The organism is Pseudarthrobacter sp. PH31-O2, assembly GCF_030063265.1.
Lineage (GTDB): Bacteria > Actinomycetota > Actinomycetes > Actinomycetales > Micrococcaceae > Arthrobacter.
On sequence record NZ_JASIST010000014.1, the window covers coordinates 1 to 45956 of the forward strand.

Genomic DNA, 45956 nt, shown 5'->3' on the forward strand with positions numbered 1-45956 from the left:
GCCGCCAGCGTTCATCCTGAGCCAGGATCAAACTCTCCGTTGAAGTAAAACAGACACAACCAACACCCCCGGGAAAACGGGACGCATCAGCTGCACAAAATTTGAAACCAGCTGTAAAAACCAGACCCCACCACGGGGTGGCGGACCTGATCAATTCAACCAATTCAATACAATAAATTGGTATCAACAAACTTGGCACACTATTGAGTTCTCAAACAACAGACACATTCAAAGTAGTAGCTGAAACAATTCAACTAAATGAATTCTTTATCTTTCAGTCTTTCTTTGCTGCGATATTTCAATCTTATTTCATTCATTTCCGCTTTGCAAATCCGGATTTTCATCCGAAGTTCACTTGCTGGAGCAAATGTCCCCACCAAAATATGAAGCATTTTTTCGATTTGCACGATGTACTCCGGGGAGGACAATAGCGCTAAAAGAATTGCTTCTCTAGTTTGGTTGGGGTTGGCCGCCACTCTGCGGTGGCGACTAAAAGAACAATACACGCTCCGCCCCGACCTTGCAAGCGGGGCGGCAAACGGGGTACGTCGACGCGCGGTGTTCGGCTAGGGCACGCTGACTTCCACGGTGGCCAGGTTCTTTTTGCCGCGGCGCAACAGCAGGTATCGGCCGTGGAGCAGTTGGCCGGGCTCAATGACGGCGTCGGGATCTGCAACCTTGGCATTGTTGACGTACGCCCCGCCCTCCCCCACCGTGCGGCGGGCGGCGGACTTGCTCTCCGACAGGCCCGTTGCGACCAGGAGTTCGATGATGCCCAAGGTGCCGGCGCCGACTGTCGCGGACGGCAGCTCGGACGTGGCTGCCTTGAGCGTTGCCTCGTCCAGGGCGCTCAGATCACCGTTGCCAAACAACGCAGCAGAGGCGGCAATGACCTTCTCTGTCGCTTCTACTCCGTGCACGAGCGAAGTCACTTCGTAGGCAAGCTTGCGCTGCCCTTCGCGGGCGAACGGCCGCTCGGCCAGCGCAGCCTCCAGGGTCTCGATCTCCGCCCGGCTGAGGAACGTAAAGACCTTAAGGCGCGCAGCAACGTCGCTGTCTGCGGTGTTGAGCCAAAACTGATAGAACGCATACGGGCTGCACATCTCCGGATCAAGCCAGATGGCGTTACCCTCGCTCTTGCCGAACTTCGTCCCGTCGGCATTGGTGATGAGTGGTGTCCCAAGCGCGTGGACGTGTTTGCCCTCAACCTTGCGGATCAGGTCAGTGCCGCTGGTCAGGTTGCCCCACTGGTCCGATCCCCCGGTCTGCAAGACACAGCCGTGGTCACGGAAGAGCTGGAGATAGTCCATACCCTGAAGGATCTGGTAACTGAATTCCGTGTAGCTGATTCCCTCGTCGGAGTTCAACCGGTTGGCGACGATGTCTTTTTTGATCATGGTGCCGACCCGGAAATGTTTGCCGATTCCGCGCAGAAAATCGATGGCGCTCAAGGGCGCTGTCCAGTCAAGGTTGTTGACCATTCGGGCCGCGTTGTCGCCCTCAAAACTGAGGAACCGCTGGACCTGCGCCTGCAGTTTTCCGACCCATTCTGCTACCGTCTCGGGGGTGTTAAGCACACGCTCTGCACTCTGGCGCGGGTCACCGATGAGGCCGGTGGAGCCGCCGACGAGGCCGAGGGGCTTGTGGCCGGCTAGTTGGATCCGGCGCATTAGCAGCAACTGCACCAGGTTGCCCAGGTGCAGACTCGGAGCAGTGGGATCGAAGCCGCAGTAATAGCTCACTGGTTCTCCGGCGAGCAGCTGCTGGAGCTCCGCCTCATCCGTGGAGACGTGGACCAGGCCCCGCCATTTCAGCTCCTGCCAGACGTCGGCGAAGCTGGGGTCATTCTGCTGGGAACGGGGATCATTTAGCTGGGACACGGAATCTAAGGTAGCAGGATCAGCGCACCCTCAGCGTCTGTGACTTTCGATCGAGACCGGCACCGCCGTGCCGGGCTCAGTCTTCGATGCCCGCCGGCACGCCGGCGGAGGCGATCAGACGCAGCCGCTGGGTGGGCCGGGTCATGGCCACATACAGGTCACCGACACGGCCGTGCTCACGGTTCAGCATGGCCGAAGGCTCCAGCACCACAACGCCGTCGAACTCCAGGCCTTTGGCCTCGCGGGGACTGATAACAACGATGTCCTGGGCATAACTTCCGGCGTCGGTGCCGACGCGGCGCCCGTAAACGGCGCGCAGTGCCGCGGTGGCTTCGGAAAGAAGCCCGCCGTCGGCAATGACCGCCAGCAGGCCGCCCTCCAGGGAAGCGAGTTCCTCCGGCAGGACCGCCACGAGCTTGCTGATCACCTGGCCCGGCTCGACGCGGTCGACCACCGGCGCCCAGCGACCCTCGCGGACAGCCTTGGGTGCGGAGACGACAAGCCCCGCCGCGTTGGCCATCCGGGCCGCCGCTTCGGCAATCTGCGACGGTGTGCGGTAGTTGACTGTGAGCTCCTCGAGCTGCCAGCGGTCACCGAACATCGGGGCCAGGGCGCTCTGCCAGGAATTGGCGCCCACCACGGAACTGGTCTGGGCAATGTCGCCCACGATGGTGAAGGACTTCAGCGGGCAGCGGCGGACCAGCAGGCGCCACTGCATCGGCGAGAGCTCCTGGGCCTCATCCACCACAATGTGCCCAAAGGCCCAGCTGCGGTCGGTCGTGGCACGCTCTGCTGCAGTGAGCCGGGCCTCGCGTTCCTGGTTCTGGTCAACGAGCTCTTCCGCGGAGATCAAGACGTCTACGCCGGCGGTTTCCATGTTAACAAGCGTCTGTTTGGCGTTGGCCAGGTCGCGTGCACGATCGTGTTCCTGCTGTGCCAGCCCCCTGCCCGCAGCGGCGTCCAGCTCGCCGAGGAGTTCGGCTGCCTCGTCCAACAGCGGCACGTCAGCTTCGGTCCACGGCGCATCGGCCGGGCGGAGCAGCAGTTGCCGCTCGGCCGGGCTGAGCTGGGGGGTACAGGCTTCCAGGATCGCCGGCTTGCTGAAGAGTTCACCAATCAGCTTCTCCGGCGTCATCGGCATCCAGCACAGATTCAATGCGATCCGGACGTCCCGGGCGGAGCGGACATCCTCGGCCAGGTAGGAGCGGTCTGCGTTGTTGCCGATGCTGCCGGCCTCGACGAGTTCGGTCATCTGTTCCGTAAGTTCGCGCAGCAGCATCCTGACAAACGAAACGCGCGCTTCGTTGTGCGGCTTGCCGATGGAGCGTGCGCGGTCCCGGGCACGGCGGACCTGCCGGGGAGTCAGGAGGAGTTTGCGTCCGTCCACTTCAAGGACGCGGTTCTGCGCAGGAATACGCTGCCGGTTGGCCACCGCGTTCGCCACGACCTCGACCATGTCCAGCCGGCCCTTGATGGCAGCGACCTCGGACTCCGGCTCGGCCACGGCATGGATTCCGGGCATCAGCCGGCCGACACTGGCCATCACAACGCCGGTCTCGCCGAGTGACGGCAAGACGCGTTCGATGTACTTCATAAAGGACGACGACGGTCCCACCAGCAGGACGCCGGCGGTCTTGAGCCGGTCCCGGTGTGTGTAGAGCAGGTAGGCCGCGCGGTGCAGGGCAACCGCCGTTTTGCCGGTGCCGGGCCCGCCCTGGACGACAAGGGCTCCGGAGATCGAGGACCTGATGATCCGGTCCTGCTCGGACTGGATGGTGCCGACGATGTCTGACATCCGTCCGGTCCGCTTGGAGTTCAGGGCTGCCAGCAGCGCGCCCTCGCCCTGCAGGGACTCGTTGTCCGCGAGCAGCCCGGCGTCCAGGACATCGTCCTCGATGGCCTTGACCTCGCGGCCCTGCAGGATGAGGTGGCGCCGGCGCCGCACTCCCTGCCGGTCAAACGCGGTGGCCTGGTAAAAGTGTCCGGCTTCCGGCGCACGCCAGTCGAGCATAAGCCGCTGCAGCTCGTCAGTGGTCAGCCCGATGCGGCCGATGTACTGCGCCTCCCCGGAGTCGAGGTCGAGGCGGCCGAACACCAGCCGGTCATCGACGGCGTCGAGCTGCGCAAGGCGGTCCTCGTAGAGTGCAGCGAAAGCATCCCGCTCGGAGACGTTCTGCATAGTGCCCACCGCACCGGCCCGACGGACCTGCGCCAGCTGGGTGCGCTTTTCCGCCCGCAGCTCGTCGAGCCGGGCGTAAAGTCCGGCGACATAGTCGCGTTCATGGGCCAAATCAGCGTCGTGCATCGAACGTTCCCCTATCGAAAAAGACAGACCAACCATTCTACAACCATTTCAGTGCGGCACCGCTACACGACCGCTTTTTGCACCCCGGTGCAGCGGGGCCCGCGGGATCGTCCCGCGGCCCGGTGCACCTTGCCGCCCGCCGGGCCCGGAGGGCGGTTTACAGCCGCAGCAGGGAACTGACCCGATGCCCGTCGAGGGCAGAACGGCCGTTAAGCTCATCCAGTTCCAGGACCACACCCACACCGGCCACTTCGACGCCGCAGCGTTCGAACAGCCGGACGGCGGCAGCCAGCGTGCCGCCCGTGGCAAGGACGTCATCGAGAATCAGGACGCGGCTGCCGGGCGCAAGGTCAGTGGTGTGCAGTTCCAGGGTGGCGCTGCCGTACTCGAGCGCGTAGTCCTCGGAGACCACTTCACGGGGTAGCTTGCCGGCCTTGCGGACGGTGATGACGCCCGTGCCGGTGGCGTAGGCCGCGGCGGCAGCCAGCAGGAAACCGCGGGCCTCCACGCCGGCCACGGCGTCGAACTGGCCCTTGAACGGCTCCACCAGGGCGTCCACAACAGCCTTGAGTGCCGCGCCGTCGGCGAAAACGAGGGTCAGGTCCTTGAAGACAATTCCCGGCTTGGGGTAATCCGGGATGGTGGCGCACAGGCTGCTGATAAGTTTGTCCACCGGCGCAGCGGTTTCACTCTTGGTCATCGTGGTCCGGGGAAGCTCGCTTTGATTCACCCGTCAAGCTTACTCGCTGGGCTTTTACGGTTCCTTCGGGCACGTGTGCCGGTCGCCCGGCAGGGCCGGCCTGCTACCCCGGGCGCACCTTCGCTGCCTTGTAGCGGGAGACGGTCGGGTCGCCGGTGACCCAGAAGCGCCACGGGTAGTCGCGGCTGCCCCCGGCGCCCGAGACGCCGACGCGTGGTCCGGAACTGACATCCACGGCCGGCAGGTCCGGCAGGTCAAGCCGGAACGGGGCCAAGAGCGCATCCTGGCCGGTGTCCGCCGTCGTGATGCCCAGTGCCGTGGCGAGCCGGGCCGGGCCGCTTGCAAGCTCCCTGGCGGATTTCGATGTCGGCCGGCGGGTGAGTGCCAGGTCTTCCCCGGCCACAACCATTCCGGCCCGCAGCAGCACGGCAGAGGCTTCTCCGAGCGGTCCGCAGACGATATTGGCGCAGTGGTGCATGCCGTAGCTGAGGTAGACGTAGAGGTGCCCGGCCGGGCCGAACATCGGGGCGTTGCGCGCGGTGGCGCCGCGAAAGGTGTGCGAACCGGGATCCGGGTGCTGCGAGTCGTGCGGTCCCAGATAGGCCTCCACCTCGCTGATCCGCACGGACACCAGGCCATCGGGACCCTCGTGCGTCAAAACCGCGCCAAGCAGCAGCGGCGCCACCTGCCGGGCGTCGGCGGACAGGAGCCCCCGCAGCCCAGTGGCCGGGAATCCACGGCCCGGCGCACTGTCAGGAGGAGTCTCACTCATGCTCCGACTTTAACAAACCCGCCGGATCACCCTGCACGGCCATGTCCGATTTCCGCTAGCAGCGGCACCCGGATGCTGGCAGGATGAACTCATGGATTTCTGGCAGCGCTACCGGGCAATCGACGCCCGGGACATCCGGTTCGACGGGCAGTTCTACACGGCTGTCCGCACGACCGGCATCTACTGCCGGCCGTCCTGCCCGGCCCGGACCCCCAAGGCCGGCAATGTCACGTTCTACGAGACCTCCGCCGCCGCGCACGACGCCGGCTACCGGGCCTGCAAACGCTGCCTGCCCGAGGCGGTGCCCGGCACGCCTGCCTGGAATGTCCGCTCGGACATCGCCGGACGCGCCATGCGGCTGATCAACGACGGGGTGATCAATCGCGACGGCGTCGAAGGCCTCGCCACCCGCCTGGGCTACTCCTCGCGCCAGCTCAACAGGATCCTCAGCCACGAGCTCGGCGCCGGCCCCCTCTCGCTGGCCCGTGCCAGCCGGGCCCAGACGGCGCGGACCCTGCTGGTCTCCACCACGATCAAGGTCGCCGACATCGCGTTCGCTGCCGGATTCAGCAGCGTCCGCCAGTTCAACGAGACCATCGGCGAAGTTTTCGCCATGACCCCGTCGGCGTTGCGGGCCACGGCACGCCACCACCGGACGCCGCCCCTGGCTGCTGTGTCGTCGACGGCCCTGACGCTGAACCTGCCGTACCGCGAACCCTTCGACCCCGGCGTTTTTTCTTTCCTCGCGGTCCGGGCCATCCCCGGCGTCGAGGAGGGCACCTCCAGCTCCTATGCGCGGACGCTGCGTATGGCCCACGGCGATGCGCGCTTCCGGGTGGACTATAACGCCGAAGCCAGCGGCCGCCCGCTGCTGCTGAGCATCGGCGCCGTCGACCTCCGGGACCTGCCCTCCCTGCTCAGCCGGGTCCGCCGGCTGCTGGACCTTGACGCCGACCCGGTCGCCATCGACGAGGTGCTGGGATCCGATCCCCGGCTGGCGGCGGGAGTCACCGCCACGCCGGGAATCCGGATGCCCGGCGCCGTCGATCCGCAGGAGCTGCTGATCCGGGCAATGATCGGCCAGCAGATCACCGTCGCCGCCGCGCGGACGGCACTTATCCGGTTGTCCGCCGCCGGCAGCGACAGCCTGGTTCCCGCCGTCGGCCTGCACCGGCTATTCCCCACCGCGGAGCAAATTGCCGCGGACGGCCTCGGACTGCTCCGGGGCCCGCAACGCCGCGTCGATTCGATCCGGAATGCAGCCGCTGCGATGGCTTCGGGCAGTCTCGACTTTGGCTATGGCGATGACCTGCCGGGGCTGGAGTCCAAACTGCTGCCCCTGCCCGGGGTGGGGCCGTGGACGGTGGGCTATGTGGCGATGCGCGTGATCGGCGCACCGGATGTCTTCCTTGCCAACGACGCGGCGGTGCGCAATGGCATCCGCTCGCTGGCCCCGGATCCTGACGGCGCCGTGTCGCCGGGCCAGCCCCTGAGCCCCGATTTCCGCGAGCTCAGCCCCTGGCGGTCCTACGCCACCATGCACCTGTGGCGCATAGCGGCGCTCGCCCGGGCCGCGGCTCCCAAAACATCATCCATTTCCCCCCTGGCTCCCAAGAAAGCGGCATTATGAAAGCCCAGTTGCTGACCATGTCCACCCCCGACGGCCCGTTCACCATCATTGCCCGGGACGGTGCGGTGCTTGCCTCCGGGTGGACGGCTGTTCCCGGGGACTTGACCGGGCAGATCCACCCGGACCTGCTGCCGGGGGCCTTCGAGTCCGTCCCGGGCCTCGGCGTCATCTCCGATGCCGTGGACGAGTTCTACGCCGGCTATCCGCAACCGGCTATGGCGGTACCGGTGCTGCAGAAGTCCGGTCCGTTCCGCGGGCATGCCTGGGAGATCCTCCGCACCGTCGCGCCGGGACACCCCGTGAGCTACACCGAGTACGCGGAAATGTCGGGAAATGCGAAGGCCGTCCGCGCTGCTGCCAGCGCCTGCGCCTTCAACGCGGCGGCGCTTTTTGTACCGTGCCATCGGGTGATCCGCACCGACGGGAGCCTGGGCGGGTTCCGGTGGGGGCTGGTAATCAAAAAAAGCCTTCTGGCCCGGGAACACCTGCTGGTCTCTGCCGTCAAGCAGTAGCGGGCGCGGGCCGGCTCCCGAGTGGTTAGGCGCCCGAGTTGGGCTCAGCGGGTGGCAGGCACCCCGGCCGGCCACGGAAGCAGCGCCGGGAGGTCGACGCCGTCGGCCGCGGCCGTGGCGCGCAGGCTGCCGAGAGTGGGCGTGCGGCCCGCGAGCCAGGCAGCAATGTCGGTCAGCATCCCGTTGACGGCCGTCGATCGGCTGCCGGGCGTACCGATGGCCACGGCTGGCAGTCCGAGCGGCTGGAGGACAAAGCGCTGCCCGTCGGGCACCCGCGCGGCCAGGAATTCGAAAAGGTGCTCGCAGAACGGCCGGCTCCAGGTCTCGGGACCGCGGCCGGTGCCAAGATCTGCGGCGTGAATGACGAATTCGCGCCAGAGTGCCAGTCCGCCGTCGAACACAACTCCCCCGCGGAAACTGATCGGCCTGTGCCAGTCGGCGCCGTCAAGGGATTCAAAAGCAGTCAACGCCCGGACCAAGGCGTGATCCAGATCGGAGCGGTGTTCCGCCACGGGGTGTCCGGCCGACATTTCGATCGCCCGGGTCCGGCCTTCGAAGCCGCCGTCATAGAGTTCGATGGTCTTGCCCTGCGCGGCGAATTCCAGCTGGCGGGCCATCGCGTTGGCGATGCCGCAGAGGTGGGCCAGCACATGTCCCCGGGTCCAGTCCGGCAGTTCCGAGGGCGCCTTGACGTCCTCCTCGGAAAAGGTGGCAGCTATCCCCGCCACGACGTCGGCGGCGCGGCGGAGTTCTGCCAGGAGTTTTTCCGGCGTGATTGTGGTCATGGCGAACATCCTAACCGAGCGCCCTGGATAAATCCGGATTAACTGAAGGACCCCGGGCCATAGCGGTGGCGGATGTGCCGGCGGTCGTGCCGAGCCTGCCAGAACTCGATTTCGCGGGGCCGGAGGGCATAGAGCTGCCAGTCCGGGTTATCGCCGCCGTCGGCCCCCGGCCGGGCGTGCCAGTCTGCGGCGGAGGCCTCCGCCGACAACTCAACAACACCGCCGGCCACCCGGACCTGACGGCCCTGCTGCTGCCAAAAGAAGTTGAGCGCGGCCTCCGGGTTGGCCGCAAGCTCCCGGCCTTTCCGCGACGCACGGGACGTGGCGAAGTGCCAGCCGCCACCGTCGATGTCCTTCAGGATGAGCATCCGGGCGGAGGGACGCCCTAGGCGGTCCGCCGTGGCCAGGCTGCAGGCGTTGGGCTGCGGCACACCGGCTGAGAGCGCCTCATCGAACCACTGCCGGAACAGCTCGGCGGGGTCAGCGGGCGCTTCTGCCGGGTCGAACTCCGGAAGTACATCGGGGAAATCGGGCAGGCCACGCAGCAACTGGCGGAAAGTTTCGCTCATGCCGTAATGCTAGCGGGGAGTTTTGGCGGCAAACGCACAGCGCTCCCTCACTTTTGGCAGGAAATCCGCCGACTCTCCTGCAGGCAGTGCAGGAGCGTCGGCGGAAATGCTGCAGGAAGTGAGGGAGCGTGTGTCGCTAGCCCGCGTACCCGCGGACCCCGGCCAATTCGCTCTCGAGGGCCACCAGTTGGCGCTCGACGGCGGCCGGAGCCGTACCGCCCTGGGAGTTGCGGCTGTTCAGCGAGCCCTCGGTGGACAGGACCGTACGGACCTCGGGTGTCAGGTGCTCGGAGATCGCGGCGTATTCCTCATCCGTCAGGTCCCAAAGCTCGACGCCGCGGCTTTCCGCCTGCTTGACCGCAGCCCCGGAGAGCTCGTGCGCCTCACGGAACGGAACGCCCTGCCGGACCAGCCATTCGGCAATGTCCGTAGCCAGCGCGAAGCCCTGCGGCGCCAGGGACTCCATCCGTTCGGTGTTGAACGTCAGCGTCGCGATCATGCCCGATACTGCCGGGAGCAGGACCTCCAAGGTGTCGGCGGCGTCGAAGACCGGTTCCTTGTCCTCCTGCAGATCGCGGTTGTACGCGAGCGGCAGGCCCTTCAGTGTGGCCAGCAGCCCGGTCAGGTTGCCGATCAGCCGGCCGGCCTTGCCACGGGCCAGTTCCGCCACATCCGGGTTCTTCTTCTGCGGCATGATCGAGGAGCCGGTGGAGTAGGAATCGTGGAGCGTAACAAAGGAGAACTCCTTCGTGGCCCACAGGATAACTTCCTCCGACACACGGGAAAGGTCCACGCCGATCATGGCCGTGATCCACGCAAACTCGGCGAAGACATCGCGGGAGGCGGTGCCGTCGATCGAGTTGTGCGTCGCGGAGAAGAAGCCCAGTTCCGCGGCCACAGCCTCCGGGTCCAGGCCCAGCGACGAGCCGGCGAGGGCACCCGAGCCATAGGGTGACACCCCGGCCCGCTTGTCCCAGTCCGCCAAACGCTGCACATCGCGCAACAGCGCCCAGGCGTGGGCCAGCAGGTGATGGCTCAGCAACACGGGCTGGGCGTGCTGCAGATGGGTGCGGCCGGGCATGGCGACGCCCTGATGGGCCTTCGCCTGGTCCACCAAAGCAGCGATCGTTGCGAGGACACCGCGGGCAATGATCCGGGCATGGTCACGCAGGAACATCCGCCCCAGCGTGGCCACCTGGTCGTTACGGGACCGGCCGGCGCGGAGCTTGCCGCCAAGCTGGGTGCCGGCGCGCTCAATCAGACCCCGTTCCAGCGAGCCGTGCACGTCCTCATCGGAGTCCGCGGGCAGGTAGGCACCGGAGGCCACGTCTGCATCCAGCCGTTCCAGGGCGTCCAGCATGCCCTCAAGCTCGGTGTCGTCGAGCAGGCCGGCCTTGTGCAGGACGCGGGCATGGGCCTTGGAGCCGGCGATGTCGTAGCGCGCCAGCCGCCAGTCGAAGTGCGTGGACTTGCTCAGCGCCGCGAGGGCGTCAGCGGGTCCGCCGGCGAACCGGCCGCCCCACAGCGCGCCTTCATTTGTGCCGGAAGCCACTACTGACCTGCGACGCGGATGTCGCGGCCCGAGGCGACCTTGGCGGACATGCCCCACAGCTCGATGAAACCCTTGGCCATGGACTGGTCGAAGGTATCGCCGGTGTCGTAGGTGGCGAGGTCGAAGTCGTAGAGCGAGGTCCCGGACCGGCGTCCGTTGACGATCGCCTGGCCGCCGTGCAGCACCATCCGGATGTCGCCGGTGACGTAGCGCTGGGTGTCTTCGATAAAGGCGTCGAGGGAGCGCTTGAGCGGCGAGAACCACTGGCCGTCGTACACCAGTTCGGACCAGCGCTGGCCGACAGTGGCCTTGAACCGGGCCTGCTCGCGTTCGATGGTGATGTCTTCGAGGTGCTTGTGCGCGGTGATCAGCGCCATGGCACCAGGCGCCTCGTAGATTTCGCGGGACTTGATGCCAACGAGGCGGTCCTCGACGACGTCGATCCGGCCCACGCCCTGGGCGCCGGCACGGCGGTTGAGCTCCTTGATGGCCTGCAGCGGGGTGACCTTAACACCGTCGATCGCGACCGGGACACCGGCGTGGAAGGAGATGGTGACCTCGTCGGGAGCCGGCGGGAACTCCGGGGTCGCGGTGTAGTCGTAGATGTCCTTGGTGGGACCGTTCCAGATGTCCTCGAGGTAGCCGGTTTCGACGGCGCGGCCCCAGACGTTCTGGTCGATGGAGTACGGGTTCTTTTTGGTGGTCTCGATCGGGAGTCCCTTTTCCTCGGCGAAGGCGATGGCCTTGTCGCGGGTCAGGGCAAGGTCACGGACCGGTGCAATGCACTTCAGGTCCGGGCCGAGGGTCTGGATACCGACCTCGAAGCGGACCTGGTCGTTGCCCTTGCCGGTGCAGCCGTGGGCCACCGTGGTAGCGCCGAATTCGCGGGCAGCCTTGACCAGGTGCTTCACGATCACGGGGCGGGAGATCGCGGAAACCAGCGGGTAGTGGCCTTGGTAGAGGGCGTTGGCCTTCAGCGCGGGCATGCAGTACTCGTTGGCGAACTCGTCGGAGGCGTCAGCCACATAGGCTTCGACGGCGCCGCAGCCCAGGGCGCGCTGGCGGATCGTCTCCAGCGACTCGCCGCCCTGTCCGACGTCGACCGCCACGGCGATCACCTCGGCACCGGTAGCTTCACCGATCCAGCCGATAGCTACGGAAGTATCCAGGCCACCGGAGTAGGCCAGCACAATACGCTCAGTCACTTCAATTGCTCCTTAGTTGTTTGGTTCTTAGTTGTTTGGTTCTTAGTTGTTTGGTTCTTAGTTGTTTGGTTCTTAGTTGTTTGGTTCTTAGTTGTTTGGTTCTTGGTTCTCTGGTGGAAGTTTATTGGCCGGCTTCATCAGCGAGCCGCAGGAAGCGGGCCGCGACGGCTGCGCCGCCGACCGGGTCGCGGGTGACCAACAGCACGGTGTCGTCCCCGGCGATGGTGCCGAGGATGGACGGCATCACCGAGTGGTCGATCGCCAGCGCCAGGAAGTTGGCCGCGCCGGGAGGCGTTCGGAGCACCACAATGTTCGCGGACGCTTCGGCGGTGACCAGCAGTTCCGCGCAGAGCCGGGCCAGCCGCGCGTCGAGGATTTCCTGGCTGACACCGCTTTTGGCCGCGCGTTCCCCGCCCTCCCCCGGCACCGCGTAGACGAGCGCACCTTCCTTCCCGCGGACCCGGACCGCGCCGAGCTCCACGAGGTCCCGGGAGAGGGTGGCCTGGGTTACCTGGACGCCGTCGTCCGCGAGCAGTGCCGCCAGCTCCGCCTGCGAACGGACCGACTCACCCGTGAGGATCGCGGTGATCCGTGCCTGCCGGGCCGTCTTGGTGGCCGGGCTGGCCCCCGGGGAAGCGGGCTGGACGGACACTATCGGCGTCCCTTCGGTGCCGGCTCCCCGTTCGGCGCCAGCCCGTCAACGACGGCGAGGCCGGAGCGGTGCATCAGCCAAGCCATCAGCGCCTTCTGGGCGTGCAGCCGGTTCTCGGCCTCGTCCCAGACGATTGACTGCGGGCCGTCGATCACGGCCGCGGCGATCTCGTAGCCCCGGTAGGCGGGCAGGCAGTGGAGCACCACGGCATCCGGCGCCGCGAGCTGCATCGCCGCTTCGTCGACAGCGTAGCTGCGGAACAGCTGCAGCCGGGCCTCCTTCTCCTCTTCCTGGCCCATGGAGACCCACGTGTCGGTCGCGACGACGTCGGCCCCCAGCAGCGCCTCGGCAGCATCAATGGTGACAAGTACCGACCCGCCGGTCTCCGCCGCGCGGTCTTCGGCCGCGGCGATGATCGCCGGGGAAGGCAGGTAACCTTCGGGGCCGGCCACGCGGACGTGCATGCCGGCGGTGACGCCGGCCAGCAGGTAGGAGTTGGCCATGTTGTTGGCAGCGTCGCCAAGGTAGCTTAGGGTGAGGCCCGCCAGCTCGCCCTTGTGTTCCTTGATCGTAAGCAGGTCGGCGAGGAGCTGGCAGGGGTGGTAGTCATCGCACAGGGCGTTAATGACCGGCACCCGGGAGTTTGCTGCCATGGCCACCAGGCCGGCGTGGGCACCGGTCCGCCAGACAATGGTGGACACCATCCGCTCCAGGACCTTGGCGGTGTCCTCGATGGACTCCTTGTGGCCGATCTGCGCCTCGCCCGGGTTGATGATCAACGCATTGCCGCCCATGTCGGCCACGCCCGCGGCGAACGAGACCCGAGTCCGGGTGGAGGTCTTATCGAAGATCACGGCAACGGTCCTGCGTCCGCTGGCCTCCGCCGCGAACGGCTGCACACTGTAGGGGGCGGCCTTCATCCGCAGGGCAAGGTCCAGGACCTCAGCCTGCTCGGCCGGGGTGAGGTCGGTGTCCTTGAGGAAGTGCCGGGGCCGGCTGTTCGACGTCACTGTCGACATTTCAGTCGTGTTCACTGGGCGTCCTTTGCTGTCTGGAGAAGGGCAGGCAGTGCCGCGAGGAAGCGGTCGGCCTGTTCGGTCGTGAGGATCAGCGGCGGGGCGAGCCGGATCGTGTGCGGGCCCGGGCTGTTGACGATAAAGCCTGCGTCGAGCCCGGCGGCCACGACGGTCGGGGCGACGTCGGCGTCCAGATCAAAGCCGATCAGGAGCCCTTCGCCGCGGACCGCGGCAACGCCGTCGATCCCCGCGAGGCCGGCACGCAGCCGCTCCCCTACGTTCCGGACGTGGTCCAGGACATGCTGGTCCGCCAGCACGTGCAGGGTGGCCAGTGCTGCAGCGGTGGCCACCGGGTTGCCGCCGAACGTCGTCCCGTGCTGGCCGGCGGAGAGCAGCGCGGAAGTTTCCGGGCCAAAGGTCACGAGGGCGCCAATCGGGAAGCCGCCACCGAGGCCCTTGGCGAGCGTGACCGCGTCGGGCATAATCCCGGCGTCCTCGCTGGCGAGCCACTTGCCGGTACGGCCGATGCCGGTCTGGACCTCGTCCAGGATCAGCAGGGCACCGACGGCACGGGTGGCCGCCCGCGCGGCCTGCAGGTAGCCGGCGGGCAGCGGCCGGACGCCGGCCTCGCCCTGGATCGGTTCGAGGAAGACTGCTGCGGTGGTGTCGTCCACTGCGGCCAGGAGCGCGTCGATGTCACCGAAGGGGATGTGCACAACGCCGCCAGGCAGCGGCGCAAACGGCGCCCGGTAGGCCTCCTTTGCGGTGAGCGCCAGCGCGCCCATGGTCCGGCCGTGGAAGGCGCCCTCAAGGGCGATGATTTTGGTCCGCGGCGTCGCTGCCGAACCAACATTGCGCCGTGCCAGCTTAAACGCGGCCTCGACCGCCTCCGTGCCGGAGTTGGCGAAAAACACCTTGGAACCGGCCGGCGCGCTGGTGATCTCCAGCAGCTTTTCGGCCAGCGCGATCTGGGTGGGACTCGTAAAGAAGTTGGAGACGTGACCCAGGGTGGCGAGCTGGCTGGAGACGACCGATGTGACAAAAGGATGCGCGTGGCCGAGGGCATTGACCGCGATCCCGCCGAGCAGGTCCAGGTATTCCTTGCCGTCCGCGTCCCAGACGAGGCAGCCGGCGCCACGGACCAGGACCCTCTGCGGGGTCCCGAAGACACCCAGCAGCGAGGTGGAGTAGCGGGCCAGCCAGTCGGCTCCGGTACCGGAGCCGCCGGTTCCGACCATTTCGCTGAGTTTGGGGGATTTTTCCAGCTGGTTCATTTGTTTTCCTCGTCCGGGACGACCTGTGTGCCGATGCCCGCTGTTGTGAAGGTCTCCAGCAGCATCGAATGCGCCAGCCTGCCGTCCACGATGTGTGCGCGTTCGACGCCGCCTTCAACGGCTTTGAGGCAGGCCTCCATTTTCGGGATCATGCCTGACTCCAGACGCGGCAGCAGCTCGCGGAGTTCCGACGCGGTAAGCGAGGAAATCAGCGAGGAGCGGTCCGGCCAGTTGGCGAAGAGACCCTCAACATCGGTGAGGATAACCAGCTTCGAGGCGCCGAGCGCCTCGGCCAAGGCCGCGGCGGCGGTGTCCGCGTTGACGTTCAGCACCTGGCCGGTGGTCTGCACTTGGTGGGTTCCCCGGTCACCGGTGCCGTCCGCGAATATTTCCGGCGCTACTGTCGAAATCACCGGGATCCGGCCGGCCGCAACGATATCCAGGATTCCCTCGGGGTTTACGCCGACAACTTCGCCGACGAGGCCCAGATCCACCTCCTCGCCGTCCACCACGGTGCCGGTCCGGACGGCCCGGAGCAGCCCGCCGTCCTCACCGGACATACCAACGGCGTAGGGGCCGTGTGAGTTGATCAGGCCCACGAGTTCGCGGCCCACCTGGCCGGTGAGGACCATACGGACCACGTCCATGGCCTCCGGCGTGGTGACCCGCAGCCCGCCCTTAAACTCGGATTCGATCCCGAGCCGGCTGAGCATGGCGTTGATCTGCGGGCCGCCGCCGTGCACCACGACCGGGTGGATCCCGACGTGGTGCAGGAAAACGACGTCCTCGGCAAAGGCGCGGCGCAGCTCATCGTTAACCATGGCGTTGCCGCCGTATTTGATCACCATCGTGGTGCCGGCAAAGCGCTGGATCCAGGGCAAGGCCTCGATCAGGGTGCCGGCCTTGCCCTGGGCATCGGACATGGACGTGGTCTCGCGGGTCTGGGCGTTCATCGGCATCCCCTAGCTGGAGTAGGCGCTGTTTTCGTGGACGTAGTCGTGGGTGAGGTCGTTGGTCAGGATGGTGGCCTCGGCGTTACCGGCCTGGAGGTCGATCTCGACCAGGACCTCGCGGGGTGCCAGGTCCACGAGGCTCCGGTCGTCGCCGATGCTGCCGTTGCGGCAGATCTGCACGCCGTTCATGGACACATTGAGCCGGTCGGGTTCGAAGGCGGCGTCGGTGGTGCCGACGGCGGAGAGCACCCGGCCCCAGTTGGGGTCCTTGCCGAAGATCGCGGCCTTAAAGAGGTTGGAGCGGGCCACTGCGCGGCTGACGACTTCGGCGTCCTTTTCGCTGGCGGCGTTGAAGGTGCGGATGGCGATGTCGTGGCTGGCTCCTTCTGCGTCGCCGATCAGTTTGCGGGCCAGTTCTGCGCAGACCCGGGTCAGGCCGGCGCCGAAGTCGGCGGCCGACGGCACGGCGCCGGACGCTGCGGAGGCGAGCAGCACCACCGTGTCGTTGGTGGACATGCAACCGTCCGAGTCCGCCCGGTCGAAGGTGACCCGGGTGGCGTCGCGGAGTACAACGTCGAGCATGTCCGGCTGGACGTCAGCGTCAGTGGTGAGCACCACGAGCATGGTGGCGAGCCCGGGGGCGAGCATGCCGGCACCCTTGGCCATACCGCCGATGGTGAATTCCTTGCCGTCGGCGTCGGTACCGGTGAAGACGGCCTGTTTGGACACCGAGTCCGTGGTCATGATGGCGGTGGCAGCATCGGAGCCGCCGCCTGTGCTCAGCGCTGCGCTTGCCGCCCCGATCCCGGCGAGGACCTTATCCATCGGCAGTTGCTCGCCGATCAGGCCGGTGGAACAGACGAAGACGTCGGTGGCGGAGATGCCGAGGGCTTCGGCGGTCTTTTCGGCGGTGGTGTGGGTGTTCTGGAAGCCTTGCGGGCCGGTGCAGGCGTTGGCCCCGCCGGAGTTCAACACAACGGCATCCACGCGGCCGTCCTTGACCACCTCTCGGGACCAGTGCACGGGGGCTGCGGCCACCCGGTTGGAGGTGAACACGGCCGCGGCGGCCTTGGCGGGGCCGTCGTTGACCACAAGGGCGAGGTCGGGGTTGCCGGAGGCCTTGAGGCCGGCGGTGACTCCGGCGGCACGGAATCCCTGGGGGGTGGTGATGCTCACGGTGCTACTCCCTGCAGATCGAGGCCGGCGGTTTCCGCCAGGCCGAGGGCAATGTTCATGGACTGCACGGCTCCGCCGGCGGTCCCTTTGGTCAGGTTGTCGATGGCGCACGTAACGATTACCCTGCCGGTGTGCCCGTCGAGTGCCAGCTGCATCACGGCGTGGTTGGACCCCTGGACCGACTTTGTCGAGGGCCATCGGCCTTCGGGCAGCAAGTGCACAAACGGCTCGTCGTCGTAGGCCTCGCTCCAGGCCTGGCGGAGCTCCCCGGCAGTAACGCCGGGGCGCACCTTCGCCGTGGCGGTGGTGAGGATGCCCCGGCTCATGGGGGCCAGCGTGGGCGTAAAGGACACCGTTACCGGAGCGTTGAGGGCCGCCGAAAGCCCCTGCTCAATCTCGGGCGTGTGCCGGTGCCCGCCCCCCACACCATAGGGGCTCATCGAGCCCATCACCTCGGCGCCGATCAGATTGGCTTTGGCCGCCTTACCGGCCCCGGAGGTTCCGGATGCGGAAACGATAACAACGTCGTCGGGCTGCAGCAGGTGGTTACTAAAACCAGGGGTAAGGGCCAGCAGGACCGAGGTCGGGTAGCAGCCCGGCACGGCGATCCGGGTGGCGCCCCGGAGCGCCTCACGCTGGCCGGGAAGCTCCGGGAGCCCGTAGGGCCAAGTGCCGGCGTGCGGGGAGCCGTAGAACTTTTCCCAAGCGGCCGCATCCTCGAGCCGGTGGTCGGCGCCGGCGTCGATCACGAGGGTGCCTGCGGGCAGTTGCGCGGCGATCTCCCCGGAGGCTCCGTGCGGCAAGGCCAGGAACACAACGTCGTGTCCGGACAGGTTGGCCACTGTGGTGTCTTCGAGGATACGGCTGGCCAAACCGTGGAGATGGGGCTGCAATTCCCCTAGTCTGGAACCGGCGTTGCTGTGGGCCGTGATGGCACCGATCGTTACGTTGGGATGACCGGCAAGGAGCCGCAGCACCTCGCCGCCGGCATAACCGCTTGCGCCGGATACGGCAACAGAAATAGTCATACAGGGAACTATACAGCAAGAGTATGCATAGATGTCGATAATTATGCATCAGCTGAGCCGCGCCCGGCCATGGTCACCCGGCCGCGGAGTGCACCTGGGCTGCACCGCGGGAGGGGTCCCGATGGCCCGGGGGCGTATGCTTGGTCGTGGGTGATCCAGACCGTGCAATCCGAATGTCGGATGCAGCGTTGCCCGTAACAGTTACGAGGCGCGAGCTCCATGACCCCCACCACTGCTACGCCGGAGCGACCCAAATCTCGCCTCCGCCAGCCCAACGCCGTTGTCCTGAGCTACTCGGAACTCCTCAAGACCGTCAAGTCCGCCGGCCTCCTCGAACGCCGCGTCGGCTTCTACGTCACGGTCTTCTCCGTCCTGGTCCTTCTGATGACCGCCACCTGGTTCGGCTTTGCGCTGATCGGTGACAGCTGGTTCCAACTCCTTATCGCCGCGGCGCTGGGCATCCTCTGCACCCAGCTGAGTTTCCTGGCCCACGAGGCCGGACACCGCCAGATCTTCGCCTCCCGCCGCGCCAACGACTGGGCCGCCCGGCTCCTTGCCACCTCGGTCGCCGGCATCAGCTACTCCTGGTGGGAGCAGAAGCACGGCGCGCACCACAACCACCCGAACGTCATTTCCAAAGACCCGGACATCGCCACCGGCGCCATCGCCTTCTTCCCGGAGGCTGCCGCTACCCGGCAGGGACGGTTCTCCTTCCTCACCCGCAAACAGGGCTGGCTCTTTTTCCCGCTGCTGTTCCTCGTCGGCCTGGGCCTCCAGATCGATTCAATCAAGTTCATCTTCCAGCGCGCCAAAGTCACACACCGCTGGGTGGAAATCCCGATTCTCCTGGTCCGGCTCAGCCTGCTCCCGGTATTGGCCTTCACGTTCCTGCCGTGGGGCGTTGCCCTTGCGTTCATCGGGGTCCAGCTGGCCGTCTTCGGGTTCTACATGGGCGCCTCGTTCGCCCCTAACCACAAGGGCATGCCGGTTCTGCCGGCGGACAGCCGCGTTGACTTCTTCAGCCGGCAGGTCCTGACGTCACGGAATATTTCCGGTGGCCCCTGGATGGACATCCTGCTGGGCGGCCTCAACCGCCAGGCCGAACACCACCTCTTCCCGGATATGGCCCGGCCGCAGCTCGACAAGGCCGCCGTGATCGTCCGCGAATTCTGCGCGAAGCACCAGGTTCCCTACACGGAAACCACCCTGCTGCAGTCCTACGGCATCATCGTGCGCTACCTCAACGAGGTCGGTCTCTCCGCCGGACGCCACTTCGAGTGCCCGATGGCGACCGTGACCCGACGCTTCTAAGCCGCGGCCGGGCTCCGCTGCGCGAAGGGCAAGCCGGCAGCCCCGGCCTGTCAGTGTGACCCGAAGTGGCGGCCGAATACCGGCCGCCACTTCGGCGTTGCTGTCGCTGTCCCTAGGATGGTGCAGAAGCGGAGCCGGAGATCGGGCCGCGGAAGCCCAGCCGGCCGATGCGGGCCGGTTTGCAGCCCAGGAACTTCAGCTCAAGCAAGGAGACAGGTAATGCACGCAATCGTCGCCCGCGAGGCCGGGGGTCCCGGTGTCCTCACGCTGACCGGGGTGGAGCGCCCGACGCCGGGCCCCGGCCAGCTGCTGATCAAGGTCGCCGCCGCCGGCGTCAACTTCATCGACACCTACAAGCGCAGCGGCAGCTATCAGGTGGACTACCCCTTCACCCCCGGCTCCGAGGCCGCCGGCACCGTGGCGGAACTCGGCGACGGCGTCACCGGGTTCTCCCCCGGCGACCGGGTGGCGACGGCGGAAGGCATCAACTGCTACGCCAGCTACGCACTCGTCGATGAGGACAAAGCCCTGCCGGTCCCCCGCGGCGTGGACGATTTCACCGCAGCCGCCCTTCCCCTGCAGGGCATCACCGCGCACTACCTGATCAATTCCTCCTTCACGGTGGAGCCGGGCCACACCGTCCTGCTGCACGCCGGAGCGGGCGGCGTCGGGCTGCTGCTGATCCAACTGCTCAAGGCCAAGGGCGCACGCGTTATCACCACCGTCTCCACGGATGAGAAGGAACAACTGGCCCGCGGCGCCGGAGCCGACCACGTGCTGCGCTACGACGGCTTCGCGGCAAAGGTCCGCGAACTGACCGACGGGACCGGCGCGGACGTGGTCTACGACGGCGTCGGGAAGGACACCTTCGACGGTTCCCTGTCCGCCCTGCGTATCCGCGGCACCCTGGTGCTCTTTGGCGCCGCGTCCGGGCCCGTGCCGCCTTTCGATCCACAGCGGCTCAACTCCGGCGGATCCTTGTACCTGACCCGCCCGACGATTTCACATTTCCTGCGCGATGCCCGGGAACGCCGCTGGCGCTCGGACGAGCTTTTCGCCGCGGTGGCTGACGGAAGCCTCAAGGTCCGGATTGGCGCCCGCTACGACCTCGCGGAAGCCGCCCGGGCACACGAAGACCTGGAGCAGCGCCGCACCACGGGCAAGGTCATCCTGGTCCCCTAAACCCGGACCGCCAGGGTCCGCCGTTATCCGGGACCAGCGTGCGCACATCCGGCTTGAGGCGGATCATTAACACAAAGCGACGCCGGACACCTTCCATTTACCTAGGTCAGAGACGATGCCCCCGTGACTGAGCAACAGCAGCAACCCACAAGCACCGTGCTCCCGCAGGATGCCGCCACCCTAAACACGGTCTTCCCGGCCCAGCTTGCAGGGTCCCCCGCCACTCCGCCGGAGCGGACGCTCGTTGACATCCTGCAGGACACGGCCAAACGCTTTCCGGACGCCTCCGCGCTCGACGACGGTCACGAGTCGCTCAGTTATGCGCAGCTTATGGCGGCAGTCCGGGCCCGGGCAAGGGAGCTGCACGCCGCAGGGCTGGGTGCCGGGGACAAGATCGGTGTCCGGATTCCCTCCGGTACCAACCTGCTGTATGTCTCAATCCTGGCCATCATGATGGTCGGGGCGGCGTATGTTCCGGTGGACGCGGACGACCCGGAAGAGCGGGCCAGGCTGGTGTTCGGCGAAGCACGGATCGCCGGGACGCTTCGCGGTGCCGGCGAGATAGTGACGGCACGCCAGCTGCCCCGGCCGTTTCCGGCTCCCCGGCCTCCCACGCCGGACGACGACGCCTGGGTCATCTTCACCTCAGGGTCCACCGGAACGCCGAAAGGCGTCGGCGTGCAGCATCGTTCCGCCGCGGCATTCGTCGACGCCGAGGCGCGGATCTTTTTGCAGGACGATCCGGTTGGCCCCCAGGACCGCGTCCTGGCCGGCCTGTCCGTGGCTTTCGACGCCTCCTGCGAGGAAATGTGGCTAGCCTGGCGGCACGGCGCCTGCCTCGTCCCGGCGCCCCGGGCGTTGGTCCGGACCGGGATGGACCTCGGCCCGTGGCTGATCAGCCACGGCATCACTGTCGTTTCCACAGTACCTACACTGGCCGCGCTCTGGCCGGTGGAGTCCATGGAGAGCGTCCGCCTGCTGATCTTCGGCGGCGAAGCGTGCCCGCCCGAACTGACCGAGCGGCTCGCCGTCGAAGGCCGCGAAGTCTGGAACACCTACGGCCCCACCGAGGCCACCGTTGTCGCCTGCGCCGCTCGATTGGGCGGGCCCGGCCCGATCCGGATCGGATTGCCGCTGGACGGGTGGGACCTCGCCGTCGTCGACGCTGAAGCCCGGCCGGTGGGTGAAGGCGAGGTTGGCGAATTAATCATTGGCGGCGTCGGCCTGGCCCGGTACCTTGACCCGGCCAAGGACGCTGAGAAATTTGCCCCGATGCCGTCGCTGGGCTGGACGCGGGCCTACCGCTCGGGCGACCTGGTCAGGTACGAAGCGGAGGGGCTGATCTTTCAGGGCCGCGCCGACGAACAGGTCAAGCTAGGCGGGCGCCGGATCGAACTGGGTGAGATCGACTCGGCCCTGCAGGCGTTGCCGGACGTCGCCGGTGCGGCCGCGACGGTGCAGACGACGGCGGCTGGAAACCAAATCCTCGTGGGGTACCTGGCCCCGGCCGGCGGGCGGGACCTCGATCTCACCGCCGCACGTGAGCTCCTCGGCAAGAGCCTGCCGGCCCCCTTGATTCCGCTGCTGACAGTTGTCGATTCGCTGCCCACCAAGACCAGCGGCAAGGTGGACCGGCACGCGCTGCCGTGGCCGCTGGCGGGGGCCGGCGCCGCCGACGCCGCGGCGGCCCCGCTGAACCTGCCCGATGATGCCGGCTGGATCGTGGAGCAGTGGAGCTCCGTCCTGGGCAGCGCCGTGTCCGGCCTGGACGCCGACTTCTTCGCCTACGGCGGCGGGTCCCTCGCTGCCGCGCAGCTTGTCTCGGCCCTGCGCGTGCGCTATCCAACGATCACGGTGGCCGACATCTATGCCACGCCCCGGATCGGGGCTCTCATCGATACTGCACGCCTGTCGCTGCCCGAGGGCGGGGCAGGACCGGCCCCGGAACGCACGGTCCGGCGCACGGCCCGCAAGTCGCAGGTTTTCCAGACTCTGATGGGGGTTCCGCTGCACCTGCTGGTCGGCATGCGCTGGCTGACGTATGTGATGGCGGCGAATAATCTACTCTTCTGGCTCGCCGGCTTCGCGGCGGCGCCCACGGTTTCCTGGTGGTGGGTGGGAGCCTCCTGGCTTGTTTTTGTCAGTCCTGCCGGCCGGATGCTGATCTCCGTCGCGGCAGCCCGCCTGCTGCTGCGCAAGGTAGTGCCGGGAGTCTACCCCCGCTCCGGCCGGGTGCACCTGCGCCTGTGGCTGGCCGAGCAGATCCAGGACCTCGCCGGCGCGGTCAGCCTCGCCAGTGCCCCGTGGGTGCCCTATTACGCACGCGCCCTCGGGGCGAAAATCGGCAACAATGTCCAGTTGCACTCGCTGCCTCCCGTCACGGGAATGCTCTCGCTGGGCACCGGTTGCAACGTCGAACCTGAGGTCGATCTGTCCGGCTGGTGGATCGACGGCGACGTAGTCCATATCGGCGCCATCCATATCGGGCCCGGCGCAACTGTCGGTGCACGCAGTACCCTTATGCCCGGTGCCTCGATCGGTGCCGGAGCCCGGGTGGAGCCCGGATCGGCCGTGCTGGGCAAGGTGAAGTCCGGGCAGTTGGTCGCCGGCTCACCCGCGGAGCGGCGGGGCAAAGCCAAACCCTCCTGGCCGGAGGCTCCCGCCGAGCACCCCATAATCGGCAGGCTCTGGTTTGTCGGCTTCGCCACAGCGTCCGCCGTTCTGGCCCTGATCCCCGTGATCTCCGCTGCTGCCGCGGCCTTAGTGGTTTATGCCTTCATTCGGGGCAGCGCTTCGCTGACGGCAGCGGTTCCGCAGCTGCTGCTGGCCATTGCGCCGGCGGCCCTCGTCTGGTTCCTGTCCAACCTGCTGCTGATCCTGCTGACCACCCGGCTCCTCAGCCTGGGCCTGGCCGAAGGATATTACCGGGTGCGCAGCAGAATCGGCTGGCAGGTCTGGGCTACCGAGCGGGTCCTGGACCTGGCCCGGGACGTGCTCTTCCCGATCTATGCGAGCCTCTTCACTCCGGTCTGGCTGCGCCTGCTTGGCGCGAAGATCGGCAAGAACGTGGAGGCTTCGACGGTGCTGTTGATCCCGAAGATGACCACTGTGGGCGAGGGAGCCTTCCTGGCCGACGACACGATGGTGGCCTCGTACGAACTCGACGGCGGCTGGTTGCGGATCGCGCCCGCGAAGATCGGCAAACGCTCCTTCCTGGGCAATTCCGGGATGACGGCGGCCGGCCGCAATGTGCCCAAGAACTCCCTGGTTGCCGTGCTGTCAGCGACCCCCGCCAAAGCCAAGGCCGGCACCTCGTGGCTGGGCAGTCCGCCGGTGCGGCTCCGGCGCACCGCCATCGCCTCCGATGACACCCGGACGTACCAGCCGCCGCTAAGGCTCAAGGTCGCCCGGTCGCTCTGGGAACTGTGCCGTTTTGTTCCAGTCGTGGTGACCGTCGCAATCGCGGCCGGCGTTTTCCTCGCCTTCGACTGGCTTGCCTCCGCCACGAATTACGGCATCGCGGCGCTCCTGGGCGGCGTGGTGATTCTCATCGCCGGAGCGGTGGCGGCGGGCAGTGCTGTGGTGGCGAAATGGTTGCTGGTAGGGCGCATCAAACCCGGTGAGCACCCGTTGTGGAGTTCCTTCATCTGGCGCAACGAGGTGGTGGACACGTTCATTGAGATGGTCAGCGCCCCTTGGTTCGCCCGGGCGGCCACCGGGACCCCGGCCCTGGTCTGGTGGCTCCGGGCCCTCGGCGCCAGGATCGGCGCGGGCACCTGGTGCGAAAGCTACTGGCTGCCCGAGGCGGACCTGGTGACCCTGGGCCGGAACACCACGGTTAACCGGGGTTGTGTGGTCCAGACCCATCTGTTCCATGACCGTGTGATGAGCATTGACACTGTTACGCTCGATGACGGGGCAACGATGGGCCCGCACGGAGTCATCCTCCCGCAGGCCCGGATCGGCAAAGGTGGCACCGTAGGCCCGGCATCCCTTGTGATGCGGGGTGAAACTGTCCCTGCCGCGACGTACTGGATGGGCAACCCGGTGAGCCCGTGGGGCGGGCCGGCAGTGGCTGCCCCCAAGCCGAAGTAGCACGCTCCCGCCCGACCCGCACCTGCCAACCCGAAGGCCGTCTAATGAGTTCCAGCCCCCAGAGGTCCACCGCCGCAACCGGCACCGGAGGCGGCCTGCCCGCGGATGATCCGGCGGGCTCTCCTGATCCGTACCTGCCGGGCCATGGCACCAATGCCTACCGCGTCACCCGGTATGAACTCGAACTGGACTACAAGCTCAGCAGCAACCGCCTGAACGGGCGGGCCACTGTGCACGCGGTGACACAACGCGCCACCTCGGCCATTGTGCTGGACCTGACCGGGCTCCGGGCCAGCAAAATCCAGCTCTCCGGTCGGAAGGTCCGCAAGTTCAGCCAGCGCGCCGACCAGCTGGTCATTGTCCCCGACGCCGCCCTGATGCCGGGCGAAGAATTCACTGTGGACGTCCGTTACGAGGGAAACCCCTCCCCCCGCCGGGGCTTATGGGGCGACGTGGGATGGGAAGAACTGACCGATGGTGTGCTGGTGGCTGGCCAGCCGAACGGCGCACCGTCCTGGTTCCCCTGCAACGACCACCCCTTGGACAAGGCCAGCTATCGGATCTCGGTGACCACTGACGCACACTACCGGGCGGTGTGCAACGGGATCCTGGTCGCCCGCACCGGCCGGTCCAGCCGCGAGACCTGGGTCTACGAACAGGCCGAGCCCATGGCCACGTACCTCGCCACGGTTCAGATCGGCCGCTACGAGCTCTTGGCCCTCAACCCGGTCCGCCCGGCGTCGCAGGTGCCCCAGCACGTCGCGGTTCCTGCTGAGCTTGCGGACAAGGCACGCGAAGGGCTGAGGAGGCAGCCGGAAATGATGCGTACCTTCATCGATTGCTTCGGCCCCTACCCGTTCGCCGAGTACACGGTAGTGGTGGCCGGGGATGAGCTGGAGATCCCGCTCGAGGCGCAGAGCCTGTCGATTTTCGGCCCCAACCAGCTGGAACAGGACTGGGAGTCGCAGCGGCTCATCGCCCACGAGTTGTCCCACCAGTGGTTCGGCAATTCGCTGACGGCAGCGTCCTGGAAGGACATTTGGCTGCATGAGGGCTTCGCCTGCTATGCCGAATGGATCTGGTCCGAGGAAGCCGGCGTTATGACTGTGGCGCGCCGGGCCGCCGCCGCCTGGCGGAAGCTCAGCACCGGCGCGCAGGACCTGCTCGTGGGCGACCCCGGTCCGGAGCTGATGTTCGATGACCGGGTGTACAAACGCGGGGCCTTGGCGCTGCACGCCCTCCGCCTGCGCTGCGGCGACCTGGCGTTTTTTTCGCTGCTGCATGAGTGGGCGGGGCAGTACCGCCACGGCTCGGTCTCGACGGCGCAGTTCATTCTCACCGCGGACCACGCGACAGGCCTCGACACGGAAGCGCTGCTGCACCCGTGGCTGTACCAGGAAGCGCTGCCGGCACTTCCGGCCGGCGGCCCAAAGTGATCTCCTGGCCCTTTGTTGCTAAGCGGTTCCCGGAACAGCCAGCGCGGCGGCGAATCCCGCAGGCAGGCCCAACGCAAACGTGTCCAGTTCAATAAGGACAATGCCGTCCCCGGGCTCCGCGAAAGCCTCCACCGTAGCCGGATCGACCCGCAACCCGGTACCGCGTGACTTGAGCAGCGCTTCCTTGCGCGCCCAGGCAGCTGCCCGCCAGCCCGTTGCCTGGTCGGGGGGAAGCGTATTGAGCCGCTCCCGTTCGGCAGGGGTGAGGGCAACGACGTCGAACCCCGGGAACGTCACACCGGAGCTGTGCTCCAGGTCGATGCCGGGACGGACCCCCGGTTCCCGGGTGTGCACTGCTGCCAGCAGGGCCCAGCCGCGGCTGCGCGACAGGCTTAGGTTCAGGCCGGCGGGAAGACCGGCAATCCGGTAGCCTGGCCGGCCATGGTCATTCTCCGGGCCGGTGCCGCAATCAGGGCACACATAGGCGGCCGTTAGTTCTCCGGGGTGCACCGCCAGGATCCCGGCAGCAAAAGCGCGCAACGCGATCCGGCCGGCCACAAAGTCCCGCCGGGTGGGGTCGTCTTTGAGGCCCGCTGCACGGGCGCGTTCTGCTTGATCGAGGAAGGCCACACCGTCCGGTCCGACGTCGGCAAGACGAACGGACCGGACGGTGGCCCCGGCGACGGCGAGTGTTCTTCCGTGCTCTAGCGTTGGACTGCCCCGAAACGCTCGTGCGCAGCTGCCACGGCACCCTCGCGCGCCGCGGACGCCTCCTCGGCTGTCAGCGTGCGGTCAGCGGCACGGAAGCGCAGGCTGAAAGCCAGCGACTTTTTGCCGTCCTCGATGCCCTTGCCCGCGTACACGTCGAAGAGTGCAACGTCTTCAAGCAGCTCGCCGGCTCCCGCGCGCAGAGCCGACTCCACTTCGTCAGCGGGGACCTCCAGCGGCACCACCAGGGCGACGTCCTGGCTCGCCACCGGGAACGTCGACAGGTGCCGGGCGACGATCACGTCGGCGGCAGCCTCAAAGAGGGCATCGGCGTTGAATTCGAGCGCCACCGACCGTGCCGGCATGTCGTGGGCGGCCAGCAGTTTCGGGTGCAGTTCGCCGGCGTAGCCCAGGACCTCCCCGGTGCGGAGCGCCAGTTGCGCGGCCCGTCCCGGGTGGAAGGCCTGGTGCCGGCCCTGGCTAACAACGATTTCGACGCCGAGCACGTCGCCGGCGATCCGGGCGATGTCCACGGCATCGGCCCAGTCCCATACCCGGGGACTGTGGCCGGCGGCAACCGGTGAGTCGTGGCCGGTAAGCACCGCGGCGAGGTACAGCGGCTGGTCCGGCACACCGTTATACAAACCGTCGAGCACTTCATCGCCCGGCCGGACGCCAAGGGGCGGGATCGTGGCGGTGCCGAGTGTGTCACCCGGCAGGAAAACCAGCCCGGCCTCGAACAGGGCCAGGTCGCGGAAGCCGCGCGAATGGTTGCGTTTAGCCACCTCGATCAGGCCCGGCAGGATCGAGGTGCGCAGGTAGCCTTGCTCCTCGCTGATCGGGTTGGCGAGCTTGAGTGCCGTGCGCGGCGCTCCTTCAGTGGCAACGCCAAACGTGTCGTTGGCGGCCTGGGAGACGAACGGGTACGCGAGGACCTCGGTGAGGCCGGCGGCTGCCAGCGCCTGGACGAGGCGCCTGCGTTGCTGCTGGACGCGGGTCAACCCGCGGCCAGGGGGTGCCACGGGCAGTGACGCGGGGATTTTGTCATAGCCGACCAGGCGCGCAATTTCCTCGGTCAGGTCTTCCTTGGTTTCCAGGTCGTTGCGCCAGCTTGGCGCCGTCACCGTGTACCCGCCCTCGTTTTTGACAACAACTGCACCCAGGTCCTCGAGCGAGCTGAGGATCTGTTCCTCGGTGAAGTCGATCCCAATACGTTCCGCGGCGAAAGCCGCTGGCAACTCGACGGCGACGGCGGCCGGTGCGGTGCCGACGTCGGTCCCCTCGGCGACGGCGGTGCCGCCGGCGAGCTCGACCAAGAGGTCAACAACCCGCTGTGCGGCGATGCCGGCCACCTGCCAGTCAACGCCGCGTTCGAAGCGCTTGGAGGCTTCGGACGGGAGCTTGTGGCGGCGGCGGGAGCGTGCGATGGACACTTCGTCGAAGTGCGCAGCCTCCACGAGGACGTTTGTGGTGGCATCGGACACCTCGGTGGCGGCACCGCCCATCACGCCGGCAATGCCGATCGCCCCGGAACCGTCGGTGATCAGGAGGTCCTCGACGTCGAGCGTGCGTTCCTTGCCGTCCAGGGTGGTGATCTTTTCCCCGGCCGCCGCCCGACGGACCACAATGTCACCGGACAGGGTGTCCAGGTCGTAGCAGTGGGTGGGCTGGCCGAGTTCCAGCATGACGTAGTTCGAGACGTCCACCGGCAGCGAGATCGAGCGGATGCCGGCGAGCCGGAGCCGGGAGGTCATCCACGGGGGCGTGGGCTTCGTCGCGTCGACGCCCCGGACGGTGCGGGCCACAAAACGGTCACAGCCGGGCTTACCGTAGATCGGGGCGCCGTCGTTGAGCTGCACGCCGTAACCGCCGGCCAGTTCCGCAGGTGCCTGGACCCTGGCTGCCGGGTCGGTGAAGGTCGTGCCGGTCGCGTGCGCGTACTCGCGGGCCACCCCGCGGAGGGAGAACGCGTAACCGCGGTCCGGGGTGACGTTGATTTCGGCGGCCTGGTCGTAAAGGCCCAGCAGTTCCATGGCGTCGGTGCCAATTTCCGGGTCCAGCCCGATCCGCGAGAGCACCAGGATGCCGTCGTGGTCCTCGCCGATGCCAAGTTCGCGCACCGAAGCGATCATTCCCGCGGAAAGGTGCCCGTAGGTCTTCCGGGCGGAGATGCGGAAGTCGCCGGGCAGCACGGCGCCCGGAAGGGTGACAACGACCTTGTCGCCTGCCACGAAGTTGTGCGCGCCGCAGATGATGCCCTGGACGCCGGCGGGGTCGATGCCCTCGCCTGTCAGGGTCTGCTGCTGGCCTTCGGGGACCACCCGGACCTGGCACCAGTTGATGGTCTTGCCGTTGGTCTGGGGTTCCTTGACGATGCTCAGCACCTGGCCCACCACAACGGGACCCTGCAGGGCATCCGTCGGGCGGTGCACTGCTTCTTCTTCAAAACCGACCTTGACCAGGTCGGCCATCACGTCTTCGGCCGTCGCTCCGGCCGGTACCTGCGCGAATTCACGCAGCCAGGAAAGTGGGATACGCACGGTTAGATCTCCATCCCGAAGTGCTCGCTGAAACGTACGTCGCCTTCGATCATGTCGCGCATGTCGCCGACCTCGTTGCGGAACATCAGGGTCCGCTCGATGCCCATGCCGAAGGCAAAACCTGAATAGATGTCCGGATCGATGCCGGCCGCGCGGAGCACGTTGGGGTTGACCATGCCGCAGCCGCCCCATTCGATCCAGCTGGGGCCGCCTTTGGCCTCCGGGTGCCAGATGTCCAGCTCGGCGGAGGGCTCGGTGAACGGAAAGTAATTCGGGCGCAGCCGGATCTGGGCCTCGTCGCCGAACATCTGGCGCGCGAAGTGCTCCAGGGTGCCGCGGAGGTCCGCCATGCTGAGTTTCCTGTCGATGGCGAGGCCCTCGAACTGGTGGAAGACCGGCGTGTGCGTGGCGTCGAGCTCATCGGTGCGGAACACCTTGCCGGGGCACAGGACGTAAATCGGCAGTTCGCGTTCGAGCATGGAGCGGACCTGCACCGGGGAGGTGTGGGTGCGCATCAGCAGGTGGGCTTCGGGCGGCTCCACAAAAAAGGTGTCCTGCATTTCGCGGGCGGGGTGGTCCGGTTTGAAGTTCAGCGCATCGAAGTTGAACCATTCGGACTCGACCTCGGGGCCTTCGGCGATTTCCCAGCCCATGCCAACGAAGATGTCAGCGACGCGTTCCTGCAGGGTGGACAGCGGGTGGCGTGCACCGGCACGACGGCGGCGCGGAGCGGCCGTGACGTCAACCGTCTCCTCGACCAGGATGCGTGCGTCGTTCTCGGCTTCGAGCTCGGCCGTGCGGTCCGCGAGCGCCTTGTTGACACGTCCGCGGGAGGCACCCATCAGCTTGCCGGCGGCGGCCTTCTGGTCCTTCGGCAGGCCGCCGATTTCACGGTTGGCGAGGCTCAGCGCGGACTTCTCGCCGGTGTGGGCAAGCCGCACGGCTTTGAGTTCATCGAGCGTGGAGGCGGCGGCAATAGCGGCAACGGCCTGGTCTACGGCGGCGGTGATGGCGGCTTCATCCAGGGGATTCGGGACGCCGGCGCCCGGCAAAGTTTCAGTCATCTACTGTTCTTAGCTACGAGTCGGTTCATGCCAACGGGCGCAGGACCTTCAACAGGAGCAGGTACCGGCGCGTTGACAAAGGGCAGGGCCCGCCAAAATCACTCCGGCGGACACTTCCCAACAGTCTAGTTGAACGCACTCAGGTGCCCGAACCTGGGTCCCGGCTAGCATGGCCTTATGACGCCCGGACAACGGCTGCGGCAGCTGGCCAATGTATTGAATGCAACAACCCCGTTGGGCTTGTTGCTCGCCGGCTGCGCCCGCGCCCCGGTCCGCCGTGGACCCCGCGGGCTGCTGCTTGCCACCGGCTACCACTGGCGGCGGCCAATGGCCGGGGCCTTTACGGTCGGCAATGTGGTGCTCTTCCGCGCCGGACCCGGCAACGCCCTCGCCAATCCGGAACTGCTCGGGCACGAGGAGCGCCACAGCACCCAGTACGCGTGCTGCCTGGGCCTGCCTTTCCTGCCGTTGTATTTCCTGGCAGCAGCCTGGTCCCAGCTCCGGACCGGCAACCCCGGCTCGGGTAATGTCTTCGAACGGCACGCCGGGCTGCTGGCCGGCGGCTACCCGGAGCCAACCCAGGCGGCCCCCGAACAGAACGAGGCATAACATGACCGACAGTCCCAGGACCATCTCCGTCACCGGATCCGGCAGCGCGGAAGCCGAACCCGACATGCTTACCCTTTCGATAGGGGTCGAGTGCCACCGGGAGGGCGTCGGCGCCGCGTACGGCGACGCCGGCCGGGTCCTGGCAGCGATCACGGAGGCACTGCGCTCGTACGGCGTGGCGGACCCGGACATCACCACGTCGGGGCTCAATGTCCGTGCCGAGGTGAACTGGCAGGAGGGCCGGGGCCAGGTCGTGGCCGGCTACCTGGCGTCCAGCGTCCTGAGTGTCCGGCTCAGGGAGCTGGGAACGTCGTCGGCGGTCATCGCCGCGGCCGTATCGGCCGGCGGCAACGATGTCCGGCTCAACGGCCTGGAGCTCGGCTTCGCCGATCCCGCCGGCGTCTACGCCCGCGCCCGTGAGGCCGCCTGGCTGGACGCCCGCACAACGGCCGGGCACTTCGCCTCGCTCGCCGGGACGTCGCTGGGACAGGTCATCTCGCTCACCCAGCAGTCCGGACATGCAGCCCCACTCCCCGGGGCGGCGATGCAGCGGGCCGCCGCGGTGGAATCGCTTACTGTCGAGGCCGGAGAATCGTCCGTCACCGCAACGGTCGGCGTTGTGTGGGAGCTGCACGGCTAAGCCTGCCACGGGCGCAGCGGTGCGGGCCGGCGGCGGTGGACTGCAACGGCGCGCTGGCGTCCGGATACAGCGGGGCTCCTTGACTTAAACTCGAACATACCTTCGAATGGAAACCATGAGATGGGACGCGCAAGCACTTAATCCGGCGTCGGAAGACTGGGCGGCCGCCGGGCAGGGCACAGTTGCCGCCGGCGGGTCCCCGGCCGCCGCCGATGCCCTGCTGCCCCTGCTCGGGCTGGTGCGTTCCGTGACCACCCCCGAATTCGCCGGCGTCACGTTCCATGAGGTCACCGCTAAATCGGTGCTCAACAAAGTGGCCGCCGGTTCCCGAATGCCGTTCGAATGGACCATCAACCCGTACCGTGGCTGCAGCCACGCGTGTGTCTACTGTTTCGCCCGGAAAAGCCACACCTACCTCGATTTCGACGCCGGACTGGACTTTGACAGCCAGGTGGTAGTGAAAATCAACGCCGCGGAGGTCCTGCGCCGGGAATTGGCCAAGCCCTCCTGGGCCCGGCAGCACGTGGCTCTCGGTACCAACACCGATCCCTACCAACGGGCCGAAGGCCGGTACCGGCTGATGCCCGGGATCATAGGTGCCCTCGCCGATTCCGGGACTCCGCTGTCAATCCTGACGAAGGGCACCTTGCTGGCCCGGGACATCCCGCTGCTGAAGCATGCGGCTGCGCAGGTCCCGGTCGGCGTGGGCATCTCACTGGCGATGACGGACGAGCGCCTCGCCGAAGCAGTCGAGCCCGGTACGCCCGGGCCCCGGGCCCGCCTGAAGCTGATTACCCGGCTCCGGGAGGCCGGACTGCCCTGCGGCGTAATGGCTATGCCCATCCTGCCGTGGCTCTCGGACAGCGACGAGGCCCTCGATTCCCTGTTCGCTTCGCTGGCCTCGGCGGGCGCCACCGGAGTCACGGCCGGGGCGCTATACCTCAAGCCCGGCACCCGGGAATGGTTTATGCAGTGGGTCGCCAAGGAACACCCCCAGCTTGCCGGCAGGTACCGCCGGCTCTACGGCACCGGTTCCTACGCCGCCAAGGAGTACCGCGACTGGCTCTCCGGCCGCATTCGGTATTTCAAGGCCAGGCATGGGTTCTCCGGCTCGCAGGGCTTCAGCCACCGGGACCTCAACGACGATCCCGGCAGCCGTGACCCCAGGGACGAGGAAGCGCAGTATCCCGAGGGGAGCCTCCCCGAACCGGCAGCCGTCGCCGCCGGCCAGCGGTCAGCAACGCCGGCTGCACAGGCTACCTTGTTCTAGAGTTCCTTCACGGCGCCCAGGATCCGGGTGAGTGAGTCCTTGGCGTCTCCAAAGAGCAGCGTCGTTTTGGCATCAAAGAGCAGCTCGTTCTCAATCCCGGCGAAACCCGGCCGCATCGAGCGTTTGAGGAACACCACCTGCCCGGCCAGCGAAACCTCCAGGATGGGCATCCCGTAGATCGGCGCCCCGGGCGTGGATTTGGCGGCAGGGTTAACAACGTCGTTAGCGCCCACAACCAGGGCGACGTCGGTGTTCGGGAACTCCGGGTTGGCTTCTGCCAGCTCTTTTAACGCCTCGTATGGAACGTTTGCTTCCGCGAGCAACACATTCATGTGGCCCGGCATCCGCCCGGCCACCGGGTGGATGGCAAAAACCACTTCAACGCCGCGGGCCGCCAGGGCCGTGGCAAGCTCGGCGATCGTGTGTTGGCCCTGGGCGACGGCGAGTCCGTAGCCGGGCACGATCACGACCCGCTGGGCGTAGCCAAGCTGGACCGCGACGTCTTCGGGCGAGGACGAGCGCACCGGGCGGTCGCTCTGCACTGTGGATCCCGCCGTCGACCCGCCCCGGAAGGCCCCGAATATAATGCCGGCGACGCCCCGGCCCATCGCGGCGGCCATCGCCTTGGTCAGCAGGGTGCCGCTGGCCCCCACCAGGGTGCCGGCCACCACCAGCAGGACGTTGCCAAGCACAATGCCGGATGCTGCAACCGCGAGGCCGGTAAAGGCGTTCAGCAACGAAATGACTATTGGCACGTCGGCCCCGCCGACGGGCAGCACCAGCAGGAGTCCCCCGGCCAGGCCCACTGCCAGCAGCGCGGCCGCCCAGCCGGTTGAACCCGAACCGACCACAAGGGTGCCGGCGGTGACGGCGCCCAGCACCACGGCGCCCATCACCGCCGGCATACCCGGGAACAGCAGCGGACGGGTGCTGATCAGCTCCTGGAGCTTGCCCACAGTCACGGCTGAGCCGGCAAAAGACACAGCGCCGATCAACATGGTGAAGACCACGGCCACCCGCACCCAGTAATCGCCGCTGTGGCCCAGTTCCAGCACTGCCACCAGCGCAGCAGCTCCGCCGCCGACGCCGTTGAACAAGGCCACCAGTTGCGGCATGTGGGTCATCTGCACCCGCCGGGCCACCGGAACGGCGATGGCAGACCCGACGGCGATGGCGGCGAGGATCAGCGGGATGTTTGCCAGTTTCGCGGAAAGAAAGACCGTGGCGACGGCCACGAAGGCGCCGGCCGCTCCAATCGTGTTGCCTCGACGCGCGGTCCGCGGTGAGCTGAGGCCCTTCAGCGCAAGAATGAAACACACCGCGGCCGCCAGGTAAAACAGGGAGGTCCACATCGGGCTGAGGACGCTCATGGGCCGTCCCGCCGCGGACGGTCGCTGCGCCGGACAGGTTTCCGGCTGCCGAACATTTCGAGCATCCGGTCCGTTACCACAAATCCGCCGACCAAATTGGACGTTGCCAGCACCACAGCGAGGAGTGCAACCATAAGCAGCCAGGGGTCGTCCGCCTGGCCGGCCACGATGATGGCGCCAACCAGGATGATGCCATGGATGGCGTTGGCGCCGGACATCAGCGGAGTATGCAGCTTGCTGGTGACCTTCGACACAACTTCGAACCCAACAAAGACGGCGAGCACCACTACCGTCAGCAGGGTGACCGGATCCATCATCTGAGTGCCTCCAGCGCGCCGGCGGTGGCGGCGTGCCGGACGGCCCCGCCGTGGGTGAGGCAGGCGCCGGCGACAACTTCGTCGTCGAAATCCGGAACAACTTTTCCCTCTGTGGTCATCAGGGCCAGCAGGTTCGCGACGTTTTGGGCGAAAAGCCGGGAAGCATCGGAGGGCATCGAGGAAGCCGCGTCCTGCAGGCCCACCAGCGTAACGGAACCGCCGTCCACCGGGATCTGGAGGTCCTGCCCGGCGATGACTCCTTCGACGTTCCCGCCGGATTCCGCCGCAAGGTCAACAACGACCGAACCGGCCCGCATGGCTCCCACCATTTCTGTAGTTACCAGCAAAGGAGCTGCGCGGCCGGGGATGGCGGCGGTAGTGATGAGGATATCCGCCGCCCCGACGTGCGGGGCCAGCAGGGCGCGCTGGCGTATGGCCCGGTCCTCGCCCAGCTCACGGGCGTAGCCGCCACCGCCGTCCGCGGCGTCAAGATCGAGCTGGATGAAGGTGCCACCCATCGAGGCGACTTCTTCCGCTGAGGCGGCCCGGATGTCGTTGGCCGAAACCCTGGCCCCAAGGCGTTTAGCCGTACCAATGGCCTGCAGCCCGGCGACTCCGGCCCCCAGAACCAGGACCCTGGCGGGCGGGATCGTCCCCGCCGCGGTCATGTACAACGGAAAGAAGCGGGGATAGCGCACCGCGGCCTCGAGCACCGCCCGGTAGCCGGAGACCAGCGCCTGGGAACTGAGCGCGTCCATCGACTGGGCCCGGGAGATGCGCGGCACCAGTTCCAGCGCAAACGAGGTCACCCCGGCGCCCGCGAGGGCGTCCACTCCGGGCAGTTCCGACCCCGGAGAGGCGAAGCCAATAGTCACCGTGCCCGGGCGGAGTTCCCGGGCTGTCTCCGGTTCAAGCGGCCGGACGTGCAGCAAGACATCCAGTGATGCTGCCGTCAGCTCCGGAACAATTGACGCTCCCGCCGCGGCGTAGGCGGCATTGCCGTACCCGGCCGCGGTACCGGCCTGGCTCTCCACCACCAGATCGAGGCCAAGATCCATTAGCTGGCGCACGGTCTCCGGCGTCGCGGCAACCCGTCGCTCCCCCGTGCGTTGTTCCCGCCTGACACCCACCAGCACTGGCAACTCCTCTCGAATGGCTTCAGAGTAGGCACACGCTTCACCCTTTGGCGAGGGGCGGGCTCCGCAGGCGGGGATCGGCGGCGCGTCACCCGCAGCTCACCTGGACGGTTTTCAGGGCCTCCATGTCACGTCCGGGGCGCCCGAAGCGAAGCACAACACCGGCGGTCTCAGGGCCCCGGCGCCGCTGCGTCTTTCCGGCCCTCCACGGCTGTCAGCAGCGCCTCCACAATGGGCAAATCGGCCGGGATCCAGTCCAGGGCCAGCACGGCGCCGCGGTCCTGCAGATCGACCCAGCGCAGCTCGTCGTGGTCTTGGAGCGGACGCGGATCGCCGCCGAGAAGCTCTGCGAACCAGACCCGCATCACGGCACGTTCGTTAAGCGGCCAGCCCTCCGCCGCGCCCGCAGCGAGTTCTGCTCCCAGCCTGACCCGGACTCCAAGTTCCTCCCGCAATTCCCGGTGCAGGGCCTGTTCGGGCGTCTCGCCGGACTCGACCTTGCCGCCGGGAAACTCCCACATGCCGGCGAACTGCGGGGGCGCCGTCCGCCGGGCCACAAGCAGCCGGCCAGGTTCGGCGAGGGAGTCCAGTACTGCGCCGCCGACAACGTTGATGAGTCCAGTCACGCGACCAAGTCTAGGGGCAGGGCACACGTGGGAGAGAATGGAACCGGCCGGTGGCTGCGGACCTGGAATACCCGGCCCGCCCGCCCCGTTCAACTCATCAGACCGCAGATCATATTTAACTTGCCGCACCCTCCTGGTTCCACCCGGGAACGTCCCCGAAAAGCAGACGAATGACAATCACCGCACGAACACCGGCGACGCCCAAGACCGGCACCCGCACTGTTTCCCTAGCCATCGTTTCCCTCGCCATGGGCGGATTCGGCATCGGCACCACGGAATTCACGATGATGGGCCTGCTGAAGGAAATCGAGCAGGGCCTGAACATCAGCACGCCGGAGGCCGGCCATTTGATCTCCGCGTATGCCCTCGGTGTGGTGGTTGGCGCCCCTGTGCTGGCCGCCGTCGGCGCCAAGCTCCCGCGGAAGTATCTGGCCCTGGGGCTTATGCTCTTTTTCAGCGTCGCCAACCTCAGCTCCTTCATCGCCCCCGATTACGGCACTATGCTGCTTTCCCGCTTCGCGGCGGGGTTGCCGCACGGCGCCTTCTTTGGTGTTGCTGCGGTGATTGCGGCGTCACTGGTCGCCCCGACCCGGCGCGGCTGGGCTATTTCGATGGTGATGGCCGGCCTGACCGTCGCCAATGTCATCGGCGTACCGTTCGGCACCTGGCTGGGCCAGACGTATGGCTGGCGGCTGCTGTTCCTGCTGGTCGGCGGGATCGGCGTGCTGACCCTGGTGATGCTTTCAAAGTTTGTGCCGTTCCAGAAGCCGCACGCCGATGCGAGCTTCCGCCGTGAGCTGGGCGCCCTTAAACGGCTCCAGGTCTGGCTGGCGATCCTGATTGGCGTCGTCGGCTTTGGCGGTTTCTTCGCCACCTATACCTACATTGCGCACACCATGACCTCCGTGGCGGGCATTCCCTCGGCCTGGCTCCCGGCCGTTGTCGCGCTGTACGGGGTGGGCATGGTGGTCGGGAACATCGTTGGCGGCCGGATCGCGGACAAGTCAGTGATGGGAACGATCTACTGGGTGCTGCCGGGCATTGCCGCGGCACTTGTGGCCTACGCGGTGGCCGTGCATTGGCCGTGGTCCGCGTACCTGATGGTCTTCGTGGTCGGCGCGGCCGGCGCCATGCTTGTCCCGGCCCTGCAGACGCGGCTGCTGGACGCTTCTCCCGACGCCCCGTCGCTGGCTTCCTCGCTCAACCATGCGGCCCTTAATGTGGCCAACGCCTTGGGCGCATTCCTGGGTGGGCTTGTCATCGCCTGGGGCTGGGGGTACGTCGCTCCCGCGCTGGTCGGAGCCGTGCTGGCGCTGCTGGGCCTTGGAATCGCCCTCATCAGCGGACGGGTGGAACGCAAGAGGCCGCTGGTCCGGTAGCCGCACTGCGGTTCCCGGATCAGCGGCCCCTCAGCATCATGACCGGTCAGGTGGCGTTGACGCGCTGGAGGTCCGGTTCAAGGTAGATAACCCGCGCGATCGGAACAGCTTGCCGGATCCGGGTCTCGGCACTGTCGATAGCCGCAGCGATTTCCCGGCCGGTGTCGGAGCTGCCGATGCTGATCTTCGCCGCGACGAGCAGTTCCTCCGGACCCAAGTGCAGGGTCTTGAGGTGGATGATCGAGGTGCCGTCGGATTCGATGGCCACCCGGATCCTGGTGACGTCGTCCTTCGTGGCCGATTCACCGAGCAGCAGTGACTTGGTTTCGATGGCAAGCACAGCGGCGATGGCAACCAGCAGGAAGCCGATCATCGCAGTACCCAGGGCATCCCAGATGCCGTTTCCGGTGAGCAGGGTCAGGCTGACGCCCAAGAGCGCGAAGAACAGGCCCACAAGCGCGCCGAAGTCCTCGAGCAGGATAACGGGCAACTCCGGCTGCTTGGCGCTGCGGATGAACTTGACCCAGCCCTGCTTGCCGCGGAGGGGATTGGATTCGATGACGGCTGTCCGGAACGAAAACGACTCCGCGATGACGGCACCGATCAGGACGGCGAGCGGGACCCACCAGAACGCACCTTCGATGGCGTGTGGGTGCTGGAGCTTTCCCCACGCTTCATACAAAGCAAAGAGGCCGCCCACGCTGAACAGCACGATTGAGACGATAAAGGCGTAGATGTAGCGCTCCCGGCCGTATCCGAACGGATGCTCCGGACTTGCCGCCCGTTTGGCACGCTTGCCGCCCACCAGCAGCAGGAGCTGGTTGCCGGAGTCCGCGAGCGAGTGGATCGCTTCGGCCAGCATTGATGAGGAAAAAGTCAGGAAGTACGCGACGAATTTCAGGACGGCGATAGTCAGGTTGGCGGCAAGCGCCGCAACAATCGCCTTGGTACCGCCATTTGCAGCCAAGAGAGCCTCTTCTAAGGGGTTTGGGAAGGTGGTGGACTCCGGCCGATGCGCGCGCCCACAAGGAATACCGTACCTGCTCTTGCCCCGCCGCCAGCACCCGGGGCGACCGGTCCGGCGGGGCAAATAACAATTGGGTGTGCGGCTACTGACAAGCAAACCGGCCTATGTTAGCTTGAAGCCATAATCGGGATTCACCCTTTGGATGCCGACGAATATGTAGGAGGAGTAATGGGCTTTCTTGGCTGGATCATTCTCGGACTCATAGTAGGTGCAATCGTCAAGGCAGTTATGCCTGGCAGTGTCGGCGGCGGCTGGGTTACCAGTCTTGTACTCGGCGTTGTCGGCGCTATTGTCGGCGGATGGATCGGCGACCTGCTCTTCGGCGGCGGCAAGATGGAATTCTGGAACCTCGGTTCCTGGGTCCTGGCCATTGTCGGCGGCCTGGTGGTTGCCGGCGTCTACGGCGCCATCACGGGGCGCAACAAGACCACATAACTACACCGGCACAACGGCGGGAGCCCACCTTGCGGTGGACCCCCGCCGTACTTTTGTGCCCTGCTCGTTGTAGCCACGGGACCGGGAGCGGCCCCGCGGTCCCTGACTCTGTGAGCCTGACTCTGCGGGGCTTAGCTCTGCGGGGCTCCGACGTCTTGCTGCGAGCGGGCACTGGCGTAGAGGCAGACGGTTGCCGCGGTCCCCAGATTGAGGCTTTCAGCCGCGCCGTAGACCGGCACGGCCACCCGGTGGTCGGCCAGGGCGAGCTCTTCATCGGAGAGCCCTTGGGCTTCGTTGCCGAAGAGCCATGCCGTCGGGCTTTCCAGCGCGTACCCGGCGTCAGGTGCCGGTGCGCCCAGCCGGCGGGCAGCGTTCTGGTCCTGGAGCCGGTCCAGATTAAGTTCCCCTCCGCCGTCTGCGGCGAGAACTCCGATGCCACGTTCCTTGCAGCGGGCCGCCAGCTCCCCGGGCTCGGCACCAAGCACCACTGGCAGATGAAAGAGTGACCCGGCCGTCGATCGGACCGCCTTGGGATTGTAGATGTCCACACTGGAAGCGGTGAGGACAACAGCATCCGCGCCGGCCGCGTCCGCTGCCCGCAGAACGGTGCCGGCGTTACCCGGGTCGCGGACCTCACACAACACCGCCACCAGCCGCGGGCCGGCGTCAAGTACCGTCTCCAGGCTCACATCGAGGAAGCCGCAGACCGCGAGCACACCCTGCGGGGTCACCGTATCCGCCATCGCGGCGAGGACTTCGTCGGTGGCTAAAAAGGCTGTGGTGCCCTCGGCGAGTGTCTCCAGGTCAGGGTGCCGATCCAGGCAGGACTCGCTCGCGTAAACCTCATAGACAATGCCCGGCTCCCCCGCGGCCAGCCTCTTCCGGTGCAGCACCAAGGCCTCCCGGACCGCCTGCGGCCCCTCGGCCAGGAACTCGCGGCGCTTTAAACGGGCCGGGCGCCCGGCAAGTTGTGCCACCTTCCTCACTCGATCAGCTCGAGGGTTGGAAAGTACATCATCTTGCGGGCGCCCGGTTTCGTTCATATAAGAACCTTAGTAGCTTTTCGAGCCGGTTCTTGAACGCGGTAGTCCGTGAACGAGCTCAGGTACTACTTGGCAGCCGTGTCGGCGGCCGGCTTGGCAGCGGCCTTCTTGGCGGGGGCCTTCTTCGCAGCCGGCTTCGAAGCGGCCGGTGCAGCTTCGGCCTGCACGGCCGGAGCTGACGTGTCGGCGGGCAGCGAGTCCTTGGCGATCTTGACAAGAGCGGCGAAGGCGTTGGCGTCGGAGACGGCAAGTTCGGCCAGCATCCGGCGGTCAACCTCGACCTCAGCGGCCTTCAGGCCCTGGATCAGACGGTTGTAGGTCAGGCCATTGGCGCGGGAGGCAGCATTGATGCGCTGGATCCAGAGGCGGCGGAAGTCGCCCTTCTTCTTTTTGCGGTCACCGTAGCTGTACACAAACGAGTGCAGCAGCTGCTCTTTGGCCTTGCGGTACAGGCGTGAACGCTGTCCACGGTAGCCCTTGGCGCGCTCAAGAATAACCCGGCGCTTCTTGTGGGCGTTGACCGCCCTCTTCACACGTGCCACGTGCGTACTCCTTAGAAAATCTGATCCCAAGCATCTACTGCCGGAGAAACCGGCTGGCCTGAGAAGCCTTTTTGGTAGTTGACTACTGCCAGGTGGCAATAGTCAGAGAACTTGGAACTTAGATGCCGAGCATCTTCCGGATGACCTTGGCGTCGCCCTTGAAGACGATCTTGTCGCCGGCGAGGCGGCGGGTCAGCCTGGAGGACTTGTGCTCGAGGTAGTGGCGGCGGTTAGCCTGCTGGCGGCGCAGCTTGCCGCTGCCGGTCAGCTTGAAGCGCTTCTTAGCACCACTGTGGGTCTTCATCTTCGGCATGGGAACCGATCTCCTAACGTATCCGCAGACAGGGTCTGCAGTCTTTCGTGCAGCCGCCCCTGCGGGCGGCGTGCTGGTTGCTTGCTGCCGGACGTTGCTGTCCGGCAGCCCTGAACTAGTTGGTCTTCTTGGCGGCCGGCTTGACAGCTGCCTTTGGAGCGGCCGGCCGGGCGGCCGGCTTCGGTGCCGAGGGCCGCGGGATCGGCTTGGGGGCAGCAACCGGCTTCGGTGCTGCCGCCGGAGCGGCCGCGGGAGCCTCCGGAGCCGTGGCTGCGGCCTTGGGCGCTGCCGGGGCCTTGCTAACTGCCGGCTTGGCGGCGGCCTTGGGCGCCTCACGCTTCGGAGCGGCCTTGGCGGCCTCCTGCTTCGGCTTTTCCTGGACGGCAGCCTTAGCAGCCGGGGCCTTCTCTGCCGCGGCGGCCGGAGCCTCGGCGGTTTTGGCAGCGTCGGCCGCGACGGCGTCAGCCTTGACCGTTTCCGCCGGCTCTTCGACGACGTCGGGGACGGTTTCCGCTGCCAGGGCTTCCGTGGCCGGAGCCGCTGGCACGGCCTCCTCAGCTGCTGGCGCCTCGGTCCGGACCTGGTAGCCCTCGGGAAGAAGATCCGCGAGCGACTGGGTCAAGGGTGCATCAGGTGCCGAGGTTTCGACGCGGCCTGAAGCTTTGGCTTCGTTCTCGGCTTTGGCGTCCGCCCGCTGCGACGCCCGGCGGGCTTCTGCCTTGGCTTCTGCCTTGTTCTTGAGCGGGCCAACGACCATGACCATGTTGCGGCCGTCGATCCGGGGACTGGACTCCACGACGCCAACCTCGGCGACGTCGTCCGCGAAGCGCTGGAGCAAACGGATGCCCATCTCGGGACGCTGCTGCTCACGGCCTCGGAACTGGATCATGGCCTTGACCTTGTCTCCGGCGCCGAGGAAGCGGAGCGCGTGGCCGCGCTTCGTCTCGTAGTCGTGGGTGTCAATCTTCAGGCGAAAGCGAATTTCCTTCAGGACCGTGTTGGTCTGGTTCTTCCGGGCTTCACGTGCCTTGACGGCGGCTTCGTACTTGTACTTGCCGAAGTCCATCAGCTTGCACACCGGAGGCTTGGCCTGCGGTGCAACTTCAACGAGATCAAGATCGGACTCGGCAGCCAAACGCAGGGCATCCTCAATACGGACAACGCCTACTTGTTCGCCTGCAGGGCCGACCAGCCGCACCTCGGGGACGCGGATACGCTCATTGATTCTTGGCTCGCTAATGTTAAGGCTCCTGTGTTCGTAAGGGGGTATTCCACCGGCAAAAAGAGAAGGCCCCCAATTGCCGGAGCAATCGAAGGCCTCGAAGATCGGCGCTGCCGGCCTCGAATGAGGCGGCATACATCCTGCCGGGCTGACGCCCGGGAAGAATGCCCGACCAGGTACCCGGCAACCTTACTTCTTGCGAAGCTTCCCGAAGGAGAGCGGCTGACGCGGGTGGGAGAGAACTCCGCTTGCAAACTGAAAATCGATTCTACAGAACAAATTCCGTCCGACGCACCTCCATGACGGGCATGGCGGGTTCGGACTTGTCCCGACGCTGGGCCGCAGCGGTGAACTAACGGCGCAAACAGTGGAATAACGACAATCAGTCGGTCTGTGACAAGCTTACCAGCATGAGCACATCAGAGCGTAATTCACACGTTTACGAGCCCGCCGACGCCCAAGGCGACGTTTCACAGCAGATCCGCGACATCTCCGAGGTGCCCGCAATCGAAGTCATCACCACCGCCGCAGTGCACCTGATGAGTGCCGCAGCAGTGAAGCTTGGGCTGGCCGCCGAAGAGAACGCCGACGAACTCAAGGACCTTGACGAGGCACGCAAACTGATCACGGCGCTGGCCGGACTCGTCACCGCGGCGGCGCCTGAAATCGGTTCCCAGCACGCCGGACCGTTGCGCGACGGGCTGCGGTCCCTGCAGCTGGCCTTCCGAGAAGAGTCCGTCATCCCGGACGCCCCGGGCAAGGGTCCGGGCGAAAAATACACCGGCGCAGTCAACTAGGCACCACCGGCAAACCAGCGAGTACGCGGGGACGGCGGGCAGACCATTGTGGTCCGCCCGCCGTCCCCGTTAAAGCCGTCGTCCATGCAACTGCCGGGCCAGCGGCGGTCCGTCCCGGCCGGGGCTCAGGCTGAAGCGAGGCGCCGGCGGCGGCGTTGCTGCAGCACCAGGCCCACGAGGCACAGGAGCACCCCGCCCGCCCCGACCGCCAGGAATCCGGTGGTGGGCCCGACGCCGTCGATAAAGACCCCGGCAAGCGGTGCGCCGAACGCGACGCCGCCGGTCAGCGCCGAGCCGTACCAGCCCATCGCCTCGCCGCGGCGCCGCTCGTCGACGAGCTCGGCAACCTTCTCCGAGGCGGCCGACAGCACCGGCGCGCACAACAGTCCCGGCAGCAGCGAAAGGATGCTGAGTGTCCAGGTGTCCTGCGCCAAGGACATCGGGATGGTCAGTGCGGACATACCAAGGAGCAGCAGGATCGGCGAGATCGGCCGGTGCATGGCGCCATACAGCAAACCACCGATCACCGACGCGGCGCACCAGAAAAAGAAGACCAGTCCGATCTCACCCTGGTGGCCACCGGTTTCGAGGGCGGCCACGATCCCGACGTCGGTGCCGCTCAGGACCATCCCGGCACCGCCGGCAACTGCGAAGACCGCGGCGACCGCGGTGGTGAACCAGCTGAAATTGTGGATGACCCTGCGCCGGAGCCCGGCCGGCGCCAGCCGCCTGTCCTCCGCGGCGGCAAGCGGGACGAATTCGGCCGCGGCTTCCTGCAGGTGCGCCGGGGCGGCTGCCACGACGGCGGCTTCGGCGGCGTCCTGCTGGCTGGCGCCAAAGACCGCATCGGACTCACCGTCAGACTCGGCACTGCGGGTCGGCGGGTTGAACCACATCAGGAAGAGCCCGGAAACCGAGGTGGCAATGCCGACAATTGTCAGCCCCAACACCGACTGTCCGGCGGTCGCGACCAGGGCACCCGCTGCGGGTCCGATCATAAAGACCAACTCGGTGGAGATGGCGTCCAGGGCGAAGGCCGTCCGGCGCTGTTCGCCGGAGGCCAGCACGCCGAGGGACTGGCGCACCACACTGAAGATCGGCAGCGTCAGCAGGCCACCAACAAAGACCAGCGGCAAAAGCACTTCGTAGGACACGTGCGGCACCACTGACCAGATGACCGCCTCAGAGACGACGGAGGGAATAAGCGCGCGGCGCAGCCCGACAGTATCTACCCGCCGTCCTCGCCAGGGTGCACCGACGGCAATGCCAATTGTCATCACCGCGGCCGCTGCCCCGGCAGCCGCATAGCCTTGGCCGAGGGTCAGCACAATGTGCAGGGTCAGTAAGACGCCGGCAGCGGAGTGCGGGATGCGGGCCACCATTCCGATCAGCAGGAGCCGCCTGATCGGCTGAACGGCCAGCAACTCCCGGTATATCGCGAAGTTCACGGATCACATCCTTACTGGTCGTGCCCGGGCCGGCGGAGTCTCCCCCGCCGGCCGGGGCCTATTCCGCCGCGCGCTGCAGTTTGACTTCGATCGAGTCAACCCGCTCGGCAAAAACTTCATTCCGCGCCCAGGCGTCATTAAGACCGGACACGATGGCCTGGACGCCGGCGGCGTCGAGTCCGTCTTCAAGGTACAGCAGCACCCGGAGTTCCGGGCCGGAGCCGCCGCCGGGAAGCTGCCTTCCATCGGCCGCAAGCGAGGCGACTCCGCCGCCACAATGAATTTCCACCCGCCGAACGGCAGGAAAGCCAACGGCGGCCGCCCCAAGGCTCCGGGCCAGCTCCGGATCAGCATAGGACGGTGTCCAGCCCCGCTGCTGCGCGAGGGCCCACACTGCCGGCCGCCGAACCACAAAGGTGATCGGAGAACCCGGGTCCAGCACCAGCAGTTCCGCGCCCTCAGCGACCGCGGAGAGTGCCGCGCGGGCGGCATGGACCGCCACCGGGCGAGCATGCGGGTGCCAGGCGGCGAGCGAAGCGGCGGACGTGAACACCGGCATCGCCGTCCGGCCGTCGGGCGCCTTGAGGGTCACGAGGGCCATATCGGCCTGCTTGTCTGAATGCAGGTCCGCAACGCCAACGCCTTCTTCGGCGAGCGTGGCGAGAATCGGCACAAACACCCGCGCGGTCGACAGCGCGGCCACCACCGCCGCTTCGTCGCCGGCGCCGGCGGCCAGTGCGGTCAGCGCCGCGAGGTAACCGGCGTCGGCTGCGCCGTCGTCGTTCTCGAAGTTGTGCACGCTGGCAGCTTCGCCGGCCAAGGTGCGGCCGGACCAGGGCTGGCCTGCCGAGTCTGTCGGACCGCCGGCGCCGGCCAGGGCCGCCGCGATATGACCGGGCAGCGGCCGTGCCGGGGCCCGGTCACCAGGCGTGCGCTCTTCCCCGGAGAGGTGCTCCATGCTGCGCGCGCGCTAGCGGCGGCCGGCGGCGTCGAGGGCTTCAGGCAGGGTGAAATTGCCGTTGTAGAGGGCCTTGCCGACGATCGCGCCTTCGACGCCGAGCGGCACGAGGGAGCGCAGGACCTTGAGGTCCTCGAGGCTGGAAATCCCGCCCGAGGCTACAACGGGTTTGCCGGTCTTCTCCACCATCTGGCGCAGCAGTTCCACGTTGGGCCCCTGCAGGGTGCCGTCCTTGGTGACGTCGGTGACGACGTAGCGGGAGCAACCGGCTTCCTCGAGGCGTCCGAGGACGTCCCAGAGGTCCCCGCCTTCCTTGGTCCAGCCGCGGCCGGCCAGTGTGGTGCCGCGGACGTCCAGGCCGACGGCGATCTTGTCACCAAAGCGCTCGATCACCCGGGCGGTCCACTCCGGGTTCTCCAGGGCGGCGGTGCCCAGGTTCACGCGGGCTACGCCGAGGTCAAGAGCCTTCTCAAGCGATT

Annotated in this window: 42 protein-coding genes; 12 read left to right on the plus strand and 30 right to left on the minus strand. The window is 66.9% G+C overall.

Going from position 1 to position 45956, the window contains the following annotated elements; all coding sequences use genetic code 11:
• Positions 1-254: 254 nt before the first annotated feature.
• The 5 genes from QMG72_RS16790 to QMG72_RS16810 form a co-directional block, all read right to left on the minus strand.
• Positions 255-476 (minus strand): hypothetical protein, encoded by a 222-nt coding sequence (locus QMG72_RS16790; RefSeq protein WP_283481194.1) that lies wholly within the window; start codon positions 474-476, stop codon positions 255-257.
• Positions 477-566: 90 nt separating this feature from the next.
• The gene (tyrS, locus tag QMG72_RS16795; protein ID WP_226774706.1) at positions 567-1880 is read right to left on the minus strand and encodes a tyrosine--tRNA ligase; all 1314 of its coding nucleotides are present in this window, start codon (positions 1878-1880) and stop codon (positions 567-569) included.
• A gap of 76 nt (positions 1881-1956) precedes the next feature.
• Positions 1957-4185 (minus strand): HelD family protein, encoded by a 2229-nt coding sequence (locus tag QMG72_RS16800; protein ID WP_282359409.1) that lies wholly within the window; start codon positions 4183-4185, stop codon positions 1957-1959.
• Between the two features lie 157 nt (positions 4186-4342).
• Positions 4343-4885, minus strand: a complete 543-nt coding sequence (locus tag QMG72_RS16805) for an adenine phosphoribosyltransferase (RefSeq protein ID WP_282359431.1) — start codon at positions 4883-4885, stop codon at positions 4343-4345.
• Between the two features lie 103 nt (positions 4886-4988).
• A complete protein-coding gene (locus QMG72_RS16810) occupies positions 4989-5657 on the minus strand; it encodes a DNA-3-methyladenine glycosylase (protein ID WP_283481196.1) in 669 nt (222 codons plus the stop codon).
• 91 nt (positions 5658-5748) lie between these two features.
• Here QMG72_RS16810 and QMG72_RS16815 point away from each other — a divergent pair, with 91 nt between their 5' ends.
• Both QMG72_RS16815 and QMG72_RS16820 read left to right on the plus strand, forming a co-directional pair.
• Positions 5749-7287 carry a DNA-3-methyladenine glycosylase 2 family protein gene (locus QMG72_RS16815; RefSeq protein WP_282359407.1) on the plus strand — a complete coding sequence of 513 codons (1539 nt, stop codon included), beginning with the start codon at positions 5749-5751 and terminating at the stop codon, positions 7285-7287.
• Complete coding sequence (locus QMG72_RS16820) at positions 7284-7799, plus strand: methylated-DNA--[protein]-cysteine S-methyltransferase (protein ID WP_282359406.1); 516 nt, start codon at positions 7284-7286, stop codon at positions 7797-7799. The genes QMG72_RS16815 and QMG72_RS16820 overlap by 4 nt, the downstream gene beginning before the upstream one ends.
• Before the next feature lie 44 nt (positions 7800-7843).
• Here the strand turns inward: QMG72_RS16820 and QMG72_RS16825 are convergent, their stop codons facing one another.
• From QMG72_RS16825 to argC, 10 genes are all read right to left on the minus strand, one after another.
• Positions 7844-8584, minus strand: coding sequence for a maleylpyruvate isomerase family mycothiol-dependent enzyme (locus QMG72_RS16825; RefSeq protein WP_282359405.1), 741 nt, complete (start codon positions 8582-8584; stop codon positions 7844-7846).
• 38 nt (positions 8585-8622) lie between these two features.
• Positions 8623-9153, minus strand: a complete 531-nt coding sequence (locus QMG72_RS16830) for a pyridoxine/pyridoxamine 5'-phosphate oxidase (RefSeq protein ID WP_253033192.1) — start codon at positions 9151-9153, stop codon at positions 8623-8625.
• A gap of 136 nt (positions 9154-9289) precedes the next feature.
• Entirely contained in the window at positions 9290-10705 is a 1416-nt protein-coding gene (gene argH / locus QMG72_RS16835) for an argininosuccinate lyase (RefSeq protein WP_226774713.1), read from the minus strand.
• Positions 10705-11910, minus strand: a complete 1206-nt coding sequence (locus QMG72_RS16840) for an argininosuccinate synthase (RefSeq protein ID WP_226774714.1) — start codon at positions 11908-11910, stop codon at positions 10705-10707. Before QMG72_RS16840 ends, argH begins: the two co-directional genes overlap by 1 nt.
• 121 nt (positions 11911-12031) lie before the next feature.
• Positions 12032-12562 (minus strand): arginine repressor, encoded by a 531-nt coding sequence (locus tag QMG72_RS16845; RefSeq protein ID WP_283481199.1) that lies wholly within the window; start codon positions 12560-12562, stop codon positions 12032-12034.
• Positions 12562-13581: an ornithine carbamoyltransferase gene (gene argF / locus QMG72_RS16850; RefSeq protein ID WP_283481213.1), complete on the minus strand. Its 1020-nt coding sequence runs from the start codon at positions 13579-13581 to the stop codon at positions 12562-12564. The genes QMG72_RS16845 and argF overlap by 1 nt, the downstream gene beginning before the upstream one ends.
• A gap of 11 nt (positions 13582-13592) precedes the next feature.
• A complete protein-coding gene (locus QMG72_RS16855; RefSeq protein WP_226774716.1) occupies positions 13593-14852 on the minus strand; it encodes an acetylornithine transaminase in 1260 nt (419 codons plus the stop codon).
• On the minus strand, positions 14849-15805 hold the full coding sequence (argB, locus tag QMG72_RS16860; RefSeq protein WP_226774717.1) for an acetylglutamate kinase: 957 nt from the start codon (positions 15803-15805) through the stop codon (positions 14849-14851). The genes QMG72_RS16855 and argB overlap by 4 nt, the downstream gene beginning before the upstream one ends.
• Positions 15806-15814: 9 nt before the next feature.
• Positions 15815-16981: a bifunctional glutamate N-acetyltransferase/amino-acid acetyltransferase ArgJ gene (argJ, locus tag QMG72_RS16865; protein WP_283481202.1), complete on the minus strand. Its 1167-nt coding sequence runs from the start codon at positions 16979-16981 to the stop codon at positions 15815-15817.
• On the minus strand, positions 16978-18009 hold the full coding sequence (argC, locus tag QMG72_RS16870; RefSeq protein ID WP_226774720.1) for an N-acetyl-gamma-glutamyl-phosphate reductase: 1032 nt from the start codon (positions 18007-18009) through the stop codon (positions 16978-16980). The genes argJ and argC overlap by 4 nt, the downstream gene beginning before the upstream one ends.
• 219 nt (positions 18010-18228) lie before the next feature.
• Between argC and QMG72_RS16875 the strand changes: the two genes are divergently transcribed.
• The 4 genes from QMG72_RS16875 to QMG72_RS16890 all read left to right on the plus strand — a co-directional run bounded on the left by QMG72_RS16875 (position 18229) and on the right by QMG72_RS16890 (position 26033).
• Positions 18229-19320, plus strand: coding sequence for a fatty acid desaturase family protein (locus QMG72_RS16875; protein WP_226774721.1), 1092 nt, complete (start codon positions 18229-18231; stop codon positions 19318-19320).
• Positions 19321-19539: 219 nt separating this feature from the next.
• On the plus strand, positions 19540-20502 hold the full coding sequence (locus tag QMG72_RS16880) for a quinone oxidoreductase family protein (protein ID WP_282359399.1): 963 nt from the start codon (positions 19540-19542) through the stop codon (positions 20500-20502).
• Between the two features lie 156 nt (positions 20503-20658).
• Positions 20659-24597, plus strand: a complete 3939-nt coding sequence (locus QMG72_RS16885) for a Pls/PosA family non-ribosomal peptide synthetase (RefSeq protein ID WP_283481214.1) — start codon at positions 20659-20661, stop codon at positions 24595-24597.
• A gap of 44 nt (positions 24598-24641) precedes the next feature.
• Positions 24642-26033 carry a M1 family metallopeptidase gene (locus QMG72_RS16890; protein ID WP_226774723.1) on the plus strand — a complete coding sequence of 464 codons (1392 nt, stop codon included), beginning with the start codon at positions 24642-24644 and terminating at the stop codon, positions 26031-26033.
• An 18-nt stretch (positions 26034-26051) separates the two neighbouring features.
• On the opposite strand, the gene QMG72_RS16895 is transcribed toward QMG72_RS16890, so the two are convergent.
• The 3 genes from QMG72_RS16895 to pheS all read right to left on the minus strand — a co-directional run bounded on the left by QMG72_RS16895 (position 26052) and on the right by pheS (position 30345).
• Positions 26052-26663, minus strand: a complete 612-nt coding sequence (locus tag QMG72_RS16895) for a 4'-phosphopantetheinyl transferase family protein (protein ID WP_282359398.1) — start codon at positions 26661-26663, stop codon at positions 26052-26054.
• Positions 26664-26737: 74 nt separating this feature from the next.
• Complete coding sequence (pheT, locus tag QMG72_RS16900) at positions 26738-29281, minus strand: phenylalanine--tRNA ligase subunit beta (RefSeq protein ID WP_226774725.1); 2544 nt, start codon at positions 29279-29281, stop codon at positions 26738-26740.
• A gap of 2 nt (positions 29282-29283) precedes the next feature.
• On the minus strand, positions 29284-30345 hold the full coding sequence (gene pheS, locus QMG72_RS16905) for a phenylalanine--tRNA ligase subunit alpha (RefSeq protein WP_282359397.1): 1062 nt from the start codon (positions 30343-30345) through the stop codon (positions 29284-29286).
• A gap of 177 nt (positions 30346-30522) precedes the next feature.
• On the opposite strand from pheS, the gene QMG72_RS16910 reads away from it, so the two are divergent.
• The 3 genes from QMG72_RS16910 (at position 30523) to QMG72_RS16920 (ending at position 32864) form a co-directional block, all read left to right on the plus strand.
• Positions 30523-30954 carry a hypothetical protein gene (locus tag QMG72_RS16910; RefSeq protein ID WP_282359396.1) on the plus strand — a complete coding sequence of 144 codons (432 nt, stop codon included), beginning with the start codon at positions 30523-30525 and terminating at the stop codon, positions 30952-30954.
• A gap of 1 nt (position 30955) precedes the next feature.
• Positions 30956-31594: an SIMPL domain-containing protein gene (locus QMG72_RS16915; protein ID WP_282359395.1), complete on the plus strand. Its 639-nt coding sequence runs from the start codon at positions 30956-30958 to the stop codon at positions 31592-31594.
• 115 nt (positions 31595-31709) lie between these two features.
• The gene (locus QMG72_RS16920; protein ID WP_226774735.1) at positions 31710-32864 is read left to right on the plus strand and encodes an Rv2578c family radical SAM protein; all 1155 of its coding nucleotides are present in this window, start codon (positions 31710-31712) and stop codon (positions 32862-32864) included.
• Here the strand turns inward: QMG72_RS16920 and QMG72_RS16925 are convergent.
• From QMG72_RS16925 to QMG72_RS16940, 4 genes are all read right to left on the minus strand, one after another.
• On the minus strand, positions 32861-34234 hold the full coding sequence (locus tag QMG72_RS16925) for an NAD(P)(+) transhydrogenase (Re/Si-specific) subunit beta (RefSeq protein WP_282359394.1): 1374 nt from the start codon (positions 34232-34234) through the stop codon (positions 32861-32863). The genes QMG72_RS16920 and QMG72_RS16925 overlap by 4 nt on opposite strands.
• Positions 34231-34548 (minus strand): NAD(P) transhydrogenase subunit alpha part 2, encoded by a 318-nt coding sequence (locus QMG72_RS16930; RefSeq protein ID WP_226774736.1) that lies wholly within the window; start codon positions 34546-34548, stop codon positions 34231-34233. Before QMG72_RS16930 ends, QMG72_RS16925 begins: the two co-directional genes overlap by 4 nt.
• Positions 34548-35687, minus strand: coding sequence for a Re/Si-specific NAD(P)(+) transhydrogenase subunit alpha (locus tag QMG72_RS16935; RefSeq protein WP_226774730.1), 1140 nt, complete (start codon positions 35685-35687; stop codon positions 34548-34550). The genes QMG72_RS16930 and QMG72_RS16935 overlap by 1 nt, the downstream gene beginning before the upstream one ends.
• A gap of 170 nt (positions 35688-35857) precedes the next feature.
• Positions 35858-36313, minus strand: coding sequence for a (deoxy)nucleoside triphosphate pyrophosphohydrolase (locus tag QMG72_RS16940; protein ID WP_226774731.1), 456 nt, complete (start codon positions 36311-36313; stop codon positions 35858-35860).
• 170 nt (positions 36314-36483) lie between these two features.
• Between QMG72_RS16940 and QMG72_RS16945 the strand changes: the two genes are divergently transcribed.
• Positions 36484-37692 (plus strand): MFS transporter, encoded by a 1209-nt coding sequence (locus QMG72_RS16945; protein WP_226774196.1) that lies wholly within the window; start codon positions 36484-36486, stop codon positions 37690-37692.
• Between the two features lie 46 nt (positions 37693-37738).
• Here the strand turns inward: QMG72_RS16945 and QMG72_RS16950 are convergent, their stop codons facing one another.
• Positions 37739-38659 carry a cation diffusion facilitator family transporter gene (locus tag QMG72_RS16950; protein WP_226774195.1) on the minus strand — a complete coding sequence of 307 codons (921 nt, stop codon included), beginning with the start codon at positions 38657-38659 and terminating at the stop codon, positions 37739-37741.
• Positions 38660-38887: 228 nt separating this feature from the next.
• Between QMG72_RS16950 and QMG72_RS16955 the strand changes: the two genes are divergently transcribed.
• Positions 38888-39154: a GlsB/YeaQ/YmgE family stress response membrane protein gene (locus QMG72_RS16955; RefSeq protein ID WP_253033207.1), complete on the plus strand. Its 267-nt coding sequence runs from the start codon at positions 38888-38890 to the stop codon at positions 39152-39154.
• Positions 39155-39285: 131 nt separating this feature from the next.
• Here QMG72_RS16955 and QMG72_RS16960 read toward each other — a convergent pair whose 3' ends face one another.
• The 4 genes from QMG72_RS16960 to infC all read right to left on the minus strand — a co-directional run bounded on the left by QMG72_RS16960 (position 39286) and on the right by infC (position 42250).
• Positions 39286-40197 (minus strand): TrmH family RNA methyltransferase, encoded by a 912-nt coding sequence (locus tag QMG72_RS16960; RefSeq protein ID WP_283481207.1) that lies wholly within the window; start codon positions 40195-40197, stop codon positions 39286-39288.
• A gap of 65 nt (positions 40198-40262) precedes the next feature.
• A complete protein-coding gene (rplT, locus tag QMG72_RS16965) occupies positions 40263-40739 on the minus strand; it encodes a 50S ribosomal protein L20 (protein ID WP_226774192.1) in 477 nt (158 codons plus the stop codon).
• Between the two features lie 118 nt (positions 40740-40857).
• Positions 40858-41052, minus strand: a complete 195-nt coding sequence (gene rpmI / locus QMG72_RS16970) for a 50S ribosomal protein L35 (RefSeq protein WP_009358635.1) — start codon at positions 41050-41052, stop codon at positions 40858-40860.
• Positions 41053-41167: 115 nt separating this feature from the next.
• Positions 41168-42250: a translation initiation factor IF-3 gene (infC, locus tag QMG72_RS16975; protein WP_502934672.1), complete on the minus strand. Its 1083-nt coding sequence runs from the start codon at positions 42248-42250 to the stop codon at positions 41168-41170.
• Positions 42251-42684: 434 nt separating this feature from the next.
• Here infC and QMG72_RS16980 point away from each other — a divergent pair, with 434 nt between their 5' ends.
• Positions 42685-43071: a DUF1844 domain-containing protein gene (locus QMG72_RS16980; RefSeq protein WP_226774191.1), complete on the plus strand. Its 387-nt coding sequence runs from the start codon at positions 42685-42687 to the stop codon at positions 43069-43071.
• Between the two features lie 125 nt (positions 43072-43196).
• On the opposite strand, the gene QMG72_RS16985 is transcribed toward QMG72_RS16980, so the two are convergent.
• The 3 genes from QMG72_RS16985 to QMG72_RS16995 form a co-directional block, all read right to left on the minus strand.
• A complete protein-coding gene (locus tag QMG72_RS16985) occupies positions 43197-44519 on the minus strand; it encodes an MFS transporter (RefSeq protein WP_226774190.1) in 1323 nt (440 codons plus the stop codon).
• A gap of 58 nt (positions 44520-44577) precedes the next feature.
• The gene (locus QMG72_RS16990; protein WP_282359390.1) at positions 44578-45477 is read right to left on the minus strand and encodes an SseB family protein; all 900 of its coding nucleotides are present in this window, start codon (positions 45475-45477) and stop codon (positions 44578-44580) included.
• A gap of 12 nt (positions 45478-45489) precedes the next feature.
• Positions 45490-45956 (minus strand): HisA/HisF-related TIM barrel protein (locus tag QMG72_RS16995; RefSeq protein ID WP_283481212.1); only part of this gene is annotated, 467 nt, incomplete at its 5' end.

Coding starts and splice junctions, on each gene's coding strand:
- QMG72_RS16930 (WP_226774736.1), bottom strand. CDS start 34,548: ATGGATCCGGTCACCCTGCTGACGGTAGTGGTGCTCGCCGTCTTTGTT.
- QMG72_RS16960 (WP_283481207.1), bottom strand. CDS start 40,197: ATGAACGAAACCGGGCGCCCGCAAGATGATGTACTTTCCAACCCTCGA.
- QMG72_RS16945 (WP_226774196.1), top strand. CDS start 36,484: ATGACAATCACCGCACGAACACCGGCGACGCCCAAGACCGGCACCCGC.
- argF (WP_283481213.1), bottom strand. CDS start 13,581: ATGTCGACAGTGACGTCGAACAGCCGGCCCCGGCACTTCCTCAAGGAC.
- QMG72_RS16820 (WP_282359406.1), top strand. CDS start 7,284: ATGAAAGCCCAGTTGCTGACCATGTCCACCCCCGACGGCCCGTTCACC.
- rpmI (WP_009358635.1), bottom strand. CDS start 41,052: ATGCCGAAGATGAAGACCCACAGTGGTGCTAAGAAGCGCTTCAAGCTG.
- QMG72_RS16910 (WP_282359396.1), top strand. CDS start 30,523: ATGACGCCCGGACAACGGCTGCGGCAGCTGGCCAATGTATTGAATGCA.
- argB (WP_226774717.1), bottom strand. CDS start 15,805: ATGAACGCCCAGACCCGCGAGACCACGTCCATGTCCGATGCCCAGGGC.
- pheS (WP_282359397.1), bottom strand. CDS start 30,345: ATGACTGAAACTTTGCCGGGCGCCGGCGTCCCGAATCCCCTGGATGAA.
- QMG72_RS16800 (WP_282359409.1), bottom strand. CDS start 4,185: ATGCACGACGCTGATTTGGCCCATGAACGCGACTATGTCGCCGGACTT.
- QMG72_RS16880 (WP_282359399.1), top strand. CDS start 19,540: ATGCACGCAATCGTCGCCCGCGAGGCCGGGGGTCCCGGTGTCCTCACG.
- QMG72_RS16805 (WP_282359431.1), bottom strand. CDS start 4,885: ATGACCAAGAGTGAAACCGCTGCGCCGGTGGACAAACTTATCAGCAGC.
- argC (WP_226774720.1), bottom strand. CDS start 18,009: ATGACTATTTCTGTTGCCGTATCCGGCGCAAGCGGTTATGCCGGCGGC.
- QMG72_RS16815 (WP_282359407.1), top strand. CDS start 5,749: ATGGATTTCTGGCAGCGCTACCGGGCAATCGACGCCCGGGACATCCGG.
- QMG72_RS16825 (WP_282359405.1), bottom strand. CDS start 8,584: ATGACCACAATCACGCCGGAAAAACTCCTGGCAGAACTCCGCCGCGCC.
- QMG72_RS16875 (WP_226774721.1), top strand. CDS start 18,229: ATGACCCCCACCACTGCTACGCCGGAGCGACCCAAATCTCGCCTCCGC.
- QMG72_RS16925 (WP_282359394.1), bottom strand. CDS start 34,234: ATGAGCGTCCTCAGCCCGATGTGGACCTCCCTGTTTTACCTGGCGGCC.
- QMG72_RS16980 (WP_226774191.1), top strand. CDS start 42,685: ATGAGCACATCAGAGCGTAATTCACACGTTTACGAGCCCGCCGACGCC.
- QMG72_RS16890 (WP_226774723.1), top strand. CDS start 24,642: ATGAGTTCCAGCCCCCAGAGGTCCACCGCCGCAACCGGCACCGGAGGC.
- QMG72_RS16955 (WP_253033207.1), top strand. CDS start 38,888: ATGGGCTTTCTTGGCTGGATCATTCTCGGACTCATAGTAGGTGCAATC.
- QMG72_RS16920 (WP_226774735.1), top strand. CDS start 31,710: ATGAGATGGGACGCGCAAGCACTTAATCCGGCGTCGGAAGACTGGGCG.
- QMG72_RS16855 (WP_226774716.1), bottom strand. CDS start 14,852: ATGAACCAGCTGGAAAAATCCCCCAAACTCAGCGAAATGGTCGGAACC.
- QMG72_RS16915 (WP_282359395.1), top strand. CDS start 30,956: ATGACCGACAGTCCCAGGACCATCTCCGTCACCGGATCCGGCAGCGCG.
- QMG72_RS16810 (WP_283481196.1), bottom strand. CDS start 5,657: ATGAGTGAGACTCCTCCTGACAGTGCGCCGGGCCGTGGATTCCCGGCC.
- QMG72_RS16830 (WP_253033192.1), bottom strand. CDS start 9,153: ATGAGCGAAACTTTCCGCCAGTTGCTGCGTGGCCTGCCCGATTTCCCC.
- QMG72_RS16990 (WP_282359390.1), bottom strand. CDS start 45,477: ATGGAGCACCTCTCCGGGGAAGAGCGCACGCCTGGTGACCGGGCCCCG.